Raw genomic sequence first — 51883 nt, 5'->3', positions numbered from 1 at the left:
GTGCAGCGACAGCAGCCGCAGGTCGACGCCGTCCTTGCCGACGGCGGTGTTGAGCAGTCCGAGCGCCTCGCGGGCAGGCTGGTTGCCGGAGCGCCGGTTCTCCCGCTCGATCGCCTGCTGGACGGCCTTCGCGGTCAGCCCGGTCGGGAACCTCGGGGTGCTGTCGAAAGCCGTGAGGAGTTTGAAGCTGTCGAGTTTTCCGTGCAGGAGCTCGGGAATCCCGGTGACCTCGGCGTCGCCGAGCAACGCCTTCAACCGGCGGAACAGGGTGTCGGGCAGGCCGCTGGTCTTGGGCAGGTCCAGCGGCGCTGCGGTCTGCACCCCGGCCGCGGCCAGCGCCCGGTCGACCTCGGCGGGGGCCAGCTGGCCGAACGTCTCGCGCATCGCCTCCAGCTGGCCGGGCGTGATCATGCCGAGCTCGCCGAAGTTCACCTTCAGCATCCCGACCAGCTCGTCGACCTGCTCCTTGCTCGCCCCGGCCCGGTCGCTGTCGCGGTCGCGCCACCAGGCCATCCGCGACATCGCGTCGCCGTGCACGCGGCGCAGTTCCTCGTCCTCGCGCAGGAACGCCTTGTAGACGCTGGTGGTGAAGCTGGACTTCGCGGTGGACTGGGCGCTCTTGTTCCAGTGCGAGCGGATCTGGGCCAGTCGCTGCGACAGCTGCGCGTCGGAGAAGCCCAGTTCGACGGCGTACCTGGTCAGCAGGTCGTCGGGTAATCGGCCGCCGCGCCCCCGCAACGGCCGCACCACATCGCGCTCGTAGGCCTTCGCATCGAAAGGGCCCATCAGCCCGAGACCGTTATCCCGGCGACTACCTTGGTGGCCGCCTCGACCTCTTCGTCGCTGCGCACGCTGACCCGCACCTTGATGTCCAGCGACTTGCCGGTGGAGGGTTCGGTGGCGGTCAGTTCCAGCAGGCCCTCGTCGTCGACGGTCATCCGGATGTTCACCGGCGAACCGGCGGGCAGCGACGGCAGCCCGTCGATCAGGCCCTTGCCCTCGTTGATCGGCTTGTTCTCCGACATCTCCGGCCCGGCGACCACCCCGGACTGCTCGAAGAGCTCGATGCTCACCCCGGTCTGGCCCTCTTCGACGGTGGCCGCCTCCAGCACCCGTTCGTCGGTGGGCAGCGAGTCGTTGGCGTGCACCAGGTGCTTGACGAAGTGCCGCTCTGGCTTGCTGTGCCAGTCCGGGTCGCTGGTGTCCACGAGCTTCACGCCGAAGGCCTTCGGCAGCACGTTGCGGGTCTGCTTGGCGGCCAGGTTCTCCAGCGCCTGGACCGAAATCCCGGTCTGCTGGGCCACGTTCTGGACGGCCTCGGTGACCCCGGCCGCGCCGTGCTGCTCGGCTTCGGCCATTTCGCGATGCACCACGCGGCCGAGCGCGTACAGCGCGGCGCCCTTGGCGACCGCCAGGTCCGGGTCGTGCAGCTTGGGGTCCCAACCGAATTCGGCGCGCAGCCGCTCGACGACCGCTGGCATCTTCGTCGATCCGCCCACCAGCAGCACGTCGTCGATCGTCGTGCCCGGCTGCTTGGTCTCCAAGGTGCTCAGGGTGCGCCGGACGATGTCGATGGTCTTGTCCAGCAGGTCCCCGGTCTCGGCCTCGAACTGCGCGCGGGTCACCTCGACGCGGGCGCTGACCCCGGCACCGCGCAGCGCCACCGCGCGGGATTCCGCTTTGGACAGTTGCTTCTTGGTGTCCTCGGCGGTGGTCGCCAGCGACTGCAGGAACTCCTCGTCGTCCTCGACCTCGGTGTCCTCCGGCGCCTGCTCCTGGAACTTCGCCAGCAGGTGGTTGCGCAGCCGCAGGTCCCAGTCCGCGCCGCCGAGGTGGTCGTCGCCGTCGGTGCACAGCACCACGATCTCGTCCTTGGACACCCGGATCACCGTGGTGTCGAAGGTGCCACCGCCGAGGTCGTAGACCAGGATCGTCTTGTCGTCGGCCTCGGTGGTCGCCTCGTAGTGCAGGGCCGCGGCCACCGGCTCGGGCACGATGCCGATGACGTCCAGCCCGGCGATCTTGCCCGCGTTCTTGGTCGCGCTGCGCTCCAGCATGCCGAAGTAGGCGGGCACGGTGACCACCGCGCGGGTCACCTCACCACCGGTGTGCGCGGCGGCGTCCTGGGCGAGCTGCTTGAGGATCAGCGCCGAGATCGACTCCGGGGTGTAGGTGGTGCCGTGGAACTCGAACTGCGCCTCGCTGCCCATCTGCCGCTTGATCAGCGACACCACTCGATCCGGGTCGATGATCGCCGAGTTCTTGGCCACCGAGCCGACGACCACATTGGACTCGTTCTCGAAGAACACCACCGACGGCGTGGTCTCGCTGCTGTCGGTGTTGCGGCACACGGTCGGGCGGCCGGTCTCGTCCACGTAAGAGATGGCCGAGTAGGTGGTGCCCAGGTCGATGCCGAACACCTTCAGGTCGCTGTCAGACATCTGCGCTCATCCCCTCTGCTCGCGGGCTCTGGTCGGTGGTCGGCGCGGTTTCGGCGCTCCAGCGGTACACGTGCACCCGCGCGGGGACGGTCACGCGATCGGTCGAGGTGTCCAGGTATCCGTCGGAGACGACGACGGCGATCCGCTCGTGCTGCGCGGGGTCGTCGGCCGGGAGGACCCGGATGGCGCGGTGTTCGCGCGCGGAGAACTCGGCGCCGACCGCCGGTTGGATCGGCACGCTGCCGCAGCGCTCCAAGGCCTGTTCCGCGCTCAGCGCGAAGGATTCCAGCAGATCCGCGACCTGCTGGCGATCGAGTTCGGCGGGCAGCGTGCGGGCTTGGTGCAGCAGGTCCTTGCGGAGGTTCTGCAGATCCGTGGTGATCGGGCGCAGCACGAGGTTCTGCTCCCCGGCGCGCAGCCGCTCCACCTCGGCGTGCAGCTTGTCGATCACCCGCTCCCGCGCGGCGGCGCGGTCGTGGTGCTGGCGAACCTGCTCGGTGAGCCCGGCGACCGCCGCGGCGAGCTCCACGACCGGATCCGGTTCGTCGGGCAGCGGTTCGTCGGGCGGGGCGGTTTCCGGTAATGGGTCGGCCGATTCCGGCAGGTCCGCCAGGTCGACGGATTCCGGCGCGACAACCGATTCCACCGGTTCACCGAGTGCCGTTGCCCGGTTGTCTTGCCCTGGCCCGTCGTGCCCTGGCTCGTCGTGCATGATCCCGCCCGCCTCGCTGCCCACCGCCGCCGTGTGATCGGTGTGATCAGTTGATGATCACCGACTTTAGTATCGTCGCATCCCGTTCGAACGGGATTCACCGACTTTCGACGGCACAGCGCTGCGAGCGGTTCCCCGGCCACGTTGGGCCGAAACGGTGATCGCGCGGGTGGTGGGCTGCGGCGGTCGGGGCGAGGACGCCGCAGCCCGCGTGCTCACCGCTTGGCGAGCACGTCCTCGCGGAACACCTGCGGTGCGATTCGCACGCCTTCGGCGAAGTTGCGCTCCACCTCGGCGATCTCGTCCGGGTTCGGCGTCGCGTTGTCGCAGTCCGTTCCCGCGCTGGCGCCCGACATCAGATCCGCGCACACCCCGGTGCGGTTGTCCGGCAGGCCGAGGATGTGGCCGAATTCGTGCGCCGCGATGCGGACGGTGTGGTGGCCCTCGTCCACCGCTTGGCGGCCCATCCAGATCCGGCCCTGGCCGAGGCCGGTCACCTCGGCGCGCGGCCAGCCGTCATCGGCGAGCACGACGACGTCGGCGGAGCCGCCGGTGGCCGGTTCCAACCGGACGCCCTGCACGTTGTCGTTCCAGACCTGCGCACCGGCGTCCACCGCATCGCGGAATTCCGCCGCCTGGCTGGCGTCGTAGGTGACGACCCGGACGTTTGCCGGGGCCGCCGCGACCGCCACCGGAACACCGAGCGCGATGAGAAATGCGATGAACAGACCGACGACGGGCCGTACCGTTCGAGGCAGGATCATCTGCACCAAACCTCCCTAGCAGACCGGATCACAGTGCCCCCGAACGTATTGCCAGCCGCTGCACCGCAGGGCGACCTGGCGTAGATGTGCCAGCCGTGCGAATTTCGCGGAATACGAACAGTGGTGAGATCTGGAGGCCCGATGGACGAGCTCGAACCGATGCCGCAGGACTGGCGCCGGGCGCTGGCGATCGTCGCCCACCCCGACGACCTGGAGTACGGCTGCTCCGGTGCGGTGGCCGCCTGGACCGCCAGCGGCCGGGAGGTCTCATACCTGCTGGTGACGCGCGGTGAGGCGGGCATCGACAGCCTCGCCCCGGAGGAGGCCGGGCCGCTGCGCGAGGTCGAGCAGCACGCCAGCGCCGCGAAGGTCGGCGTGCACTCGGTGGACTTCCTGGACCACCGCGACGGGGTGATCGAATACGGCCTGCCGCTGCGCCGGGACATCGCCCGCGCCATCCGGGAACACCGGCCGGGCCTGGTGATCACGGTCAACCACCACGACACCTGGGGGCCGGGCAGCTGGAACAGCGCCGACCACCGCGCCGTCGGGCGGGCGGTGCTGGACGCGGTCGCCGACGCCGGGAACCGCTGGATCTTCCCGGAGCTGCGCGAGCAGGGCTACGAGCCCTGGCAGGGCGTGCGTTGGGTCGGGCTCGCCGCGTCGCCGCACCCCACCCACGCGGTGGACATCACCGACGTGCTGGAGCAGGCGGTGGCGGCGCTGGCCGCGCATCGGACCTACCTGGAGGCGTTGAGCGATGAGCCCGCCGAGCAGCAGGCCCGCGAGATCGTGGCGGATGCCGCCAGCCAGCACGCCGACCGCTTCGGCGGCCGAGCCTGCGTCACCTTCGAACTCTTCGGAGCATGAACATCGGCACAGGTCGTTCCGGCGAGAACCGGAACGCTCACCAACCGAGTGCGGGCAGGCCGATGGCCGCGTCGACTGCGATGGCCACGAACAGCAGCGCCAGGTACGAGTTCGACAGGTGGAACAGCTTCATCGGGTTGTAGGCCGCGCCGCTGCGCACCGCCGCGTGCAGGCGTTGCGCGACGATCAGGAACGCCACCCCGCCCAGCACCGCGAACGCCACGTACACCCAGCTGGTCACCGGCACCAGCAGCAACGTGCACCCCACGGTGGCCCAGCTGTAGGCCAGGATCCGCGCCGAGACCTGCCGCGTGGTGGCGACCACCGGCAGCATCGGCACCCCGGCGCGCGCGTAGTCGTCCTTGTACTTCATGGCCAGCGACCAGAAGTGCGGCGGCGTCCACAGGAACACCACGCCGAACATCACCAGCGCGGGCCACTCCACCTTGCCGGTCACCGCGGCCCACCCGACCACCACGGGCATGCAACCGGCCGCACCGCCCCACACGATGTTCTGCGAGGTCCGGCGCTTGAGCACCAGCGTGTAGACGAAGACGTAGAACAAGATCGCGGCGGTCGCGAGCACCGCGGCCAGCAGGTTCGCCCCCGCCCACAGCACGGCGAACGACACCACGCCCAGCACGATGCCGAAGATCAGCGCGTTGCGCCGCGGCACCTCGTAGCGGACCAGCGGGCGCTTCTTGGTCCGGTCCATCACCGCGTCGATGTCCGAGTCCGCGACGCAGTTGAGCGCGTTGGCGCTACCGGCCGACATGGCACCACCGACCAGCGTCACGATCACCAGCCACAGCGACGGGATGCCGCGCTGCGCGAGGAACATCGCGGGGATCGTGGTGACCAGCAGCAGTTCGATGACGCGCGGTTTGGTCAACGCCAGGTAGGCGGCCAGCGCACCGCGCCGACGGCCGGAAGGCGGGCGGCCGGGGGTCGGCGTCGATTCGGGGATCATGGATTCGGGAGTTGCTGTCATCAGGCCCGCGATTCCTCCGACTTCGCGGCGCGCTGCGGCGTGACGATCGGCTTGCCCGCCATCCGAAGCTCGTGCCACTGCACCACCTTGCGCTCCGCGAAGAACGCGCCGAACGGGACGGTGCCAGCCAGCAACACCAGCAACATTCGACCGATCGGCACCCGCAGTTGCGTGGTGGCGACCACGGCGACGAGCAGGTAGACCATGTACAGCCAGCCGTGCGCCACACCGATCCGGAAGGCCCACGTCTGACCGAACTGCTGGGGCCCGGAGCCCTCCGCCCACCAGCCGACGAAGTGGCCGTACTTGAGCACCACCGCGGCGCACAACAGGATCAGCAGCACCGCGGTGACGTACGCCATGATCCGGTAGAAGGTCAGCACGCCAGGCTTCACGCCAATCCCTCAATCCCGCCTCGGGTCTAGAACACCGATGTCAATAGACCGTACGCCACAGGCCATCGGTGCCCGCGCCGGACCTCGGGCAAGAGTGGCGCCGCCCACCCGCCGAAGGGTTCGGCTCGGTCGCCTCGGGTGGCCGGATCAGCTGCGGGTGAGGACGTAGTCGCGGGCGGGCCGGGCGACCCGGCGGCGGGCCAGGACGGAGTCGCGGATCTCGCCCGCGCGCACCGCGCCGTTGGACAGCAGCGACGAGGTCAGGCCGTGCGTGTGCTCGGTGCCGCCCTGCAGGTAGATGCCGCCCTGGAAGCCGCCGGTGGTGCGGACCCGGTAGTCGCGTTCGACCTGCGGTTGGCCGTGGTCGTCCCGCGCGCAGTGCCGGGCGGTCTCGCCGAGCAGCCGGAACGGGTCGCGGGGCCGACAGCCGGTCGCGTAGACGAGCACGTCGGACTCCAGCACCGACCGGTCGCCGGAGGGCAGGAACTCGACGGTCACCGCGACGCCGTCGGTGCGCGCCGCGACGTCGGTGACGCGGGAGGCGTTGAAGATCCGCAGCCGCTGCTTGCCCTGCACCTTCTCCTGGTATGCGCGGGCGTACAGCTGTTCGATGAGGTCGAGGTCGACGACCGAGTAGTTGGTGTTGCGGTGGTAGTCCAGCAGGCTCCGGCGCACCTCCGGGGACGCCGTGTAGAAGTCGTCCACCGCCTGCGGGTCGAAGATCCGGTTGGCGAACGGGCTGTCGTCGGCGGGGCTGAACCCGTACCGGCTGAACACCGAGCACACCTCGGCTTCGGGGAAGGTCCGGTGCAGGTATTCGGTGACTTCGGCGGCGCTCTGCCCGGCGCCGACCACGGTGCAGCGGCGCGGCGCGGCGGTCAGCTCGCCGACCCGGTGCAGCAGATCGAGGTTGTGCCACACCCGGTCCCCGAGCTGCGCACCGTCGGGCAGGCTCGCTTCCAACCCAACCGCGAGCACGATGTTGCGCGCCCGGTGCACCGTCAGTCGACCGCCGTGGCGCACCGCGACCTCGAAGTGGTCGCGGGTCGGGTGGACTTCGACGACTTCCGAGTCGTAGCGCACCGCGTCGGCGACGCGGGCCGCGGCCCACTCCAGGTAGTCGTGGTATTCGACGCGGGTCGGGAACATCGTCTTGTGGTTGATGAAGTCGACCAGCCGCTGCTTGTCGTGCAGATAGGCCAGGAACGAGAAGTCGCTGGCCGGGTTGCGCATGGTGACCAGGTCTTTGAGGAACGACACCTGCATGGTGGTGCCTTCGATGAGCATGCCCTGGTGCCAGCCGAAGGCCTCCTGCCGTTCGAAGAACACACCGTCGAGCCGGTCCGCTTCGGGCGCGGTGCCGTTGTGCTCCTCGATCGCGATGGCCAGCGCCAGGTTGGACGGCCCGAAACCGATCCCCAGGATGTCGTGGACTTCTTCGTCAACCGGTGCCGCAGACACGTTGTCCCCTCGCCTCGCCGGTGCCCGTTGCGCGGGCACGCCGATTTACCGGCGAAATCGGGGGATCTCGCCGGAGTCCGGACCGGTCCTGTCAGTCCCGGTCGTGGTTGTGCTTGTCGTGGTATTCCGTTTCGGCCATGCCGTATTTCCAGTAACCGATGGCGAGCACCGATTGCGCGTCCATGCCGCGATCGGTGCGCAGGTGGCGGCGGATCCCCCGGACCACGGTGGACTCCCCCGCGACCCAAGCCGAAACATCCACGCCCGACGGCATTTCCAGCTGCTGCACGGCGTCGATGAGTCGCCGCGAGCGACCGGCCGTCGCGCCGTCGCGGTGCAGCCACGTCCACCGCAGGTCCGGTGGGCTTTCGACGTGCTGCTGGTCCGCCGCGGCGCCGATCTCGACGAACACCTGGCCGCGCGCGGTCGGCGGCAGGCCTTCGACGATCGTGGCGATGGCGGGCAGCGCCGTCGCGTCGCCGACCAGCAGGTACCAGTCGGCTGCCCGGCAGGTCTTGCCGCCAGGCCCCATCACGCCTAGGTGGTCGCCGGGGCGAGCGCCCCGCGCCCAGTTGGCGGCCACGCCGTGTTCGCCGTGCAGCACGAAGTCCACGTCGAGTTCGCCGCGGGCCTCGTCGTAGCGGCGGACGGTGTAGGTGCGCATGGTCGGCCGCTCGGGTGGTTCGGGCCACCGGTAGCGGCCGGTCTCCTCGTCCAGCACCGGCAGCGCCGGTCGTTGTTGTCCCTGCTGCGGCACGAAGACCTTGATGTTCGGGCCGGTGTGCTCGTCGCGGAATCCCGCGAGCTCCGCGCCGCCCAAGGTGATCCGCCGCATCGACGGGCTCAGCTCAGCGGTGCGCAGGACCTGCAGGTCGCGCGCCGGGGGACGGCTGCGCCGGAGTCGGTCCGCAGTACCCATCGACCATGCGTTCCTTCCTGCTCCACCAACGATCACGCCAGTTAAGGCTAGCCTAACCATAGAAAGGGTCGGTTGTCTTCCCCGCGGTGGCTCAGATCTCTCGCGATCCCCACTGCGCTCACGAGCGTTGCGCCGCAGCGGGTTCCGGGCGCAGCACCGCGGAATCCTTGATGCGCAACGCAAGGATCACGCCGACCAGCGCGAACGCCGCCGACACCAGCATCGCGAGGTGGTAGGCGGCCAGCCCGCCGGTCCCGATCGCCGCGAGCACGCTGGCGGTTATCGCCACGCCCAGCGCGGAGCCGACCTGGCGCTGCACGTTGAACAGCGTGGCAGCTCCGCCGGTCGCCGACCCGCTGATCGTGGCGAACGCGACGACCTGCAGTTCGGCGGAGGCGGCGCCGACGAAGAACCCGGACGCCAGCTGCACGAGCGCGGCGTGCCACGCGTCCCCGGCGCCGATCGTGTTCATCAGCGCGAACGACACCGCGGCACCGAACATCGCGATCGCGATGACCAGCCGCGGCCCCCACCGCCGGTGCGCCCAGCCGACCAGCTGCGAGGCGATCATCAGCCCGATCGCCTTCGGCAACGTCACCAACCCGGTCTCCCACGCCGACGCACCCAAACCCGACTGGTACATCAGGGTGAAGCCGTAGAGCGTGCCGAGGAATCCGGCAACGCACACGAACAGGATCGCGCTCGCCCGCCGGAACGAGGCGTCGGCGAACAACCGCAGGTCGAGCATCGGCTGCGCGGCGCGCAACTGGGTGCGGACCAGCGCTGCCAGGCAACCGATTCCGGCCAGCCCGCAGGCCCAGAAGTGCGGCGAGCCGGGGCCGGTGTGCGCCACCGCCTCCAGGGCGTACATGACCAGTCCGACGCCCGGCGCGGCCAGCGCGAACCCGAGCAGGTCGAAGCGCTTCCCACCGGATTCGACGTGCTCGGCCAGCAACAGCGCGCCGAAAACCAGCGCGAGCAGACCGACCGGCACGTTCACGTAGAAACCCCACCGCCAGGTCAGGTTGTCCACGAAGAAACCGCCCAGCACCGGGCCGAGCGCGGGGGCCACCGCGGTCGGCAGGATCAGCACGCGGGACAGCCGGATCCGCTGCTCCGGCGGATACGCCCGGAACAGCATGGTCAGCGCGACCGGGCTCATCACGCCGCCACCGGCGCCCTGCAACACCCGCGCGAGGGTCAGCTGGGTCAGGTCCCCGGCCAGTCCGCACAGCGCCGATGCGGCGACGAAAGCCCCGAAGGCGGCGAGGAAAACCCGCTTGGTGCCGAACCGGTCGCCCAGCCAGCCCGACACCGGGATGCAAACCGCCAGGCTGACCAGGTAGCCGACGTTGACCGCCGAGGTGGCGCTGGGCGGCACGGCGAACTCGGCGCCGATCGCGGGCAGCGCCACGTTGACGATCGTGGCGTCCATGCCGTTCATGAACATCGCCGCGACGTAGCAGACGCACACCGCGACCTGCGCGGGTACCGCGCGGCGAACCGCCGCCATCAGCGCGCTGGTCGCATGTCGGTCCAGTTCACCTCGATGTGGTCCACGCAGGATTCCCGGTCGGCGGGGCCGTGCGCGACGGTCCACCCGGCGGGCACCGCGATCGCGGCGGGCCACAGGGAGTACTGGTCCTGCTCGTTGATCAGCGCGTAGTACGCCGCGTCGGGGTCTTCGAACGGGTTGGTCATGCTGCTGCTCCTCCAACGTTCACGGTGCCTCGCGTAGCTGCCGGTCGACGATCGCGGCGATCTCGGCGAGCGGGCCGCGTTGCGTCATGTCCTTGTGCTCGCAGGCGATGTCGTGGTTGTGCACGGTGCCGTCGACGTAGGGCCGCCACAGCTGCGCGGTCAGCGACGCCTTGGCGGGGTTGACCGTGGCGGTGAAGAACAGCACGTCGCCCCGGTACTTGTCGTGGTCGGCCTGGTTCTCCAGCACCGCGCAGTTGGCGAAGTTGTCGATGACCGCGGTGATGGTGTGCGGTTCGAGGTTGGCCAGCGCGCTGCCCTCGGCCGACAGGATCGCCATCACCTCGGCGCGGCCCAGCGGCCCGTTGTCCAGCGGCCCGTTGTCCAGTTCCGAGAGGTCGTAACCGGCCATGTAGAGCAGCGCCTTGAGCGCTTCCGCTTCGGTCGGCAGTTCGTCCCAGACGTCCTTCGGGTAGGAGTCGAGCATGCACAGCAGCCGCACTTCTTCGCCCTGCGCTTGCAGGTGCGTGCTCATCTCGTGCGCGACGACGCCGCCGAAGGACCAGCCGAGGAAGTGGTACGGCCCGTGCGGCTGCACCTGCCGGATGTGCGCCAGGTATTCGGCGGCCATCTCCGACAGGCTGGCCGCCACCGGCTTCGGCTCGGCCAACCCCCGGGACTGGATGCCGTAGATCGGCCGCTCGGCGTCGATGTGCCCCAGCAGTCCGGAGAACGGCCAGGCCAGCCCGGCGGCCGGGTGCACGCAGAACAGCGGTGGTTCGCTGCCTTCGGTGCGCAGCGGCAGCAGGATCTCCAGCGCGTCCCGCGAACCCCCCTGCGAACTCCTCCGCGAATCCCCACTGCGCAGCCGCTCCGCTAGACCGGCCACGGTCGGCGCGGCGAACAGGCTGCCGACGTTGAGCCGCACCCCCAACGCGTCCCGGACCCGGCCGATCAGCTTGGCCGCCAGCAGCGAATGCCCGCCCAGGTCGAAGAAACCGTCGTGCACCCCGACCCGAGGCAGCCCGAGCACCTCCGCGAACAGTCCACAGAGGATTTCTTCGGTGGGGTTGCGCGGCACGGTGCCGCCGACGGCTTCGCCGAGGTCCGGTGCGGGCAGCGCCCGGCGGTCGAGTTTCCCGTTGGGCAGCAACGGCAAGGCGTCGACGAACACGATGGCCGCGGGCACCATGTGATCCGGCAGCGACTCGCCGACGTGCCGCCGCAGCGCCGCGCTGTCACCACCGCCGACCACGTAACCCACCAGGCGCTTGTCACCGGGGGTGTCCTCGCGCACCACGGCCGCGACCTGCGCGACATCGGGATGCCGCGCCAGCACCGCTTCGACCTCGCCGAGCTCGATGCGGAAGCCGCGGATCTTCACCTGGTCGTCGGCTCGCCCGGCGAAGTCCAGCACCCCGTCGGTTCGCCAGCGCACCAGATCTCCGGTGCGGTACATCCGGGAGCCGGGCGGCCCGAACGGGTCCGCGACGAACCGCTCGGCGGTCAGCCCCGGCCGGTTCAAGTAGCCGCGGGCCAACCCGAGCCCGGCGACGTGCAGTTCGCCGACCACGCCGGGCGGGGTGGGTTGCAGCGCCTGGTCCAGCACGTAGAGCCGAGTTCCCGGGTCGGGCACGCCGATCGGGACCGAGGTTCCGACGGCGTCCGGATCGCAGTCCCCCGGATCGCAGTCCCACAGCGTCGAGTTGACGGTCGCTTCGGTCGGCCCGTAGCAGTTGAGCATCCGGCGGTCCCGCGCCCACCGCAGCACCAGCTCGGAGGGCACCTTCTCGGCCCCGCACAGCAGGGTCGCGCCCGGCGGCAGCTCGGTGTCGGGCGGGAACATGCCCATCATCGACGGCCCGATGGCCAGGTGCGTGACGCGGTGCCGACGGGCGTACTCGGCCAGCGGCTCGCCGGGCACCCGCCGATCCGAGGGCACCACGACGAGCGTGCCGCCGCTGAGCAACCCCATGCAGATCTCCCAGAACGCCACGTCGAAGCTGGGCGAGGCGAACTGCAGCACCCGGCTGTCGGCCGTGATGCCGACCCGCTGGGTCTGGGTGGCCAGCAGTTTGGCGATGCCCCGGTGCGGCACGACGACGCCCTTGGGCGTGCCGGTCGATCCGGACGTGTAGATGACGTATGCCGCGTCGTCCAGCTGCGGCTGCGCCACCGAAACCGCAGCACTCGGGCTGTCGTAGCAGCTCACCAGGGTCACCGGCAGGTCGGCGCGCGGATCGTCGGTGAGCACCAGGCGGGGCTTGGCGTCGTCGACCATGTGCCGCAGCCGTTCCACCGGGTACTCCGGGTCCAGCGCCAGGTACGCCGCACCGGCGGTCATCACCGCGAGCAGGCCGACGATCAGCTCGGTTGATCGCGGCAGCAGCACGCCGACGATGTCACCCGGCCCGACGCCGTGTTCGGCCAGCAGCCGCGCCTGTGCGGTCACGCGCCGGTCGAGCTCGCGGTAGGTCAGCTCGGTGTCTTCGAAGATCAACGCGGGTTCGTCCGGCCGCTGCGCGGCGATCCGGGCGAACAGTTCGGGGAAGGTGCCGCCGGGTGCCGGTTCGCCGACGGCGTCACCCCAGGCCAGCACCTGCTGCCGCGCCTCGGCGCCCAACACGTCCAGGCGGCTGATCGGCGTGTGCGGCTCGACGGCCGCCGCGGTGAGCAGCCGGACGAACCGCGCGGCCAGGTCCTCGACGGTGTGCCGGGAGAACAGGTCGGTGCTGAACTGCACCAGTCCGTCGACTCCGCCGTCGGCGCGTTCGTCGAGGCTGAACGCCAGGTCGAACTTGGCCGCCCCGGCGGACACGGTGTCCACTGTGGTCCGAAGTCCGGGCAGCTCCGCCGGGACGGCCTCGGCGGCGCCCCAGTACGCGAGCATCACCTGGAACAGCGGGTGCCGGGACAGCGATCGGGCGGGGCCCAGCACCTCGGCCAACCGCTCGAAGGGCAGGTCGGCGTTCTCGAAGGCGGCCAGGTCGACGTGGCGCACCCGGTCGACGAGTTCGGCGAACCCGGGTTCCCCCGAGGTGTCGGTGCGCAGCACGAGGCTGTTGACGAAGAACCCGACCAGATCGTCGAGCGCGTCGTCACCGCGACCGGCCACCGGCGTGCCGATCGGGATGTCGGTACCGGCGCCCATTCGGGTCAGCAGCGCCGCCAGCCCGGCCTGCAGCACCATGAACACGGTGGCCTGGCGCTCCCCGGCCAGCCGCCGAAGCCGCTGGTGCAACGCCTGGTCGAGCTCGAACCGCACCGAGTCGCCCTGGTGGCTGGACACCGCTGGGCGCGGGAAGTCGGTGGGCAGCTCCAGCTGATCCGGCAGGTCGGCCAAGGCCTGCCGCCAGAACTCCAGCTGCCGCGCCCCCAGGCCGGTCGGATCGGACTCGGCGCCGAGCAGTTCCCGCTGCCAGAGCGCGTAATCCACGTACTGCACCGGAAGTTCGTCCCAATCCGGGGCCGTACCGGTCAGGCGCGCGGCGTAGGCGGCCGAGAGGTCCCGCACCAGTGGCCGCGTCGACCACTCGTCACCGGCCACGTGGTGCAGCAGCACCAGCAGCAGGTGTTCGTCGCCGGTCTGGAACAGCGTGGTCCGGATCGGCGGTTCCTGCGCCAGGTCGAACCCCCGCCGGACCGCCGCGGCCAGTTCGTCGTCCACATTGGACGACCGCACGACCGGCAACTCCGGCAGCACGTCGAGCACCTGCTGGCGGGGTTCGCCCAGCGCGTCCGGGAACACCGTGCGCAGGCTCTCGTGCCTGCGCAACACGTCGCCGATGGCGGCGCGCAACGCCGCCACGTCCAGTTCACCGGACATCCGCAGCACCAGCGGCAGGTTGTAGGTGGCGCTCGGGCCTTCCAGCCGGTTCAGGAACCACAGGCGCTGCTGCCCGAACGAGAGCGGGATCGGCTCGGGCCGCACCATCGGCCGCACACCGGCTCGCGAACTCCGCTGCGCGCGGGCGTCGAGCTGTTCGGCCAGGCCAGCGACGGTCGGATGGTCGAAGAGGCTGCGGATGCCCAGGTCGACGCCCAGGTCGGCTCGCACCCGGGCCAGCAGCCGAGCGGCCAGCAGGGAATGGCCGCCGAGTTCGAAGAACCCGTCGTCGATGCCGACCTCGGGCACCCCGAGCACCTCGGCGAACAACCGGCACAGCGCCGCCTCGACGGCGTTGCGGGGCTCGCGACCACCGGCGTCCGCGCTGAACTCCGGGGCGGGCAGCGCACGGCTGTCGAGCTTTCCGTTGGCGGTCAACGGGATCGCATCGACCGGCACGAACGCCGAGGGCACCATGTAAGTCGGCAGCCGGTCGGCCAGGTGCGCCCGCAACTCGCCTGGCTGCGCGGCACCGACGGTGTAGCCGACGAGGCGCCGGTCGCCGGGCTGGTCCTCGCGCACCACGACGGCGGCCTGCCGGACCTGCGGGTGCGCGGCCAGGTGCGCTTCGATCTCGCCGAGCTCGATGCGGAACCCGCGCACCTTGACCTGCTGGTCGGCGCGCCCGATGAACTCGATGCCGCCATCCGGCCGCCACCGGCCCAGATCGCCGGAGCGGTACATCCGGGTCCCGGGCGCGCCGTGCGGATCGGCCACGAAGCGCTGCGCGGTCAGCCCGCGCTGCCCTAGGTAGCCGCGGGCAAGGCCCTCCCCGGCCACGTACAGCTCCCCCACCACGCCCGGCGGCACCGGCTCCAGCTGCCCGTCCAGCAGGTAGACCCGCAGGTCGGGAATGCCGCGGCCGATCAGGCTGCCGTCGCGGCGGGCGACCAGCTCGCGGTCGAGCTCCACATAGGACACGTGCACGGTGGTCTCGGTGATCCCGTACATGTTGATCAGCTTCGGCGACCGCGGATGCCGGGCGTACCAGTCGTCCAGTCTGGACAACTCCAGCGCCTCACCGCCGAAGATCACGTAGCGCAGCGCCAGTTCGGTGCCGGGTTCCTCCCGGTCGGCCTGGCTGAGCTGGTAGAACGCCGAGGGCGTCTGGTTGAGCACGGTCACCCGCTCGCGGGCGAGCAACCGCAGGAACTGCCGTGGCGACCGGCTGACCTCGTGCGAGACCACCACCAACCGGCCGCCGTGCAGCAGCGCGCCCCACAGCTCCCACACCGAGAAGTCGAACGCGTAGGAGTGGAACAACGTCCACACGTCGTCACCGCCGAAGCCGAACCACTGGTCGGTGGCGCTGAACAACCGGACCACGTTGTGGTGCGGGATCGACACGCCCTTGGGCTGCCCGGTCGATCCGGAGGTGTAGATGACGTACGCGGCGTGCTCGGCGGTCAGCGGGCCCCGCTCACCGGGCTTGGGATCCTGCTGCGAATGCCGGGAGATCTCCCCGATCGCCCTCGGATCGTCCAGCAAGATCCGGGTGATCCCGTCCGGCAGCCGGGCCGCGTGCTCGTTGTCGCTGATCAGCACGCTCGGCTGGGCATCGGCGAGCACGTGGCGAATGCGCTGCGCCGGATGCCCCGGATCAAGCGGCAGGTATGCGGCACCGGCCTTGAGCACCGCAAGCAGCGCCACCACCAGCTCCGTCGAACGCGGCAGCGCCAGCGCGACCAGCTGTTCCGGGCCGACGCCGTGGTCGATCAGGTGGTGGGCGAGCTGGTTGGCCCGCGCGTTGAGCTCGCCGTAGGTGAGCTGCTGCGCGCCGAAGGTGACGGCGACGGAATCCGGTGTCCGGGCGGCCTGTTCTTCGAACAGCTGCGGCAGCGTCGCCGCCGAGGGCTCCGACACCGCGCCGATCGGCGCGTTCCACTCGTGCAGGATCCGGTCGCGTTCCTCCGGCGACAGCAGTTCGATGCGCCCAACCGGGGTGTTCCCGGGGCAGTCGCCGAAGGCCGCGAGGAACCGCAGGAACCGTTCGCGGTGCGCGGCCAGCTCGGCTTCGCCGTAGCGCTCGGGGTTGGCGTCGAACTCGAACCGCAGCTCGTCGCCGCTGGAGTACACCGCGACGGTCAGGTCGTCCACCGGCCCGGCGGCGAGGTTGTGCACGCTGGCCGCGGCGTCGCCGAAGTGCAGGTCGTAGTCGAAGGACTTGATGTTGATCATCGGTCCGAACAGCGGCCGGTCCGAGCCCAGCAGCTTGAGGTCCCGCCGAAGGTCCTCGCTGCGGTAGCGCTGGTGCTTGCGCAGCTGCCGCACGGCCTTGGCCACCTGCGAAATCAGTTCGGTGCGCGTGGTCGTGGCGGTGACCTGAAGCCGCAGCGGCAGCACGTTGACGACCATGCCGGGCACCCGCAGCGATGCCGACCCGAGCCGCCCCATCACCGGCAGCCCGAGCACCACGTCCGCCGCCCCGGTCATCCGGTGCAGGTAGGCGGCGAGGGCGGCGATGACCGCATCCGACCAGATCGTGCGGCCGAGCCGCGCGGCGGCGGCGAGCTCAGCGGTGGCACCGAAGGTGTCGGTCTGCCGCCGGAAGGTGTGCGCGCTGCGGCGCGAACTGCCGGTCAGCGACACGACATCCGGGTGATCGGCGAACCGCTCCCGCCAGAATTCCGCGTCCTGGTCGAACTTCGGCGACTCCCGGTAGTCCCGCTCCTCGGCCAGCAGCGAGCGCAGCGAGCCGAACGGCGACGGCCCGGCGTCCGCCGCGTTGTAGAGCTCGGCGACCCGTCGGATGATGATCGAGAAGCCGTACCCGTCGATGGCCACGTGGTGGATCCGCTGGTACCACCACCAGCGCTGATCGTCGAGCTTGCACAGCGCCGCGGTCCACAACCGGCCGCCCTCGGCAAGGCAACGCGTGAGGTCCACCGGTTCGCGCAGGTCGGCGCGCATCCAGGCGAGCGCCTGCGCTTCGGGATCGGCCGCCTGCGAGCAGTCGAGCACCGGCAGTTCGAACTCGGCGACCTCGTCGATGGCCTGGCGCGGTTCGGTGCCGTCGTCGACGACCCGCATCCGCAATACCTCGGCCTCGCCGACCACCTGGCGCAGCGCCGATTCGAACCGCGCGGGGTTGACCGGTCCGTGGATCTCGACGTACTCGGCGGTGTTGAAGATCGGATTCGCCTGGTCGAGCTGCTGCGCGAACCAGATTCCCGACTGCGCGGCAGCGAGGGCCGCCGTCTCGTCAGCACACCCCGGCATCGTTCTCCCCACGATCAACAACGCAAGTAAGGCTTACCTTAGTTTGCATTGGATCAGGAGTACAGCCGATCAGGGCGCTGGCGGACGTGGCACTACTCACCCGAGACGGCCCGCTGGAACACCATCAGAGCGGAGTTCTTGTTCGGCAACCCCACTTCGGCCACCTGCGCGAACCCGGCCTTGCCGAACGCGGCCACCGAAGCTCCATTGTGGACATCCGGCTCGGCGACCACCCGCCGACAGGCCGGATCGGCCGCCAGCAACCCCTGCGCCACGGCGTGCAGCAGCGCCGAACCGAGCCCGCACCCGATCGCGTCGAGTTCACCGATGGCGATGTGCACGCCCAGGTCGTGCGGGTGGTGGGAGTAGCAGTGCGCCAGTTTGTCGCGCCGCACCCGGTACAGCTCGACATAACCGACATCCCGCCCTTCGAACCCCGCGATGCACGGCACCGAACGCCGCCCGGCGAGCTGACCGGCCAACTCGTCCCGCCACCGCGCCAGCGGCCAGGCCTGGCCCCAGTTGACCGCGACGTGCTCGTGGTTCATCCAGCGGTGCACCAGCGCGACATCCGGGCCTCCGTCGGCCCCGGCGACCCGAACCGGCCGCACCGACCAGCCTGCCCCCAAAACCGGGATCGGCACACCCGGTACGTCCGGAACGTCCGACCGCAGCGGATTGCGCACCTCGAACGGCACGGCCCGCACCCCGATCTCGCCGGTCGCCGCGCGATACCGCAGCCCGGAGCCGTTGAGCGCGGCGAGATCGGTCAGCGTCGGACTGGTCAGCCAGTGCCGGACCAGCCGCTGCGCCTGCGGATGCGCCTCGGCGACGGCACCCAACCGATCCGCCAGTTCGACCAGCAGGTCCCCCTCGTGCACGACACCCCGCCGCCCCAGCAATCCGATCACCGCCAGCGGCCCGCGAGTCAGCAGCTTGGCGGTCGCGGCCGCGACATCATCGCCGCCGGATCCCAGCACCCCGGGCAGCAACCGGCTCTCGACGTGCGCGGACAACCAGCGCCGCGCCTCCGCCGCGTCGGAAACCGACCGGGCCACCGCGACGAGATCCTCAGGCAGGGCGAGCGGATCGATCTCGCGGCGCGGCAACGCGTGCGTCAGCCAGTCCAGCAACGAACCCGCGGCGGCCGAATTGATCGGCGCGTCGGGCAGCGCGCGGGCGCGCGCATCGGCCGAGCAGGCGGCGGCGAGCAACGCGGATTCGACCACCTCGACCCGCGCCCCCGTCGCGTCGAGCACGTGGATCGGACCGAATCCGTGCGCTCCGGTCGGCGAGTCGTAGACGACGTCAACACCCAACCGAAGCGACCCGATGGTCAATCGCAACGGCCCCTCGGTCACCGGAGTGTGCGTCTCGGCCAGCCAGCGCCGCAGCAGCACCGATGCCCGCTGCTGCGCCTGCCCGGCAAGGTCGGCACTGGACACGCCGCACTCCCTCGATCACACAAGTCCGTGAGCGGAGCCTAACCTAACCATTCGATCTGATGACTGTGGCTCACCCCACCACCGGACCGCCGTGCACGGACAGCTCGCACCCGGACCAATCGAGCACTGTGGACAGCCTCGGGACACCATCACGGAACGCTAATCAAGATGTGGATCGCCTGAAGATCATTACCTGATCCGGTGATGATCGTTGTTTTCCGCTGGGCGAGCTCCCACCATCCCCCCTACTCTCCGAGCTATCGAGTCGGCCCCACCCGCCCGGAGAGGAGTTCACCAATGGAAGACGCTGATGCCGTTGTGCCGCTCCGGCCGGGATTCGACATCCAGGTCCGCGGTTTCAACCGCAACCAGGTCATCGACCACATCGAACTGCTGGAGGACCAGCTGAGGCTGGTCAGCATCGACCGCAACGAGGCCGCCCAGCTCAACACCGATCTCCGCAAGCTCTGCGACGACACCCGCCGGGGTCTGGACGCCGCCGAGCAGCGGCTCAAGCGCATCGAGAGCTCCGACACCGGACTGCCAGCGGCCTCCCAGCGGGTGCAGAACATGCTCTCGATCGCCGAGGAAGAAGTGCAGAACCTGCGCGAACAGGCAAAACGACAGGCCGAGATCCTCCGGGGCAGCGCCGAGACCGAGGCGCGCGAGCTGCTCGGCCAAGCCCAGCGGGCCGCCGGCGAGCTGCGCGACGAGTGCGGCGAACTGATCGCCGACGTCGAGGAGCGGCGCGCCCGGCTGCACCGCGAGCACGACCAGAAGGCCAGCGAACTGCGCTCCCGGGAACGCCGACTGCGGCAGAACATCCGCAACGAGTACAAGCGGACCATGGAGATGGCGCAGGAGGAGGCCAACGAGCTGATCGCCGAGACGCAGCGGCAGTGCGGCCGGTGGGACACCGAGTCCGAGCAGCTGCGGTCCGAGGTGCTGGAGGAGATCCGCGTCAACCAGCTCCGGCTGGAGGAGATGCGCGAATCCGTGCTGTCCGCAATGGACAGAGCCCGGCAGATGCTCGAAGACTCCGCGACGGCCCTCCGCGACCAGCAGCAGCGAACGGGACAGGCCGAACTGCCGATCGAGGACGAGGTGGAGCCGCCGATGCGACTGCCCGAACAGCGCGACGACGTGCAGACCTTCACCATTCCCATCGAGCGGCAGCACACCAACGGCACCGCCCCGAAACCCGGCCCCGCGCGGCAGAACTGATCGGAGCACCTCGTGGATCTGCTCGTGCTGATGTTCGTGACCGGATTCGCCGTGGCCACGTTGATCTTCTGGCCCCTGCTGCACCGCGCCAACCGGCGCCTCGCCGAAACCGGGGTGTCCGAATCTTCGACCACGCCGAATGGCAAGCACGCCCTGCGGCCTGCGGCGCTGCGGAACCCGGCGACGCCGAAGGTCATCCCCCGCCGACCGACCAGCACCGAAGATCAGCCCACGCCGAGTGAATCCAAGGCCGAGTCCGAGGTGCAGGCCGAACCGGAGCAGGTCGAACCGGAGGAGCAGGTCGAGTCGGTGCGGGTCGCGCCGCAGCAGCGATCGGCGGAACCGATCGAGATGCCGGTGCTGCCCACCGACCTGTTCGAGAAGCACTTCGAGGCCAAGTTCAACCGGTCCCGCCAGCGGCTCGCCAAGCTGCGCAGCGAGATCAACAAGAACTGATTCGCCCCGTTGGCCGCAGGCTCGCCGCGATCACTCGTCGTCACCGGCGGATTGCTGCCGCTGCTTGCGGCGATCCGCCATGTAGAACGGCGCCGCCGCGAGTATCGGCACCAACATGCCCGTCAGCACGATCAGCAGAGAAGTGCCCACAGCCGCCTGAAACTCCGTCCACGGTGGGAAGATTCCTCGCCCGGACGGGCGTCTCGCTGAGAGAATCGCCGCACGGCGCTGATCGTTAGCGCAACCCAATGTGCGCCCAGTCACACCGCGTCGGCCCAGTCACACCGCGCCAGCCCCGTCACACCGCGTCGACCCCAGTCACATCGCGTCGGAGTTTCTTCCTGCCCCGACAACGGGTTTCGACGGCTAGTTCACCCAGCGCGCGGTGGGCCACGGCTCCTTGATCCAGGCGCTGTTCCAGAACAGCCACTCGTACTCGGTCGCGCGGGTGAACGCTTCGAGCATTCGCTCCCGCATCTCGTCATCGACGCTGCCCGCGACCCGGTCGGTGAGGTCGCGGGCGGCCAGCACCGCTTCGGCGAACTCGTCGTCGGCGTAGGTCTCGATCCACGCCCGGTAGGGGTGGCCTTCGGCGCCGCCGGTGGCCGCCAGGATCGTGGTGCCGACGTGCTGGTACACCCAGAAGCACGGCAGCAGCGCCGCCAACAGCACCGGGTAGGGCTCGGTCAACGCGGTCGCCCGCAGGTACGAGGTGTATGCCAGGCACGACGGCGAGGTGTCGATCCCGGCGATCTCGGCATCGGAGAGGCCGAACTCCGCGACGTACCCGGCGTGCAGCCGACGCTCCTCGATCAACGCGCCCTGCGACGCACCGGCCAGGAACGCGGCGTCCTCGGCGTCCTCGGCCCGCGTCGCGGCCGCCGCCAGGGCCTGCGCGAAACCGACCAGGTAGCGCGCGTCCTGCACGATGTAGAAGGCGAAGCGGTCCCGATCCAGCGTGCCGTCGGTGAGCGCGGCGTTGAACGGGTGCTCGACGATCGCCTGCTGCAGATCGACGGTGTGCGCCCAGGCCCGGGCGCAGAAACCATCAGCGGGCGGTGCGGCCAGCTTGCTCATCAGAACCTCTCGTTGGTCGTCGAAGCGATTTCCGCGCTGCGGGCCGGCAGATCCGGCGCGCCCGCCGCTCACCACCAGTGGTGGAAGTGGTGCACCGGGCCGTGGCCGTGGCCGACGTCCAGCCGATCGGACGCGCGCAGCGCCTCGGTCAGGTACTCCTTGGCTTCGCGCACCGCTTCGAGCCAGTCCGCGCGCTGCGGGCGCAGCGCGGCGATCGCGGCCGACAGCGTGCAACCGGTGCCGTGGTCATTGGTGGTCGCCACCCGCTCGCTGGCGAGGAACTCGGCGATCCCGTCGCCGTAGAGCAGGTCCACACTGGACTGCCCGTCGAGGTGGCCGCCCTTGAGCAGCACCTGCTTGGCACCCAGCCCGGCCAGCCGCTCGGCCTGCGCGGGCATGCCGTCGGGATCGGTGATCTCCGGCTCGCCCAGCAGGTCGGCGGCCTCCGGCAGGTTCGGCGTGATCAGATCGACCCGCGGCAGCAGCTCGTCGCGCAGCACGGCGACCGCCTCCGGCGCCAGCAGCCGATCGCCGCTCTTGGCCACCATGACCGGGTCCAGCACCACGTGCGGCGGCGCGTAGCGGTCGAGGACCCCGATGACCGCGCGGATCACCTCCGCGTTGGCCAGCATGCCGATCTTGACCGCGTCCACCCGCACGTCGTCGAGCAGCGTGACCAGCTGGGCGGTGACGAACTCCGGCGGGACCTCGTGCACCTCGGAAACCCCGGTGGTGGTCTGCGCCACCAGCGCGGTGATCACGGACATGCCGTAGGCGCCGTGCGCGGAGAAGGTCTTCAGGTCGGCTTGCACACCGGCACCACCGCTGGGATCGGTGCCCGCGATGGTCAGCACATTGGGAACCATGACGTCCCTCCGCTAGTACGAGCTAGGTCAGGTTCAACGGGTCTGTTCTCAGCCCGGCAGCCGGGCACCCCGCGTCACTCGCACCAACCTAACAACCGCAGGCGATCCAGGGCCATGCCCATCAATCGATCAATCCCACCACCGCGCCCGCGGTCAGCACCTCACCGGCCCGGACCTGGTGCCACAGGGTGCCGGTGGCCAAGGCCGAAACCCAACCGATCCGGCGGCCGAAACGGTCGTCGGCCACCCGGACCTCCGCCAACCGGTCGCCGACGTGCACCTGGCTGCCGTCCGCGGCCAGCCAGCAGACCAGCACCCCGCGCGCCGGAGGGCAGCCGGTCGGCTGCCGCCCCAGAGCCGGGAAATTCAACTCGGTCATCCCCGCCCCCTCGATGATCGCCCCAGCATTGCGCCAGGTGCCGCCGACGACAAGACCATTCGGCCGCAGCACCACCCCGATGGCGCAACGGGACAGCGATCGAATTCACACCGTGAAGACGCCCACTGGCAGCGAAGGTGAGCCTTCCTCGCGGACTAAGCTGGATTGCGATGGAAACCACTACCGATGCCCCCGGCTCCGCCCGTTCCCGTCGGCGACCGCGGCCCGAGGATCCCGCCCGCATCTGGGCCCCGCTGGCGAGCCTGACCGAAGCCGCCGTCGCGGCCGCCGGATCCGGGACCGTGGCGATCACCCGCGGGTTCGACCGCAACAGCAGGCAGCGCGCCAAGGCGCTGCGCGAGCTGCTGGGCCAGCGGGGCGTCGCGGCGATCGAGGTGACGCCAGCGCCGGGCAGCGACCGGCTGTTGGCCGACGCCCAGATCACCGCCGTGGTCAACCTGATCGGCGCCGGTTCGTGGCAGCCCTACCGGCTGGCCGCGAAGCTGCGCGCCCCGGTGCTGACGCCGAAACCCGGCGACCGCCCGGCCGAGGACGTCCAGCGCGATGTGATCGCCCTGGCCGGGGAAACGGGCCAGCGCGACGTCGCCATCTCGCACGTCGCCATCCGCTCCGAGGACCCCGCGGCCAGTCGGCTGACGCTGAGCTACCGGGGCGAGCAGCTCGCGGTTCCCGGCGGCTGGTTGACCGTCGAGTTGCGCGACGGTCAACTGCTGATCCAGGTCGGCGGCGTCAACTTCGCGGAGCAGACGATTACCACCGACCAGCTCCGGGTGGAGGCCTTCGACGCGCCGCACCGGCTGGTACGCGACGAGCTGCCGATCGCCGACTTCGAAGGCGCGGTCACCTTCACCGCAGAACCAGCAGGCCTGCGCATCTGTCCAGTCTGAGGCTCCGTTGCGGCGCGGCCGCGACATGATGCACCCTTGATGTGATCTAGACCATTTCTGGTGACCGATCCGGTGAAACGTCGTCACAGGTCTCCCGCCAGCCCGTCCCTCGATCAACACTGCGCGCGGGAGACAAGCGCGCGGACTGCACCAGGGAGGCTGGGAATCGTGGAGCCCACCAAGCAGTGGCACGTGAGCTGCCGCGATGTCGCAGGCAGACGTAGGGACATGTCGGTATTCGTCAACCAGGGCAGTGTGGTGGTCGTCGCGCCGCCCGGCGAAACAGCGGTGTTGTCCCCGTTGGAGGTCGGCAGACTGCGCGCGGCCCTGCGCGACGCGGTTGTGCAGGCCGCCGCGCAGGAATGAACTGGTCGGGAGCGGGCCGCTTCCGCGCCCCCGACCGGATCCGGAGGTGAGCACCTTGAGGCAACGGTTGGTGGCGCTGCTGGGGCGCGTGATACCGCCGCTGCACACCACGTTCGTACTGGTCAAGCAGGGGGTCATCGGCCCGGTCCGGCCGGACAAACTGCTGCGCATCGTGCTGGCCTGGCGCCGCTGGGGCCTCACCCCGCCGCTGGCCTTCGCCGTCGGCGCGGTGCGCCACCCCGACCGCCCCGCAGTGATCGACGAGCGCGCCGCGCTCAGCTATGCCGAGGTTTCGCAGCGCACCACCCGGCTGGCGGGCGGCCTGCGCAATCGCATCCCCCACGGCACCCGGATCGCGGCGCTGTGCCGCAACCACCACGGGCTGCTCGAAACGACCGTCGCCGCCGCCAAGATCGGCGTCGACGTGGTGCTGCTCAACACCGGTCTGAGCACCAAGCAGCTCACCGACGTGCTCGCCGCACAGCGGGTCGGGCTACTGGTGCTGGACGCCGAATTCCGCGACCGCCTGGCCGACCTGCCCGAAGACCTCGACGTCGTGCTGGCGTGGACCGACGGCGCCACCCGGCACACCACGCTGGAACACCTCATCGCCACCTCCCCGGCCCGGCAGCTGCCCCGGCCGACCCGGCATTCCCGGATGATCGTGTTGACCTCCGGCACCACCGGAACTCCCAAGGGCGCCCGCCGCCCCGACCCGCCGGGCCTGGCACCGGCCGCGGCGATCCTGTCCCGCGTGCCGCTGCGCAGCGGAGAACGGATGCTGATCAGCGCGCCGCTGTTCCACACCTGGGGACTCGCCGCCTTCCAGCTCGGCTCCGTGCTCGGCGCGACGCTGGTGCTGCGCCACAAATTCGACCCCGAACAGGCGCTGGCCGCGGTGCAACGCCACCGGTGCACGTCGATGTTCGCGGTGCCGGTGATGCTGCAACGCATCCTTGAACTCCCCGCGCGGACCCGAGCCGTGTACGACCACAGCTCGCTGCGCATCGTGGCGATCAGCGGTTCGGCGCTGCCAGCCGAGCTGGCCACCCGGTTCCGGCGCGCCTTCGGACCGGTGCTGTACAACCTCTACGGATCCACCGAGGTGTCGTGGGTGAGCATCGCCACGCCGCACGATCTGCGCGCCGCCCCCGGCACGGCGGGCCGACCGCCGCGCGGCACCACCGTGCGCATCCTCGACGACAACGGCGCCCCGGTGCGGCGCGGCACGACCGGACGGATCTTCGCGGGCAACGAAATGCTCTTCGAGGGCTACACCAACGGCAGCAACCGGGAGACCCGCGACGGCCTGATGTCCACCGGTGACCTGGGGCGCGTCGACGCCGCCGGTCGGTTGTTCGTCGTCGGCCGGGAGGACGACATGATCGTCTCCGGCGGCGAGAACGTCTACCCCAAGGAGACCGAGGACGCCATCTCCCGCGTGCCGGAGGTGTCCGAGGCGGCCGTCATCGGCGTCGACGACGCCGAGTTCGGGCAGCGCCTCGCGGCCTTCGTGGTGCTGCGCGAGGACGCCGAACTGGACGCCGAGCAGCTGCGCGAGCGGGTGCGCGGGCAGCTGTCGAAATTCGCCATGCCCCGCGATGTGGTGTTCCTCGACGAGCTGCCGCGCAACGCCACCGGCAAGGTCGTGCCGCGCGAGCTGCTGGACCGCCTGGACCGCTGACCGGCCTGGCTGCGCGAGCACGCTCCGCAGCGCGTTAGGCTGCCTCGGGTGAACGACCGTCTAGTGTGGATCGACTGCGAAATGACCGGTCTCGATCTCGGCAAGGACGCACTGATCGAGATCGCCGCCCTGGTCACCGATGCCGACCTGAACATCCTCGGCGAAGGCGTGGACATCGTCATCCACGCCGACGACGAGACGCTCGCCGCGATGCCCGACGTGGTGCGCGAGATGCACGACCGCTCCGGACTCACCGATGAGGTGCGCCGCTCCACGGTGGCCCTCGCGGACGCCGAGCAGCGGGTGCTGGAGTACGTCCGCCAGTACGTGCCCGAGGGCCGCTCCGCCCCGCTGGCCGGTAACTCCATCGCCACCGACCGCGGGTTCATCTCCCGCGACATGCCTCGGCTGGACGCCCACCTGCACTACCGGATGGTCGACGTGTCCTCCATCAAGGAGCTGTGCCGCCGCTGGTACCCGCGCATCTACTACGCCCAGCCGGAGAAGGGCCTCGCGCACCGCGCCCTGGCCGACATCCGGGAGTCCATCCGCGAGCTGGCCTACTACCGGCGCACCGCGTTCGTCCCGCGGCCCGGGCCCACCAGCGAGCAGGCGCAGGCGGTGGCCGCCGAGCTGCTCAACGGCGATGGCGGCGGTGCCGAGCAGGCCCGCGAACAGTCCGAGCAACATCCGGAATCCGGCCGCTGACCAGCGCGGCCCGGGATAGAAGGAGCCGGTGGGAAACCGGGTGGCAGCGCACGCTACGATGTGAACATCGCTTGCAGCGGCGGCCCTAATGGGTCAGTCCGAAGCGGCCATGGTGGGTGTAGCTCAGTCGGTAGAGCACTGGGTTGTGGTCCCAGGTGTCGCGGGTTCGAATCCCGTCACTCACCCCATGGGAAAGGCCCCGTTCCAACAGAACGGGGCCTTTCCTGTTTCTTTGTTCTTGTCTTTGAAGCGGCGCCAGCCGCTTAGCCCACCTGAGCAACCGGCACCGCCGCGGGTTCTCAGACTCTGCCCACTGGCGTTCTCTGCGAGGACAGCCACGACGTGGTGTATCGGCATACATGATGTCGGGGATCCCGGAGCCGAGACGGCGTCTGAGGTTCCGCCACCCGCACCGCAACGCAAAAGCAGTTCGAAGACAGGCCCTCGGTCATCAGACTATTTGTTGCCTTGCGCCCATTGGTCCCATGGGACCTGCCAGTCGCCGAATCCGTCCCAGGAACGCAGGTTCGGCCCGCCGGAATTGGTGATTTCCACGACATCGCCCTTCTTCACCAAGTCGAAGATCCACTTGGCGTCGGCGTCGCTCATGTTGATGCAGCCGTGGCTGACGTTGCGCCGTCCCTGATCACCCACCGACCAGGGGGCGGCGTGCAGGAACTCGCCACCGTTGGAGATCCGGACCGCCCACTCCACCTCGGTGACGTAGCCGCCCGCCTCGACCGGCAGGCCGTAGGTGGAGGAGTCCATCACCTTCTTGGGGTGGTGCTCGGTGACCACGTGCACGCCGTTGTTGGACGGGAAAGACGGTTTGCCCAGGGAAACCGGCATGGTCCGCAGCAGTTGGCCGTTCTTCTCGATGGTCATCTGGTGGCTGGCCCCGTCGGCCTTCAGCACCACCGCGTCGCCGATGGTGATGGTGGCCGTGCGGTCCTCCTGGCCCCAGCTCCCGTTGCCGAGGTCCCTGCCGTACACGTCGATGTTGATCGACACCTTGGTGCCCGGCTTCCAGTACTCCTTCGGCCGCCAGTGCACCTCGCGGCTGTTGAACCAGTAGAACGCGCCCTCCACGGCCGGTTCGGTCTGGATCTTGATCGCTTCCTCGGCTCGCGCTTTGTCCGGCGCCGGGGCGTCGCCGCTGAAGTAGAACGCCAGGGGCTGGCCGATGCCGACGGTCTGGCCGTCCAGCGGATTCATCGACACGTAGCTCTGGTTCTCGGGTGAGACCGTGCTGAAGGTGGACTGCTGGGTGATGGCTGGTCCGCTCGCCCCCTGCGCTGTCACGGCCAGCGTGTAGGTCTTGCCGTAACCGAGCTTCCCGTTGGCGGTCCAGCTGGCCCCGTCCGGTGCGATGGTGCCGCCCAGCTGTTCGCCTTCCGAATTGTTCAACACCGCGTTGACGATCTTGCCGTTCACCGCGGTCGCGGTGAACGGCCCGACCGGTGAAACATCCTTGGCGCCGTTGCCCGGCGCCAACTCCAGGGTCGGAGCGGGTGGCGCCTCGTCGACCGCCGAAGGAGCCGAGGCGCCACCGCTACAACCAGCGACGAGCAACGCCACCAAACCTAAGATCAACATCGTCAGCAGCCGTGAAACCCTCACGGGAATACCGACCGGATTACGCAACTCCCTCATTGGCAACAGTCCGTCCGCTCTGATGCGCCGCTACGCCTGTGAACAGTGTGCAGCAATGCCCCGACGGTGAGTGAAGGGACCGGCTGTTCACACACGGTGATCCACCCAGGCGGACCACCCTCTGCTGAGACGCAGCGCCCCACCCCGAGGTTGCTTCCGCCGGACGAGCAACCCCGAGGCCCGGCGTAGACCGACCCCCTGTTCAAGACCCGCTCCGGAGGCGTGCTAATGTTTTCGACGTCGCCAGGGAGACCGGAACGGTAAACGCGCCGATCAAAACTGGTTGACCGACCAGCGCCAATAGCTCAACTGGCAGAGCAGCTGACTCTTAATCAGCGGGTTCGGGGTTCGAGTCCCTGTTGGCGCACAAAGCCCCAGGCGAAAAGCCTGGGGCTTTCGCATTTCCAGGCTCGTGGAGATCAACGTCACGAGAACTGCACACTTTCATTCCTCGCACGCGTCAAGCGCCTGCCGAATCCGGCGGTTCGTATTGCGTGGATCGAGCCACTGCCCGTTCCAACTGGGAAACAACGGACCGCCTCCGGCTGCCTCCTTCAGTTCCGTCCACATTGGAAGCGACCGCTGAGGCACACCGAGCAGGAGATCCGCGGCGCCGTCCTGCGCGAGCAACTCCCCCAGCCGCACCCCAGTCGCGAGCATCGCCCGCACCAAGTCCGGGAGCTGCCGCCACAGCTTCACCCGTTCCCCGACCGCCGCCCCTGCTTATCTACTGTCTTCGCCGCGGCCAACTGCTCCAATCCCGCCACCTCCAGGATCTACTTCGGCCGGACTAACCGGTTGCGTGCGTTCGGAGCACGCAGGCGCAATACTAGGACCCGTGTTCTCCAGGGCTTCTCGACCAGCGTTCTCGACGTTAGCCGAAGGACCATCGTGGGGTAGTTCGCGTGTTGCTCGAAGGTGTTACCTGGGGTGTTCGCGTTATGCAGAAGCAACCTGACGCCGGGGCCGGAGGCCATCACCTGGGGATCGCGCGGTTGCAGTCGGAGACCGAGGCTCGGCTGGGTCTGCTGGCCGCGGGCATGCGGGAGTACGCGATCGTCGTTCTCGATGCGGGAGGTCGCGTGGCCAGCTGGGATGACGGGGCCGAACACGTCCTGGGCTATCGGGGCGAGGAGATCATCGGTTCACATGTCTCGGTGCTCGTCCCGGCGGAGCAGGCCGCTGCCGACCACGTGGAGTGGCAGCTGGCTCGGGCCGCCGAGGCCGGTCGCCTCGTCGACGAGGGCTGGTATCGGCGGCGGGACGGCACCCGCTTCTGGGCGCATACGGTGCTCATGACGCGTCGATCCGCGGATGGCAGCGTGTGCGGTTTTCTCCAGGTCCTGCGCGATGAGACCGAAGCCGGTGTCCGCCAGCAGCGGTCGAGTCGGCGGTTCAGCGACTTGTTCGACCTCACCCCTGCCGGGATCGCGCTGTTCGACGAGGCCGGGCATGTGCTGGATGCCAACGAGGCGCTGTGCGGTCTGCTGGGCTATCGGATGCATGAAGTGAGCGCCATGCCCGCTCTGGGGTTGCTGCACCCGAACGACCGGGAGACCAACCTCGTCGGCGACGCGGCAGCATCACGTGCGGGGCTGAACCAGCCGCAGGTGCAGCAGCGGGTACTGCTGCGCTCGGATGGCCGCTCCGTGACCTGCGAGGTGCGCACTACGTCCTCCGTGGCCGACGACGGAAGCCGGTTCTGGCTCGTGGTCTTCCAGGACATCACTGAGCGGCAACGGCACGCCGAGACGCTGCGTTATCAGGCCACCCACGACGAGCTGACCGGGCTGCTCAACCGCACCGGCCTCAACGAGGTGCTCGACACCGAGCTGCACGGCGGGGCCGAGCGGGTCGCCGTGCTCTTCTGCGACCTGGACAACTTCAAACGCGTGAACGACGCGCTTGGCCACGAGGCCGGCGACGAACTGCTCACCGCCGTGGCACGGCGCCTGACGAACGCGCTGCCGCCCGGGTGCACCCCGGCCCGGCTCTCCGGCGACGAATACCTGATCATTTGTTCGGACGTCGAGACTGTCGGTGGCCTGGAGTCCTTCACCACGTGGGTGGCTGAGCTGCTGCGCACGACCGTGCCGCTACGCGGCCAACTGGTCGCCGTGTCGGCTTCGATCGGAGCCTCGATGCTCGATCCGGATACCCCAGGAACGAACCTGCTGCGCTATGCCGATACGGCGATGTTCCAGGCCAAGAGCCGAGGACCCGGGCGCATCTCGCTGGCCGATCCCGCTTTGATCGGCACCCGGGAAGGGCAGCTTGGTCTGGAAGAGCAGCTGCGCGATGCCATTAAAAGCGACTCCTTGAGCCTGCATTATCAGCCGATTCTGGACCGCGCCGGTTCCGTGGCGATGGCCGAGGCACTGGTGCGCTGGTCGCACCCGGAGCGCGGGCTGCTCACCCCCGCGGTCATCCTGCCCGTGGCTGAGCAAGGAGACCTCCTACGTGCGCTGGATCGGTGGGTCCTGCGCACCGCCCTGAGCGAGGCCACCAGCTGGCCCGCCCCGAACGGGCGCCCGGTATCCGTCGCCGTCAACCTGTCCGATCTGCTGCCGCACGATCCGGAATTCATCGACGAGATCACCGCAGCCATCACCGAGGCCGGGATCCACAGTGATCGCGTGGTCCTGGAAATGGTCGAGACATCCCTGGTCGATCTGCCCGCACGCCCCCGCGAGGCCATGATCGAACTGACCGAACGGGGAGTGCGCTTCGCCCTCGACGACTTCGGCACCGGCTACTCCTCGCTGGCCCGCCTCAAAGACCTGCCCACCCAGATCATCAAACTGGACCGCCAGTTCGTCACCGGCGTGGAGACCGATCCCGCCGACGTCGCCATCGCCCAAGCCATGATCGTCATGGGCCACGCCATGGGCCGCAGCTGCGTGGCCGAAGGCGTCGAAACCACCGGCCAGTTCCACGCCCTCGACAACCTCGGCATCGACCTCTTCCAAGGCTGGCTGTTCTCACACCCCCTTTCCGCCCCAGAACTGCGCACCTTCCTCAGCTCGCAGCAGCCATAGCAAGCAACACGCGACACCGAGACCTACCTTGTGACGCCACCAACTCCGGTGTCACCGTCACGCGAGATGTTGAAGTTCTGGACTCTCAGCAGCTGATTCACGCAGTTCCTCCTGCACTCTTGACGATGGTGAGACTGCGCGGGCCGGACGAACTCATCGGCCGGACCGGCCAATCATTGGTGACACCGACCACACCGGGAGGTGCCGGAAGGCAGCGAACCAATCGGTCAAAACGCAAATGCCGGTGACCGGGCGCGGGCGGGAGGGGTCAAGGTCGCGCCCGGCCACCGGGGAGGACCGCTGCGGGGATGTGTCGGGGGCGTTTCCGCCGCAACGGCCCGGTCTTGGGGGATGTCTGGGTGAGGGGCACCCGTGACCCAGTTACTTGGTCACGGGTGCCCCTCACCTCGGTCCGAAGGTGCGGCGAGGAGGTGCCAGCAGCGCATGCAGGAGTCCTCGCGGATCCAGTCCAGCTCCGTGCGGTCGTGCAGCTCGCCCGCGTCCGCCTCCGCGCCGCAGAACGCCCGCACCAGCTCCCCCGACGGAACTTTCCTTGCCGCGACGGGGAAAGCGTGCCGACCACCGGTGACCGGACGCCAGATGTAGGTCAAGTACTCACCCACGGCTGCTCTCCCCTGATCTTCCGTCGATGATTAGAGCCTGCCGTGATCAATGCAAGTCTTGCAAGATCCACGATTGGATGTATCGAAGGCGCTGCTGAACAGCCGTAAGGTGTTCCCGTGTCCAACACACCGAGAGCTCGCGCCCTAGCCAAGGAACTCCGTGCCGCGCGGAACGAACTCGGCCTCTCGATGAAGCTCGTCGGGAAGCAGCTGGGCTGGTCCGAGGCGAAGGTCAGCCGAGTCGAGAACGCCAAGCAGGGCATCACCGAGTCCGACGTTTCGGCGATCCTCGCCGTCCTGCGCGTGACGGGAACAGATCGCGAGCGCCTGCTGAAGATGGCCCGCGAGATCGATCAGCCCGCGTGGTGGGAACTCGGCCGCGAACTTCCACAACAGCTGACCGCGCTCATCGACGCGGAACAGCGTGCTACGCGGATCACTCACGTGGCACTGAACATGATCCCTGGCCTGCTGCAAACAAGGGCTTACACGCGTCAGATCATGGAAGCCGGTGGGCTTCCACTGGACGAGCTGGAGGATCACGTTTCAATCCGCCAAGTCCGGCAAGGGATTTTGACCAGACGAGATCCCGTTGCACTGGACTCGTACATCGATGAGACTGCCCTGCTGCGTCCGGTGGGCGGGCCACGTGTGATGGCTGAACAGCTCCGTCAGGTCGTTTCGGCCAGCGAGGAACCGAACGTGACAATTCGGGTCCTTCCTCTTGAACTCGGTGCGCATGCATGTCTCAGCGGAACTTTCGTGATCTACGAGTTCGTGAAGTCACGGCCTGTGGTCTATCTGGAAGGGCGTAGTTCGGGAGCCTTCATCGACGCGCCGGAGGACGTGGGCCTGTTCTGGGATGCGCTGAAGCATCTGGAAACCCAAGCCTCGAATTCGCCCGCTTCACAGGAGATACTGGACAAGTACGTGAAGCGGTACGAGAGCGAGGCGCAATGACCGCCGAGTTATTCGGTTGGCGCAAGTCCAGTTACAGCGGCGTTCAGGGGGACTGCGTCGAAGTTGGCTGGTCCAAGTCCTCCTACAGCGGCAGCCAGTCCGAGTGCGTTGAAGTGGGGGCATTACCGGACGCTGTTGGGGTTCGGGACTCGAAGGATCGGGGCGGTGGGACGTTGGTGTTCCGGCGCGCGCAGTGGGTTGCGTTCGTCGCCGAGCTGCGGGATTCCCGCCGCTGACCCCAATCAGGTGAGGAGTGAAGGGCACCTTTGACCGAGTAAGCCGGTCGAAGGTGCCCTTCACCCAGTCCAGCTGTCAAGCGCCGCCACCAACAGTCCAAAGTGGAATTCCAATCCAGTCCTGACTACCTGCCGAGATGCGCTGGAAAGATGGTCCGCCACAGAACGCACGACGAAGCTCTGCGCCGCACGCTCATCGAGCGGGCCGCGACAGTGGTGTTCGAAGGCGGCGTGCGGGAGCTGAGCCTGCGGCGGCTGGCGAGGGACGCCGGAACCTCCACCAGGCTACGAAGCTGCGCTGCGCAGCGTCGTCATCGGCTGGAGCCGCTGAAGCCGCGGGCGGGCCACCAGTTCCAGCGGCCGAGCATGGTGGCCACCGCTGGCACGACCAGCGTCCGAACCACGAAGGTGTCCAGCAGCAGTCCGCCCCCGATGGTGAACCCGATCTGGGCGAGGGTGACCACGCTGCCGAACACCAGCGCGAACATGCTGGCGGCGAAGATGATCCCGGCGGTGGTGATCACGCTTCCGGTAGCGGTCATCGCGCGGGCGATCCCGAAGCGGGCGCCGTCGGTGGCCTCCTCGCGGATTCGCGACATCAGCAGCATGTTGTAGTCGGCCCCCACCGCGACCAGGATCACGAAGGTGATCGCCGGCACGCTCCAGTCCAGGTCGAAGCCCAGCAGGTGCTGCCAGAACAGCACCGACGCCCCCATCGCCGCGGAGTAGGACAGGATCACCGACGCCAGCAGGTACAGCGGCGCCACCACGCTGCGCAACAGCAGCACCAGGATGGCGAACACGGCCAGCAGCGCGATCAACGCGAACAGCACGAAGTCCGCATTGGACATGTTCGCCAGGTCCCGGTTCACCGAAGCCGCACCGGTGTTCGCCACGCTGGCGCCCTCCAGCGGGGTGCCGCGCAGCGCCTGCTGCACGACGTCGACCACCTCACCGGTTCGGTCCATGGCGGCCTGCCCCAGCGGATCGGAATCGTGCAGCACCATCAACCGCGCCGTTCGCCCGTCGGCGGACAGGAACAACCCGCTGGCCAACGCCATTCGCGGGTCGTGCCAGGCGTTGGGCGGCAGGTAGAACCCGCCGACGCCCGGATCCGCGGCCTGTGTTCCGGCGGTCCGCAGGAAATCGGCGGCCTGCCCCAGTCCGCGTTCCAGCTCCTGCACGGACTGCGTCATCGTCGTGGTGCCGTCGTGCAGCTGGTCGGCGCCGCCCTCGACCTGGTCCGCGCCGCTGGACAGCTCGCCGAGCCGGTCCCGCAGCACCCGCTCGCCCTCGGTGAGCTGGCCGATCCCGTCGCGCACCGCGCCGATCCCGGTCTGCAGCTCGGCGATCCCGGCGGACAGATCGCCACCGCCCGCCGCCAGCTGCCGCGCCGCCGCAGCGGCCTGCCGCAGTCCGGGAAGCAGCTGGTCCCGCTGCGCGACGTAGATCTCGCCGATGCCGCTGCGGGCCTGCGCGCACACCGGATCGACGCTGCACAGCGGATCTGCCTGCAACGCCTGGTAGGCGAGCTCCAGCCCGCTGACGGCCAATTCCGTTTGCTGCGCGGCCAGTTCCAGGCCGGTGGCGAGTTGCTCGGCGCCCGCGGCGAGCTGGGCGGATCCGTCGTGGGCGCGGTCCGCTCCGTCGGCCGCCGAGTCGAGTCCACTGCCTGTGGCGGTCAGCCCGTCCAGCAACCGCTGCGCCCCGTCGACCGCGCCGCGGGCGCCGTCGGCGAGCTGCTCGCTGCCGATGGCGAGTTGACCGGCGCCGTCGGCCAACCGCCCGGTTCCGGTGGCGTTCTGCTCGCTGCCGCCCGCCGCCTGTCCGGGCTGCGCGTTGCCAGCGGCGAGCTGATCGGCGGCTTCGCCGAGCCGATCGCCGATCTGACCGGCCTGCTGCCCCAGCGACGCTTCGGTGATCGGGGTGCCGGTCGGCCGGGTCACGCCGCGCACCATCTGGACCCCGTCGACCTTGGCCGCGTTGGCGGCGGCCATCTCCAGCACCGCCAGGTCCCGCGAGTTGCGCATGTCGCGATCGGCGTTGATCAGCAAGTATTCCGGCAGCACTTCGGTGGCCGGGAAATGCCTGCCGAGCGCCTGGTAACCGAGGTTGCTGTCGGTGCTCGCCGGTTGCACCCGCCGCTCGTCGTAGCTGAGCTGTGCGCCGGGGTAGAACGCGGCGAGCAGACCGAGCACCGCCAACCCGACCAGCAGCACCCGGCCCGGTCGGCGCACGGTTCGCACGCTCGCGGCGCGCCACCAGCGGTTGCCGCCGCCAGCGCGCGGCAGCGCGTAGCCGCGGTTGGCCGCGATCGCCAACATCGCCGGGATCAGCGTCAGCCCGGCCAGCAGCGTCACCGCGAGGCTCACCGCGATGGCCGGGCCGGTGGTGCTGAAGATGCTGACGTTGGCGAACGCCATGCCTGCGCAGGCGGCCATCACCGTGGCGGCCGAAGCCGTGATCACGCCCGCCACTCGCCGGGTGGCCGCCGCGACGGCCTGCACCGGGTCCGCACCGGCCCGCACCGCCTCGTGGAACCGGCTGATCAGGAACACGCCGTAGTCCGTGCCCGCACCGAGCACGACGGCTGTGAGCAGGGATGCGGTGAACGTGGAGATGTCGAAGAACACCAGCCCGCACAGCGCCGTGACCGCCCGTGCGGTGGCCAGCGACAGGCCGATGGCGCCGAGCGCGATCAGCGAGGTGATCAGCGACCGGTAGATGGCCAGCAGGATGATCAGGATCAGCACCACGGTGGCGGCGGTGATCGGGATCATGCTCCGCTCGATCTCGCTCTGCATGTCGGCGACCGTGGCGATCGGCCCGGTGACGTGCACGGCCAGATCCGCCGGTCGGCCGTGCTGGCTGATCTCGCGGATGTGCTCGATCTGCGCCGTGGTCTCCGGGGAGCCGTTCGTGCCGCGCAGCCCGACCGGGATGTAGATCGCCTTGCCGTCGCGGCTTTCCACCGCCTCGGTGAGTTCCGGTTGCGCGATGGTGTCCTGCACCGAGGCGATCCGCGCGTCGTCGGCGTGCAGTTGGCCGACCAGATCGTGGTAGTACCGCCGGTCGTCGTCGGTGAGCCCGTGCCCGTCGGCGAGCACGACGAAGACCATGGTGTTCGCGCCGTCGCCGCCGAACCTTCTGTCCATTGTGGACGACGCCTGTATCGAGGGCGCCGAGTCGGGCACGAACGAGACCTGGCTCTGCGCGATCACCCGCTCCAGCTGCGGGACGAAGGCATTGAGCGCCACGGCGAACGCGATCCACACCACCACCACGACGCCCCGGCGTCGCACCACGGCGGAACCGAGGCGGGCCAACAAGCCCGGACCGTTGTGGTTCGAACCCATCACGCTCCCCCTGCGATCCCCAGCAACAGGCTCGGCGGCCGACGGGACCCAACGCCGAGAAGCCGACGCCCACGCCGCCGTAACGGAGTTATAAAACCGTGTCCCGATCAACCTGTCAAGGCAGCACCCCGGAGCTACGCCAGCGATCCGACCCGCGGATGCGCCAGTTCCAGCACACCAGAACGAGATCGGCACCCGGCTCGCTTCTGGCGGAGTCCGATGTGGACTCAGCGTCGCAGGGCCTGCAGGAAGTCCAGGCCCAGGCGGCGCACCGCCTCGACATCCAGCTGGTAGCGGACCACGGCACCATCCCGGTGGCCGTGCACCAGGCCCGCTTCGCGCAGTCTGCGCAGGTGCCGGGAAACCTGCGGGGCGGTCATGTCCAGCCGAAGCGCCAGATCCGTCGTGCTGGCCGCGCGGCGGAGGATGTCCTGGCAGAGCTTGATCCGCACCGGATCGTTGAGCACCGTCAGCCGCTTGCGCATGACCTCCAAGGAGATCTCGGCACCGCGCACCTCGCTGATCGGGTACTGCACGACGATCGGGAAACCCGGGTAGTGCTTGATGACCGTGTGCGGGTTGCCGTGCACGGAAGGCACCAGCAGGCAAGGCGATTCGTCCACCGACGCACTCGCCGGGTAGAGCTTGTCGAAGACGACCCGCGGCGGATCCTCCCGCAGGGTGGCGATCGGGAAGTCGGCCAGCACCCGGTGACCGACCTGGTTGCGGGTGTGCACCTTGTGCCGCACCTCGACGTTGACCACCGGACGCAGCCTGCGCCACTCCTCGGTGAAGGCGGCGTCAGCGACCGCGCGCAGGAAACCCAGCAGGTCGGCGCGCAACTGCTCGGCGTCGGCGAACAACCGCCCCGCGAGCTGGTGGTGCCGCGTGGAGATGAGCCGGAACCGCGCCATGAACCGCTTCCGCAGCGCGGCGTCGTCCACCAGGCGGTGCAGCGGATCCTGGGTGGTCTTGCCGACCAGCGCCTGCGCGCTCATCGCCAGGAACTCCGGCAGCGGCAGCCGTTCGACGTCGCGCAGCTCCTCGTCCAGTTCACGGCGCGAGTGGGCGGTGAGCGGGAGCAGGTAACGCGCCCGGAACGGCCCCCAGAGCGGGGCGAACGCGCCGCTTTCAGCCGCCAGGCCGCCCTGCAACGCGGCCTCGAAGAACTCCGCCCAGGCGCGGCTGGCCGGGTGGTGTTCGAGCTCGTCCACCGAATGCAGGCACGCGCACAACTCGGCCAACGCGGACGAGCGGATGCCGATCCGGCTCGCACCGGACCCGCCGAGCACCAGCGTCACCGCCATGACCAGCAAGTATGCCTGGCGCGGTGGGCGGAGACATTACCGGGTTGGCGTCAATGTTGTTGTTCGACCGCCGGGCACGAACCACGATTCCCTGCCTAGCGACTCCTCGGGAGGAACATCGATGTCGGACAGCCAGCGTCCCAAGGACCCGCGGGGGTTCTACTCGGCCGGTGCGACGCCCCTCTTCGCCTCGCGCTACGACCAGCGCTTCTCGTACTGCCTGCACGTGCCCCAGCAGCACGATCCGGACGGCGAGGCGCTGCCGCTGGTGGTGCTGCAGCACGGCACCGGTCGGCGCGGACCGCAATACCGGGACAACTTCTCCGAATTCGCCGAGGAGCACGGCTGCATCGTGCTCGCCCCGCTGTTCCCGGCCGCCATCGGCGACCCCGACGACCTGCACAACTTCAAGTTCATCCGGTACGGCGACATCCGGTTCGACCTGGTGCTGCTGGCCATCGTCGACGAGGTGGGCGAGCGGTACAACGTGCGAACCCAGCGGTTCCTGCTGCACGGCTTCTCCGGCGGCGGCCAGTTCGCGCACCGCTTCTTCTACCTGCACCCCGACCGGCTTGCCGGGGTCTCCATCGGCGCGCCGGGCCGGATCACCCTGATCGACGAGGACCGTCCGTGGTGGCTCGGGCTGCGCGGCATCGAGGACGCCATCGGCGCGACCCCGAAGCTCGGCGAACTCGCGGCCGTGCCGGTGCAGATGGTGGTCGGCAGCCAGGACACCGAGACCTGGGAGATCAACAACCCCGGCGACTCCAACTGGATGGACGGTGCGCAGGACGCCGGGCGCACCCGCGTCGAACGGTTGACCACGCTCCGCGAGAACTTCGAAAAGCACGGCATAGCAGTGCGTTTCGACATCGTGGACGGTGTCGCGCACGAGCCGATGCGGGTGCTCGACCCGGTCCGGGACTTCTTCGCCGGACTGCTGCGAGGTGGTGGCCGGTGAAGGCACCACGACTGCTGCTCGCGGTCGCCCTGCTCACCACGTCCTGCGCCATCGGACCGGTGGACGGCGGCGGCCCCTATCCGAGCAAGAACATCTCGATCCTGGCGCCCGGCAGCACCGGCGGAGGTTGGGACACCCGGGCCCGCTCGATCGACACCGCGCTGCACGACTGCGGCGTGACCGATCGGGCCGCCACCGTGACGAACGTGCCCGGCGCGGGCGGCACGATCGGGCTGGCGCAGTTCGTCGTGCACACCGGCGATCCGCACCAGCTCATGGTGATGGACACCGTGACGATGCTCGGCGGCATCGTGCGCAACGACTCACCGGTGGACCTCACCACGCTGACCCCGATCGCCGGGTTGACGACCAGCCAGAGCGCCATCGTGGTGCCCGCCGACTCGCCGTACCGGACGATGGCCGATCTCATCGCCGGTTTCCGGACCGACCCGCGCGGCACCTCCTGGGTCGGCGGCTCGCTGGGCGGTCCCGACCACCTGCTGGCCGCCCTGCTGGCCAGGGACAACGGAATCGCGCCCGACCAGCTCAACTACGTCGCCACCGGAGGCGGCGGGGAAATGCTCACCCTGCTGCTAAGCGGCACCGCGAAGGTCGGCGTCGCGACGGTCACCGAGATGCGCGGCCAGATCGAGGCGGGCGAACTGCGCGCCCTGGCCGTCACCGGAGGCAACCGGGCACCCCGCATCGACGCCCCGTCGCTGCGCGAACTGGGCATGGAACACCTCGATCTCACCTCGGTCGGCGGGGTGCTTGCCCCGCCCGGTCTGGACGAGCAGCAGCAGCGCGAGGTGATCGACCTGATCCGGCGGATGCGCGACACCCCCTGCTGGCGCGCGGTGCTGGTGCGCAACGACTGGACCGACGAATGGCTGCCGGGCGATGAGTTCGCGGCCCGGATCAAGCAGCACGAGGAGATGGTGACCACGGTGCTGAAGGAATTGGGATTGACGTCATGAGCGTTGCGGAGGAATCCAAGGACGACACCGAGGTCCGCCCCTGGGCCGCGCGGTTGAGCGCGCTGCTGGTGCTGGCCGTCGGCCTCGTGGTGCTGGTCGGCTCCTTCACCATCAACTCCGGCGGCACCTACCAGGCGGTGGGACCGCAGGTGTTCCCGCTCATCGTGGGCGCGGGCACCACGCTGTTCGGTGCGATCGCGCTGGCCCGGTCCGTTCGCGGCGTCGACACCGGAGAGCCGGGCGGGACGGATTGGCGCGCGGTCGCCAAGCTCGCCGCGACGCTGTGCGGCTACGTGCTGCTGCTGGTCCCGGCCGGGTTCTGGCAGTCCAGCACGGTGTTCTTCGCGCTGGTGGCGCGGATCCTGGGCAGCCGAAAACCGGTGCGCGACCTGGTGATCGGACTGGTGCTGTCGCTGGCCGCCTACTTCCTGTTCGACCGGTTGCTGGGCGTCAGCCTGCCACCGGGCATCGTCAGATTGGCGTTCTGACTGCTTGTCTTCGCTCTTGTTGAGGTTCCGCCACCCGCACCGCCACGCAAAACGAGTCCAAGGACAAATTCTGACATGGACGTTCTGCAGAACCTGTTGAGCGGTTTCGGCACTGCCCTGGTGTGGCAGAACCTGCTGCTCGCGCTGGTCGGGGTGACGATCGGCACGATGGTCGGGGTGCTGCCCGGTCTCGGCCCGGCCACCACGGTGGCGCTGCTGCTGCCGGTCACCTACGTCTTCGACCCGATCGGCGCTTTCGTGCTGTTCGCCGGGATCTACTACGGCGGCATGTACGGCGGATCGACCACCGCGATCCTGCTGAACATCCCCGGCGAAACGGCCTCGGTGCCGACTACTCTCGAAGGCCATCCGATGGCGTTGAAGGGACGCGGCGGCGCGGCGTTGGCGACCGCCGCGATCGGTTCGTTCGTGGCGGGCACGATCTCGACGGTCGGCATCACCTTCCTCGCGCCGTGGATGGCCGAGGTGGGCAAGCTGATCCAGCCCGCCGAATACTTCGCGATCATGGTCCTGGCGTTCGTCACGGTCACCTCGCTGGTCGGCGACTCGGTGGTGAAGGGCCTGGCCACGCTGTTCCTCGGCCTGTCCATCGGGTTGATCGGCATCGACAACCTCACCGGGCAGCCGCGCTACACCTTCGGCGTTGCCGAGCTCTACGACGGCATGGAGCTGGTGGCGCTGGCGGTCGGGCTGTTCGCGGTGGCCGAAGCGCTGTACTCGGCCAGCCGGATGCGCCACCACCCGACGCAGGCCATCCCGCGGACGGGCAAGGTGTGGATGACCGGGGACGAATGGCGGCGCTCGTGGAAGCCGTGGCTGCGCGGCACCGCCATCGGCCTGCCGATCGGTTCGCTGCCCGCCGGGGGCGCGGAGATCCCGACCTTCCTCAGCTACAACCTGGAACGCCGGTTGTCCAAGCACCGCGAGGAATTCGGGCACGGCGCGATCGAAGGCGTGGCCGGGCCGGAGGCGGCGAACAACGCCGCGTTCTCCGGAACCCTGGCACCGCTGCTGACGCTGGGCATTCCGACCTCGGCGACCGCCGGTGTGCTGCTGATCGCCTTCCAGATCTACAACCTGCAGCCCGGACCGCTGCTGTTCGACGAGGAACCGGCGCTGGTCTGGACGTTGATCGCCAGCCTCTACATCGGCAACGTGATGCTGCTGGCGCTGAACCTGCCGCTGGTCAAGGTGTGGGTCAAGCTGCTGGCCGTGCCGCAGTCGCTGCTGACCGCCGGAATCCTGGTGTTCGCCACCCTCGGCGTGTACGCGATCTCGCAGAACGTCGTCGACATGGCCTTCGCGTTCGCCTTCGGCGGGCTCGGTTTCCTGTTGCGCCGCAGCGGTTATCCGGTCGCGCCGATGGTCCTGGGCGCGGTGCTCGGGCCGCTGCTGGAGACCCAGTTCCGCCGGGCGATGTCGTTCGCCGAGGGCGACTGGACGGTGTTCCTGACCCGGCCGATCTCCGCAACGATCCTGGTGCTGGCCGCGGCACTGCTGGTGGTCCCGATCGTCCTGCGCCGCCGCCGGAAGATCGTCCTCATTGGACAGTAGCCGAACCCCGCGCCCGTACCCGGCGCGGTGAGCTCCACGCCTGATGCCGCGCCGAGCAACGCGGACCGGTGATCGAGGACGCCGTTGGCGTCCCCTTCCGGGCCTAGACCGTCGGCGGTCGACTCGCGAACAATCAACAACCACGGGTCACCGATCGGATACCGACGGTCGCGGGGGTGGGCATGCTCGGCCTGGTACTGACCGCAGCGGTCATCGCGGTGACCGTGGTGTGCCTGGCCCGCCTCGTCCTCCAACGCGGGCAGCGCGGGGACACCGCGCGCACCGACAGCAGCGTGGACGTCGCGCACGCCCTGATGGCCGTCGGCATGGCGGCGATGTTCCTACCCGACCTCATGCGCCTCCCAGCGGCGGTGTGGGCGGCGCTGTTCATCGCGAACGCGGCGTGGATGGGCGCCCTGGCGCTGCGCCGCCGACCAGCCGGGACCTACCTGCACCACGTGGTCAGCGGCCTGGCGATGGCGTACATGTTCGCCGCCGCCCGCTCGCACGAACCGAACCCGCACGTTTTGTCGCTGTCGACCGCGCACTCCTCCGGCCACGCCCACGGCGCTGTGGCGGTCGTCGAAGCGCAACCCGCTGGCTTCGCCTTTCCGCTGGTGGCATGGGTTCTGATGATCTACTGCGCGCTCAGCGCTGGCTTCGCCGGGACCAACCTGCTGCGTGCTCCGCCGACCTGCCACGACCGGCCCGCACCCCGGCTCACGGCGGTCACCGAACTGGTCCTGTCGCTGAGCATGGCCTACATGTTCCTGACCACGCTGTGACGGACCCGGAAACCTGCCCGTGCAGCGCTCGCCTTCTGCGGTGGGGCGGGCGAAATCGCCCGACGCCGCCCCGGGCACAAGGCACTCAGTCCATTCCGGACACCCGGAGGGTGATGTTCAGGCGACCGCCGGTCATGCCGATGTCCGGGCCGGTGCCGGGCAGGGTTCGCGGCACGCCGTGGTAGGCCAGCCGGGACGGGCCGCCGAAGACGAACAGGTCCCCCGAGCACAGCTGGAGATCCGTCCACGGCCGGTTGCGGTTCTCGGTGTTGCCGAACCGGAACACGCAGGTATCGCCCAGGCTCAGCGAAACCACCGGCTCGCGGCTGTGCTCGTCGCGATCCTGGTGCATGCCCATCCGCGCGGTCGCGTCGTAGAAGTTGACCAGCGCGACATCGGGCCGGTAGTCGGCGGCGTCCCGGCGGTAGGCGTCCGCCAGCGCCTGCCGACCGAGATCGCCCAGCCAGTCCGGGAACGGTGTGACCGGGGAACCGTCGCCGTCGGCGACCGTGCGCGAATACCGGTACGGGTACCAATGCCAGCCCAGGCACACGGTGCGCACCGACATCACACCCCCGCTGGGCAGCCGCGCGGACCGCATGCCCGCCGGGGAACCCGCCCACTCCCGGCAGGCCGTCACCAGTTCGCGCTGCCGGTCGAGGTCCAGCCAGTCGGGCAGGTGAACCGCACCCGGTGCGATCTCGGACCGGCCGCGCGGGATCAACGACTCCATGTCCGCACCTACCACGTCGAGATCAGCCACGCCGTTGGCCGCGCGGTGACAACCGTCTCAAAGCTGGTCTCCCTACTCCAATCAGGTTAGGCTTACCGAACTTTTGGAACCTCTCGGACAGGCAGGGAGCACCATGTTCCGTCCCCGTCGACTGCTCGCGGCGGTCACCGCCATGCTCGCGCTCGGCACCGTCGCCGCATGCGGCACGGCGGCCCCCGAGCAGCCCGCCGCGCCGCAGGGTGGCGAGCGAATCATCACGCACGCCAAGGGCCAGACCAAGATCACCGGCACCCCGCAGCGGGTGATCGTGCTCGACACCGGGGAACTCGACTCGGTGCTGGCGCTGGGGATCAAACCGATCGGAACCGTGCTGCCCGATGCCAACAAGTCGCTGCAACCGTACCTCGCGGAGAAGGCGGGCAACGTCGAGATCGTCGGCACCATCGGCTCGCCCAACCTGGAGAAGATCACCGCGCTGCAGCCCGACCTGATCCTGTCCAACAAGATGCGCGACGACCAGAACTACGAGGCGCTGAGCAAAATCGCCCCGACGGTGTTCGCCGACACCGTCGGCAAGAACTGGAAGCAGAACTTCCTGCTCGACGCCGACGCGCTGGGCAAGAAGACCGAAGCCCAGCAGATCCTGGACACCTACCAGCAGCGCGCCGCCGACATCGGCAAGCAGGTCGGCGACCCGGCCGCCCGCAAGATCAGCGTGCTGCGCTTCACCCCCGGCGACATCCGGCTCTACGACAAGGGTTCGTTCATCGGCACCATCCTGGCCGACGCGGGCCTGGGCCGCCCCGAGAACCAACTGCCCGACCAGACCTTCACCAAGATCAGCCGCGAGCAGATCTCCCAGGCCGACGGCGACATGCTGTTCTACTCCGCCTACGGCGACACCGCCAAGCAGCAGCTGACCGGCGTGGTCAACTCGGTGCAGTGGACGACGCTCGGCGCGGTGCGCGGCGGCAAGGCCATCGAGGTGCCCGACGACACCTGGTTCCTCGGCATCGGCCCGATGGCGGCCAACATGGTCCTCGACGACCTGCAGAAGTACCTCACCCAGCAGTGATCGGCACGAGCCCGTGGGTCGACCGGCTCACGGGCTCGTCGCCGCGCTGATCCGCAGATCCCCGGCGCTGCGCCCGACCAAGAACCCACCGCCCGGCTCGACGTCGATCATCGCCGACACCTCGGCACCCGCCTCGGCCGCCACGACGGCGAAGCCCGCCAACCGAAACGGCTCGTCGGCATACACCTGAACGACCTCGCGGCCCGCCCGCTCACCGGTGTTGCGCAGCTTCACCCGCACCGCATCGCCGTCGACGACGGCCTCGACGTACTCCCAAGCGGTGTAGCCCAGCCCGTGTCCGAAGTGGAATGCCGGGCGCACGCCGCGGTCCGCGTAGGCGCGATACCCGACCAGATCTCCCTCGGCGTAGTGCAATTCGCCGTCCACCGGTTGGACACCGGGCAGCGGGACCGGCACATCGGCCAGTTCGGCCGGGAAGGTGGTCGGCAGTCGGCCACCGGGCTCGATGCGACCGAGCAGCACGTCCGCCAGCGCATCGCCGTACTCCTGGCTGCCGAACCAGGTCCACAGCACCGCGGGCACCTCGCCAGCCCAGGGCATGATCACCGGCGACCCGGCGTTGACCACCACCACGGTGCGCGGATTCACCGCCGCGACCCTGCGGACCAGTTCGTTCTGGGTGCCCGGCAGGTCCAGCGAGGCGCGATCGCGGCCCTCGGTCTCGACCTCGTCGTTGGTGCCGACCACGACCACCGCGACATCGGCTTCGCGGGCGACCGCCAGCGCGGCGGCGAGTTCGCTGGCGTCGTCCCACTCCCGCGCGCGGTGCCCGATCCCGACGGCGACCAGCAGGTCGAGGCTGCGCGGGGTGAACTCCACCGTCAACGCCGCTCGGCCCGCCGCGTCCAGGTCCGATTCGACGAGCACGACGTTGAACCGCTGCTCGGGTGGTTCGATCAGGTCGCCCAACGGATCGGCGACACCGTCAGCGCTGACCGCAGCCACGTCCAGCACCGCGCGCCCGGACACCTCGACGCGGAAATGCCCGGTGCCGTTGACCCCGAACAGGTGCTCGCCGAGTTCGGCGGCGAGATTTCCCCGCAACCGCAACGATTTCGTCCCGCTGGGTAGCCCACCGAGCCACACCAGCCGCTCGGTGCCGCGCAACTCGCTGCTGAGGACCTGGCCCGCGCCGTCCAGGTACTCGACCCGGATGCCGGTCCCCTCGCCCGTCGGGTCGAAGATCTCCGTTCGCGCCAGCACGTCCAGCAGCCGCCGATGCCGCACCCCGCGCTGGTACACCACGTCCGCGTCGGGCAGCGTGGCCCGCAGACCCGCCAGCGGCGTCACCACGTGCGGCGGGCTGACGTGCGGCGAACCACCGCCCTGCACCGCCGGAATCGTGGCGCTCTCCCCGATCACCGCCACCTGCGCGCCGTCCCAACCCCACTCGCCCTTGAGGATGTCGTTCACCAGCACGGAATTCTCGGTCATGGTCTGTCCGTTGACCGAGTTGTAGGCGGCCATCAGCGCCCACGGCGACGCCTTCGCGATGATCCGCTCGAACGGCTTCAGGTAGACCTCGCGCAACGTCGGCTCGTCGATCACCGCGTCGTAGCTGAGCCGCTCCGTCTCGCTGTCGTTGGCGACGTAGTGCCCGGACTGTCGAGCGGGACACCGACACGCCGATATCTGCCCATGCTCACCAACCCCAGACACAACATGTAGTGTGTCGCTCGCTGGTGGTTCGCCGGAGGCATCCGGCGAGGCAAGAGGGAACCCGGTGCGAATCCGGGACTGCCCCGCAGCGGTGAACGGGAACGACCGTCGTGACCCGGCTGCCAGACGGCAGCGGGTACAGCACTGGGCGAGAGCCTGGGAAGCCACGACCAGTAGGCCGCCCGTGAGTCCGAAGACCTGCCACCGGTGCACGCGCGAGCGTGCTGTCCGGGACTTCGAGGGCGAGTCCGCGCGGACCACCAGCGGCGCTACCGCGGTGTCCTCGCGCGCCATCGCGGTTCGCCGAGCTCACGAGGGAGAGAGCCCGTGACCAAGACACTTGACGACTGGACCCGGGTGTCCACTGTGGTCCACCAGGCCTGCGCCGGACTGCCCGGCGTCTCGGCCGACGCCGTGCTCGACGAAGTGCGGCGCACCGGTTATGCCGGAATCAGCGACGACGAACTCTCGCTGGCGCAGATCATGGCGGCGCGCACCCTGATCGAGACCGAACCCAACTACTCGCAGGTCACCGCCCGGCTCCTGCTGCACCAGCTGCGCCGCGAAGCGCTGAACTTCCTGGGCGAACCGCGGGAAGCCGACCAGGACGAGATGCGGGAGCGCTACCCGCAGTACTTCGTCGACTACGTGCGGCGCGGCATCGAACTGGCGCGACTGGACCCCGAACTGGGCACCTTCGACCTGGCCCGACTCGGGCGCGCACTGCTGCCGGAACGCGACCTGACCTTCGGGTTCCTCGGCCTGCAGACCCTCTACGACCGCTACTTCCTGCACCACGACGGCACCCGGTTCGAGCTGCCGCAGGCGTTCTTCATGCGGGTCGCGATGGGGCTCGCGCTGCGCGAGGACGACCGCGAGGCCCGCGCCATCGAGTTCTACCAACTGCTGTCCTCGTTCGACTTCATGTGCTCGACGCCGACCCTGTTCAACGCGGGCACCACCCGACCGCAGCTGTCGTCCTGCTTCCTGACCACTGTGGACGACGATCTGTCCGGTATCTTCCATTCGATCAGCAACAACGCGCTGCTGTCGAAGTACTCCGGCGGGTTGGGCAACGACTGGACGCCGGTGCGCGGCATCGGCGCCCACATCAACGGCACCAACGGCAAGTCCCAGGGCGTGGTGCCGTTCCTGAAGATCGCCAACGACACCGCCGTCGCGGTCAACCAGGGCGGTCGCCGCAAGGGCGCGGTGTGCGCCTACCTGGAGACCTGGCACATCGACGTCGAGGAGTTCCTCGACCTGCGCAAGAACACCGGCGACGACCGCCGCCGCACCCACGACATGAACACCGCCAACTGGGTGCCCGACGAATTCCTGCGCCGCGTCGAAGCCGACGAGCAGTGGACGCTGTTCTCCCCGGACGAGACCCCGGACCTGCACGACCGCTACGGCCAGGATTTCGCCGAGCGCTACCGCGCCTACGAGCAGGCCGCCGATCGCGGCGAGATCCGGGTGTTCCGCCGGGTCCGCGCGGTGGAGCTGTGGCGGCGGATGCTGACCATGCTCTTCGAAACCGGCCACCCCTGGATCACCTTCAAGGACGCGTGCAACCTGCGGTCCCCGCAGCAGCACGTCGGCGTCGTGCACTCCTCCAACCTGTGCACCGAGATCACCCTGAACACCAGCACCGACGAGGTCGCCGTGTGCAACCTCGGATCCATCAACCTGGCCAGGCACATCACCCCCGACGGCATCGACGCCGAGCGGCTGCAACGCACCATCCGCACCGCGGTGCGGATGCTGGACAACGTCATCGACATCAACTTCTACACGGTTCCCGAGGCGCGCCGGTCCAACCTGCGGCACCGGCCGATCGGGTTGGGGCTGATGGGCTTCGCCGACGCGCTGATCGTCGGGCGCATCCCGATGTCATCGGCGGCCGCCGTCGAGTTCGCCGACCGCAGCATGGAGCAGATCAGCTACCACGCCATCGCCGCGTCCAGCGAACTCGCCGTCGAGCGCGGCCGGTACGAGTCGTTCGACGGGTCGCTGTGGAGCCGGGGGATCCTGCCCGTCGACTCGCTGCGGCTGCTCGCCGACGCCCGCGACGGCGACCTCGACCTGGCCGCCGGGTCCACCATGGACTGGGACGCGCTGCGGGCACGGGTGCGGCGCGACGGCATGCGCAACTCCAACGTGATGGCCATCGCGCCGACCGCCACGATCTCCAACATCTGCGGGGTCAACCAGTCCATCGAGCCCGTCTACCGCAACCTGTACGTCAAGGCGAACATGTCCGGCGACTTCACCGTCGTCAACCCGCACCTGGTCGCCGACCTGAAGGCGGCCGGGCTGTGGGACGCCGCGATGGTCGCGGACCTGAAGTTCCACGACGGCAGCCTGTGGCCGATCGAGCGGATCCCGCAGCAGCTCAAGGAGCTGTACGCGACCGCGTTCGAGATCGAACCGCACTGGCTGGTCGAGGCAGCGGCCCGGCGGCAGAAGTGGATCGACCAGGCGCAGTCGCTCAACCTCTACGTCAGCCGACCCAGCGGCCGCAAGCTCGACGAGCTCTACCGGCTCGCCTGGCGGAAGGGCCTCAAGACCACCTACTACCTGCGCTCCACCAGCGCGACCCACGTGGAGAAGAGCACCCTGCGCGGCACCGACGGCAAGCTCAACGCCGTCCCGACGATCACGACAGCCGCCGCCTGCTCGGTCGAAGACCCCGACTGCGAAGCCTGCCAGTAACGATCCCGACACGCCAGGTGAGGCGTCCGCTTTCTCCCTGATACCGCGGGGCAGTCCTTGCCTGGAACTGCCCCGCCCCGTTCTGCCGATCATCGGGTGGAGACCAACAACACTCGGGATCGACTCCTCCCCGAGCTGAAGGCCGGGGTATCCGCCGATTGGAATTCCGATGACCTCAGTGCAGTCCCAGTCCGCGTCGGCCGCCGGGCTCGGTCAGATCGACCGTGCCGCCGGACGCGTCGACGTCGGTGACAAGGCGATGATCAACGCGCGCGCCGACGTCAACCAACTGCTCCCGCTCAAGTACGGCTGGGCTTGGGAGAAGTACCTCTCGGGCTGCAACAACCACTGGATGCCAACGGAAATCTCCATGCAGGCCGACATCGCGCTGTGGAAGTCCACCGACGGTCTCAGCGCCGACGAACGCCTGCTCCTCAAGCGCAACCTCGGTTTCTTCGCCACCGCGGAATCCCTGGTGGCCAACAACATCGTGCTCGCCGTCTACCGGCACATCACCAATCCCGAATGCCGCCAGTACCTGCTGCGGCAGGCCTTCGAAGAGGCCGTGCACACCCACACCTTCCAGTACATCTGCGAAAGCCTCGGCCTCGACGAGGGCGAGCTGTTCAACATGTACCGGGAGATCCCCTCGATCGCCGACAAGGACGCCTGGGCGCTGCAGTACACGCGCAGCCTGGAAGACCCCGACTTCGCCACCGGCAGCACCGCCGCCGACCAGGCGTTCCTCCGCGACCTCGTCGCGTTCTACGTGGTCTTCGAGGGCATGTGGTTCTACACCGGCTTCGCGCAGATCCTGGCGCTGGGCAGGCGGAACAAGATGGTCGGCATCGCCGAGCAGTACCAGTACATCCTGCGCGACGAGTCGATCCACCTCAACTTCGGCATCGACTGCATCAACCAGATCAAGCTGGAGAACCCGCACCTGTGGACCCCGGAGTTCCAGGCCGAGATCCGGCGGATGCTGGCCGAAGCCTGCGAACTGGAGATCGCCTACGGCCGCGACACCATGCCGCACGGACTGCTCGGCATCAACGCCGAACTCTGCGCCCAGTACATGCACTTCATCACCAACCGGCGCTGCGCCCAGCTCGGCCTGCAACCGGTGTTCCCGGAAACCGAGAACCCGTTCCCGTGGATGTCGGAGGCGATGGACCTGAAGAAGGAGAAGAACTTCTTCGAAACCCGCGTCATCGAGTACCAGTCCGGCGCATCGTTGCAGTGGGACTGAAGCTCGGGTGATCGGAGCTCTCGCCCGGCTGCTCCGGGCGAGAGTCCCGTTCCTCACGAGCAGACCGCACCCTGGGCTGCCGAGCCGACCAGCTTCGCGTACTTACCGAGCACGCCGTGCCGGAATCGCGGCGTCGGCGCGGACCAGTTCCGACGTCGCCGTTGGAGCTCGGCGCCGTCGACGAGCAGATCCAGGGTGCGGTTGGTGAGGTCGAGGCGAATCCGATCGCCGTCCTGGACCAGTGCGATCGGCCCACTTTCGGTCGCCTCCGGCGCCACGTGCCCGATGCACAAACCCGTGGTACCGCCGGAAAACCGACCGTCGGTCACCAGCAGCACGTCCTTGCCGAGACCGGCGCCCTTGATCGCACCGGTCACCGCGAGCATCTCCCGCATGCCCGGACCGCCGCGCGGTCCCTCGTAGCGGATGATGACCACGTCACCGGGCTTCAGCGTGCCGTCCTCCACGGCGTCCATGGCACCCTGCTCACCATCGAAAACCCTTGCCGTGCCGTCGAAACTCGTCGAGTCGAAACCAGCGCTCTTGACCACCGCGCCATCCGGTGCCAGCGAACCCCGCAGGATCGTCAGCCCACCGGTGGGATGGATCGGGTTCGACAGCTGGTGCAGCACGTCACCGTCCAGCTCGGGCGGATCCAGCTCGACCAGGTTCTCCGCCACCGTGCGACCGGTCACGGTCATGCAGTCACCGTGCAGCAGACCCGCATCCAGCAGGGCCTTCATCACCACCGGAACGCCGCCAATCCGGTCCACCGCGGGCATCACGTAGCGGCCGAACGGCTTGACATCCGCCAGGTGCGGCACCCGATCGCCGATCCGGTTGAAGTCGGCCAGGTCCAGGTCGACCTCGGCTTCCCGCGCGATGGCCAGCAGGTGCAGCACCGCGTTGGTCGATCCGCCGAAGGCCATCACCACGGCGATCGCGTTCTCGAACGCCTCCTTGGTCAGGATCTGCCGCGCGGTGAGGCTCCGCCCCAACATGCCGACCACTGCGCGGCCCGCATCGCGCGCGCCCGCATCGCGACGCCGGTCCACTGAGGGCGGGCTCGCCGAACCCGGGATCGACATCCCCAACGCTTCCGCGGCGCAGGCCATGGTGTTCGCCGTGTACATCCCACCGCAGGCGCCCTCACCAGGGCAGATCGCGCGTTCGATGCGGTCCACCTCGTCGCGGCTGATCAATCCCCGAGCGCACGCACCAACGGCTTCGAAAGCATCGATGATGGTGACCTCGCGGTCGCCGACGCGGCCCGGCAAGATCGAACCGGCGTAGACGAACACCGAGGCCAGGTCGAGCCGGGCCGCGGCCATCAGCATGCCCGGCAGGCTCTTGTCGCAGCCCGCCAGCAACACCGAGCCGTCCAACCGCTCGGCCTCCATCACGGTCTCGACGGAGTCCGCGATGATCTCCCTCGACACCAGCGAATAGTGCATGCCGACGTGCCCCATCGAAATGCCGTCGGAAACCGAGATCGTGCCGAACTCCATCGGATATCCGCCAGCCGCGTGCACACCTTCCTTGGCGGCCTGCGCAAGGCGCTGCAACGAGAGGTTGCACGGGGTGATCTCGTTCCAGGACGAAGCCACCCCGATCTGCGGCTTCGTGAAGTCGGCGTCCTGCATACCGACGGCGCGCAGCATCCCCCGCGCTGCGGCCCGCTCCATACCTTCGGTGACCTCGCTGCTGCGAGGCTTCAACGTGCGTTGGCCATTGGTGAGCTTCGAAGCATCCACACCGCGACTGTAGTCGGGGTCACACCGACAGCGCGCGCCGAAAACATCCCACGCCAGAAAACAAAAAAAGGGGGGTCCCTTTTCTTTCCGTTTCCGGGAAGAAAAGGGACCCCCCTCTCTCTTGTTGTGTGTCGGTGGTGTCTTACTCTCCCACACCCTGTCGAGTGCAGTACCATCAGCGCTGGGGAACTTAGCTACCGGGTTCGGAATGGGACCGGGCGTACCCTCCCCGCCATCGCCACCGACAAC

At 69.1% G+C, this 51883-nt stretch carries 39 protein-coding genes, 2 tRNA genes, 1 rRNA gene, 1 pseudogene and 2 riboswitches; of the genes and pseudogenes, 20 read left to right on the top strand and 23 right to left on the bottom strand.

Annotation, left to right across the window (positions count from 1 at the left end):
• The 4 genes and pseudogenes from ACTWQN_RS36405 to ACTWQN_RS36390 all read right to left on the bottom strand — a co-directional run.
• A pseudogene (locus ACTWQN_RS36405) lies at positions 1-786 on the bottom strand (hypothetical protein); the annotation flags it as partial.
• A complete protein-coding gene (locus ACTWQN_RS36400) occupies positions 786-2441 on the bottom strand; it encodes an Hsp70 family protein (protein ID WP_443208220.1) in 1656 nt (551 codons plus the stop codon). The gene ACTWQN_RS36400 and the pseudogene ACTWQN_RS36405, both read right to left, overlap by 1 nt.
• Positions 2434-3087 carry a nucleotide exchange factor GrpE gene (gene grpE, locus ACTWQN_RS36395; protein WP_443208219.1) on the bottom strand — a complete coding sequence of 218 codons (654 nt, stop codon included), beginning with the start codon at positions 3085-3087 and terminating at the stop codon, positions 2434-2436. The genes ACTWQN_RS36400 and grpE overlap by 8 nt, the downstream gene beginning before the upstream one ends.
• A gap of 281 nt (positions 3088-3368) precedes the next feature.
• The gene (locus ACTWQN_RS36390) at positions 3369-3917 is read right to left on the bottom strand and encodes a snapalysin family zinc-dependent metalloprotease (protein ID WP_443208218.1); all 549 of its coding nucleotides are present in this window, start codon (positions 3915-3917) and stop codon (positions 3369-3371) included.
• Between the two features lie 141 nt (positions 3918-4058).
• On the opposite strand from ACTWQN_RS36390, the gene ACTWQN_RS36385 reads away from it, so the two are divergent.
• Positions 4059-4787, top strand: a complete 729-nt coding sequence (locus ACTWQN_RS36385) for a PIG-L deacetylase family protein (protein ID WP_443208217.1) — start codon at positions 4059-4061, stop codon at positions 4785-4787.
• Between the two features lie 37 nt (positions 4788-4824).
• Here the strand turns inward: ACTWQN_RS36385 and ACTWQN_RS36380 are convergent, their stop codons facing one another.
• From ACTWQN_RS36380 to ACTWQN_RS36345, 8 genes are all read right to left on the bottom strand, one after another.
• A complete protein-coding gene (locus ACTWQN_RS36380; protein ID WP_443208222.1) occupies positions 4825-5757 on the bottom strand; it encodes a heme o synthase in 933 nt (310 codons plus the stop codon).
• Positions 5758-5777: 20 nt separating this feature from the next.
• Positions 5778-6173, bottom strand: coding sequence for a DUF3817 domain-containing protein (locus ACTWQN_RS36375; protein ID WP_443208216.1), 396 nt, complete (start codon positions 6171-6173; stop codon positions 5778-5780).
• A 147-nt stretch (positions 6174-6320) separates the two neighbouring features.
• The gene (locus ACTWQN_RS36370) at positions 6321-7634 is read right to left on the bottom strand and encodes a lysine N(6)-hydroxylase/L-ornithine N(5)-oxygenase family protein (protein ID WP_443208215.1); all 1314 of its coding nucleotides are present in this window, start codon (positions 7632-7634) and stop codon (positions 6321-6323) included.
• A 91-nt stretch (positions 7635-7725) separates the two neighbouring features.
• Positions 7726-8553 (bottom strand): siderophore-interacting protein, encoded by an 828-nt coding sequence (locus ACTWQN_RS36365; RefSeq protein WP_443208214.1) that lies wholly within the window; start codon positions 8551-8553, stop codon positions 7726-7728.
• Positions 8554-8671: 118 nt separating this feature from the next.
• Entirely contained in the window at positions 8672-10066 is a 1395-nt protein-coding gene (locus tag ACTWQN_RS36360) for an MDR family MFS transporter (RefSeq protein ID WP_443208213.1), read from the bottom strand.
• Positions 10066-10254 carry an MbtH family protein gene (locus ACTWQN_RS36355; protein WP_443208212.1) on the bottom strand — a complete coding sequence of 63 codons (189 nt, stop codon included), beginning with the start codon at positions 10252-10254 and terminating at the stop codon, positions 10066-10068. The genes ACTWQN_RS36360 and ACTWQN_RS36355 overlap by 1 nt, the downstream gene beginning before the upstream one ends.
• Positions 10255-10273: 19 nt before the next feature.
• Positions 10274-17356, bottom strand: coding sequence for a non-ribosomal peptide synthetase (locus ACTWQN_RS36350; protein ID WP_443208211.1), 7083 nt, complete (start codon positions 17354-17356; stop codon positions 10274-10276).
• 92 nt (positions 17357-17448) lie between these two features.
• On the bottom strand, positions 17449-18801 hold the full coding sequence (locus tag ACTWQN_RS36345; protein ID WP_443208210.1) for a GNAT family N-acetyltransferase: 1353 nt from the start codon (positions 18799-18801) through the stop codon (positions 17449-17451).
• Positions 18802-19098: 297 nt separating this feature from the next.
• Between ACTWQN_RS36345 and ACTWQN_RS36340 the strand changes: the two genes are divergently transcribed.
• Positions 19099-20025, top strand: coding sequence for a hypothetical protein (locus ACTWQN_RS36340; RefSeq protein ID WP_443208209.1), 927 nt, complete (start codon positions 19099-19101; stop codon positions 20023-20025).
• 12 nt (positions 20026-20037) lie between these two features.
• Complete coding sequence (locus ACTWQN_RS36335) at positions 20038-20481, top strand: hypothetical protein (protein WP_443208208.1); 444 nt, start codon at positions 20038-20040, stop codon at positions 20479-20481.
• Positions 20482-20847: 366 nt separating this feature from the next.
• Here the strand turns inward: ACTWQN_RS36335 and tenA are convergent, their stop codons facing one another.
• The 3 genes from tenA to ACTWQN_RS36320 form a co-directional block, all read right to left on the bottom strand.
• Positions 20848-21558 (bottom strand): thiaminase II, encoded by a 711-nt coding sequence (tenA, locus tag ACTWQN_RS36330; protein ID WP_443208207.1) that lies wholly within the window; start codon positions 21556-21558, stop codon positions 20848-20850.
• 68 nt (positions 21559-21626) lie between these two features.
• Complete coding sequence (gene thiD / locus ACTWQN_RS36325) at positions 21627-22424, bottom strand: bifunctional hydroxymethylpyrimidine kinase/phosphomethylpyrimidine kinase (RefSeq protein WP_443208206.1); 798 nt, start codon at positions 22422-22424, stop codon at positions 21627-21629.
• Positions 22412-22506, bottom strand: a riboswitch (TPP riboswitch). Its footprint overlaps the gene before it by 13 nt.
• A gap of 39 nt (positions 22507-22545) precedes the next feature.
• Complete coding sequence (locus ACTWQN_RS36320; protein WP_443208205.1) at positions 22546-22803, bottom strand: hypothetical protein; 258 nt, start codon at positions 22801-22803, stop codon at positions 22546-22548.
• 170 nt (positions 22804-22973) lie between these two features.
• Here ACTWQN_RS36320 and ACTWQN_RS36315 point away from each other — a divergent pair, with 170 nt between their 5' ends.
• The 5 genes from ACTWQN_RS36315 (at position 22974) to ACTWQN_RS36295 (ending at position 26657) form a co-directional block, all read left to right on the top strand.
• Positions 22974-23711: a hypothetical protein gene (locus ACTWQN_RS36315; protein ID WP_443208204.1), complete on the top strand. Its 738-nt coding sequence runs from the start codon at positions 22974-22976 to the stop codon at positions 23709-23711.
• 228 nt (positions 23712-23939) lie between these two features.
• Positions 23940-24077: a hypothetical protein gene (locus ACTWQN_RS36310; RefSeq protein WP_443208203.1), complete on the top strand. Its 138-nt coding sequence runs from the start codon at positions 23940-23942 to the stop codon at positions 24075-24077.
• A 46-nt stretch (positions 24078-24123) separates the two neighbouring features.
• Positions 24124-25761 (top strand): AMP-binding protein, encoded by a 1638-nt coding sequence (locus ACTWQN_RS36305; protein WP_443208202.1) that lies wholly within the window; start codon positions 24124-24126, stop codon positions 25759-25761.
• A gap of 48 nt (positions 25762-25809) precedes the next feature.
• Positions 25810-26469 carry an oligoribonuclease gene (gene orn / locus ACTWQN_RS36300; RefSeq protein ID WP_443208201.1) on the top strand — a complete coding sequence of 220 codons (660 nt, stop codon included), beginning with the start codon at positions 25810-25812 and terminating at the stop codon, positions 26467-26469.
• Positions 26470-26581: 112 nt separating this feature from the next.
• Positions 26582-26657: transfer RNA gene (locus ACTWQN_RS36295), tRNA-His, on the top strand.
• A 268-nt stretch (positions 26658-26925) separates the two neighbouring features.
• On the opposite strand, the gene ACTWQN_RS36290 is transcribed toward ACTWQN_RS36295, so the two are convergent.
• Entirely contained in the window at positions 26926-28047 is a 1122-nt protein-coding gene (locus tag ACTWQN_RS36290) for a L,D-transpeptidase (RefSeq protein WP_443208200.1), read from the bottom strand.
• A 369-nt stretch (positions 28048-28416) separates the two neighbouring features.
• Here ACTWQN_RS36290 and ACTWQN_RS36285 point away from each other — a divergent pair.
• Positions 28417-28489 (top strand) — tRNA-Lys (locus tag ACTWQN_RS36285).
• Between the two features lie 574 nt (positions 28490-29063).
• Positions 29064-31160 carry a putative bifunctional diguanylate cyclase/phosphodiesterase gene (locus ACTWQN_RS36280; protein ID WP_443208199.1) on the top strand — a complete coding sequence of 699 codons (2097 nt, stop codon included), beginning with the start codon at positions 29064-29066 and terminating at the stop codon, positions 31158-31160.
• A gap of 389 nt (positions 31161-31549) precedes the next feature.
• Here ACTWQN_RS36280 and ACTWQN_RS36275 read toward each other — a convergent pair whose 3' ends face one another.
• Entirely contained in the window at positions 31550-31783 is a 234-nt protein-coding gene (locus ACTWQN_RS36275; RefSeq protein ID WP_443208198.1) for an HC3 family zinc finger protein, read from the bottom strand.
• Positions 31784-31900: 117 nt separating this feature from the next.
• Between ACTWQN_RS36275 and ACTWQN_RS36270 the strand changes: the two genes are divergently transcribed.
• Complete coding sequence (locus ACTWQN_RS36270) at positions 31901-32743, top strand: helix-turn-helix domain-containing protein (protein ID WP_443208197.1); 843 nt, start codon at positions 31901-31903, stop codon at positions 32741-32743.
• Positions 32740-32979, top strand: coding sequence for a DUF397 domain-containing protein (locus ACTWQN_RS36265; RefSeq protein WP_443208196.1), 240 nt, complete (start codon positions 32740-32742; stop codon positions 32977-32979). Before ACTWQN_RS36270 ends, ACTWQN_RS36265 begins: the two co-directional genes overlap by 4 nt.
• 311 nt (positions 32980-33290) lie before the next feature.
• Here the strand turns inward: ACTWQN_RS36265 and ACTWQN_RS36260 are convergent, their stop codons facing one another.
• Together ACTWQN_RS36260 and ACTWQN_RS36255 are read right to left on the bottom strand one after the other, a co-directional pair.
• Entirely contained in the window at positions 33291-36335 is a 3045-nt protein-coding gene (locus ACTWQN_RS36260) for an MMPL/RND family transporter (protein ID WP_443208195.1), read from the bottom strand.
• Positions 36336-36562: 227 nt separating this feature from the next.
• The gene (locus ACTWQN_RS36255) at positions 36563-37642 is read right to left on the bottom strand and encodes an ArsR/SmtB family transcription factor (RefSeq protein WP_443208194.1); all 1080 of its coding nucleotides are present in this window, start codon (positions 37640-37642) and stop codon (positions 36563-36565) included.
• 121 nt (positions 37643-37763) lie between these two features.
• Between ACTWQN_RS36255 and ACTWQN_RS36250 the strand changes: the two genes are divergently transcribed.
• The 5 genes from ACTWQN_RS36250 (at position 37764) to ACTWQN_RS36230 (ending at position 42428) form a co-directional block, all read left to right on the top strand.
• Positions 37764-38603 (top strand): alpha/beta hydrolase family protein, encoded by an 840-nt coding sequence (locus ACTWQN_RS36250; RefSeq protein ID WP_443208193.1) that lies wholly within the window; start codon positions 37764-37766, stop codon positions 38601-38603.
• The gene (locus ACTWQN_RS36245; protein ID WP_443208192.1) at positions 38600-39580 is read left to right on the top strand and encodes a tripartite tricarboxylate transporter substrate binding protein; all 981 of its coding nucleotides are present in this window, start codon (positions 38600-38602) and stop codon (positions 39578-39580) included. The genes ACTWQN_RS36250 and ACTWQN_RS36245 overlap by 4 nt, the downstream gene beginning before the upstream one ends.
• Positions 39577-40068 (top strand): tripartite tricarboxylate transporter TctB family protein, encoded by a 492-nt coding sequence (locus ACTWQN_RS36240; RefSeq protein WP_443208191.1) that lies wholly within the window; start codon positions 39577-39579, stop codon positions 40066-40068. Before ACTWQN_RS36245 ends, ACTWQN_RS36240 begins: the two co-directional genes overlap by 4 nt.
• A gap of 75 nt (positions 40069-40143) precedes the next feature.
• On the top strand, positions 40144-41643 hold the full coding sequence (locus tag ACTWQN_RS36235) for a tripartite tricarboxylate transporter permease (protein ID WP_443208190.1): 1500 nt from the start codon (positions 40144-40146) through the stop codon (positions 41641-41643).
• A 182-nt stretch (positions 41644-41825) separates the two neighbouring features.
• Entirely contained in the window at positions 41826-42428 is a 603-nt protein-coding gene (locus ACTWQN_RS36230; protein WP_443208221.1) for a DUF5134 domain-containing protein, read from the top strand.
• A gap of 85 nt (positions 42429-42513) precedes the next feature.
• Here the strand turns inward: ACTWQN_RS36230 and ACTWQN_RS36225 are convergent, their stop codons facing one another.
• Positions 42514-43161 carry an alpha-ketoglutarate-dependent dioxygenase AlkB family protein gene (locus ACTWQN_RS36225; protein ID WP_443208189.1) on the bottom strand — a complete coding sequence of 216 codons (648 nt, stop codon included), beginning with the start codon at positions 43159-43161 and terminating at the stop codon, positions 42514-42516.
• A 133-nt stretch (positions 43162-43294) separates the two neighbouring features.
• Here ACTWQN_RS36225 and ACTWQN_RS36220 point away from each other — a divergent pair, with 133 nt between their 5' ends.
• Positions 43295-44236, top strand: a complete 942-nt coding sequence (locus tag ACTWQN_RS36220) for an ABC transporter substrate-binding protein (RefSeq protein WP_443208188.1) — start codon at positions 43295-43297, stop codon at positions 44234-44236.
• Positions 44237-44263: 27 nt separating this feature from the next.
• On the opposite strand, the gene ACTWQN_RS36215 is transcribed toward ACTWQN_RS36220, so the two are convergent.
• Positions 44264-45916 carry a glycoside hydrolase family 3 C-terminal domain-containing protein gene (locus ACTWQN_RS36215; protein ID WP_443208187.1) on the bottom strand — a complete coding sequence of 551 codons (1653 nt, stop codon included), beginning with the start codon at positions 45914-45916 and terminating at the stop codon, positions 44264-44266.
• 7 nt (positions 45917-45923) lie between these two features.
• Positions 45924-46136: riboswitch (cobalamin riboswitch) on the top strand.
• 107 nt (positions 46137-46243) lie between these two features.
• Here ACTWQN_RS36215 and ACTWQN_RS36210 point away from each other — a divergent pair.
• Complete coding sequence (locus ACTWQN_RS36210; protein ID WP_443208186.1) at positions 46244-48631, top strand: ribonucleoside-diphosphate reductase subunit alpha; 2388 nt, start codon at positions 46244-46246, stop codon at positions 48629-48631.
• Between the two features lie 169 nt (positions 48632-48800).
• A complete protein-coding gene (locus ACTWQN_RS36205) occupies positions 48801-49880 on the top strand; it encodes a ribonucleotide-diphosphate reductase subunit beta (RefSeq protein WP_443208185.1) in 1080 nt (359 codons plus the stop codon).
• Between the two features lie 53 nt (positions 49881-49933).
• Here ACTWQN_RS36205 and ilvD read toward each other — a convergent pair whose 3' ends face one another.
• Together ilvD and rrf are read right to left on the bottom strand one after the other, a co-directional pair.
• Positions 49934-51634, bottom strand: coding sequence for a dihydroxy-acid dehydratase (ilvD, locus tag ACTWQN_RS36200; protein WP_443208184.1), 1701 nt, complete (start codon positions 51632-51634; stop codon positions 49934-49936).
• 129 nt (positions 51635-51763) lie between these two features.
• Positions 51764-51880 (bottom strand): 5S ribosomal RNA (rrf, locus tag ACTWQN_RS36195).
• Between the last annotated feature and the right edge of the window lie 3 nt (positions 51881-51883).

The sequence above is a fragment of the Saccharopolyspora antiqui genome, from assembly GCF_052246905.1.
Taxonomy (GTDB): domain Bacteria; phylum Actinomycetota; class Actinomycetes; order Mycobacteriales; family Pseudonocardiaceae; genus Saccharopolyspora.
This window is presented reverse-complemented; position numbering and strand designations above follow the sequence as displayed.

Bases quoted from the DNA above. Each gene is read 5' to 3' on its own strand.
- ACTWQN_RS36400 (WP_443208220.1), bottom strand. From the start codon at position 2,441: ATGTCTGACAGCGACCTGAAGGTGTTCGGCATCGACCTGGGCACCACC.
- ACTWQN_RS36390 (WP_443208218.1), bottom strand. From the start codon at position 3,917: ATGATCCTGCCTCGAACGGTACGGCCCGTCGTCGGTCTGTTCATCGCA.
- ACTWQN_RS36385 (WP_443208217.1), top strand. From the start codon at position 4,059: ATGGACGAGCTCGAACCGATGCCGCAGGACTGGCGCCGGGCGCTGGCG.
- ACTWQN_RS36380 (WP_443208222.1), bottom strand. From the start codon at position 5,757: ATGATCCCCGAATCGACGCCGACCCCCGGCCGCCCGCCTTCCGGCCGT.
- ACTWQN_RS36365 (WP_443208214.1), bottom strand. From the start codon at position 8,553: ATGGGTACTGCGGACCGACTCCGGCGCAGCCGTCCCCCGGCGCGCGAC.
- ACTWQN_RS36360 (WP_443208213.1), bottom strand. From the start codon at position 10,066: ATGGCGGCGGTTCGCCGCGCGGTACCCGCGCAGGTCGCGGTGTGCGTC.
- ACTWQN_RS36355 (WP_443208212.1), bottom strand. From the start codon at position 10,254: ATGACCAACCCGTTCGAAGACCCCGACGCGGCGTACTACGCGCTGATC.
- ACTWQN_RS36350 (WP_443208211.1), bottom strand. From the start codon at position 17,356: ATGCCGGGGTGTGCTGACGAGACGGCGGCCCTCGCTGCCGCGCAGTCG.
- ACTWQN_RS36340 (WP_443208209.1), top strand. From the start codon at position 19,099: ATGGAAGACGCTGATGCCGTTGTGCCGCTCCGGCCGGGATTCGACATC.
- tenA (WP_443208207.1), bottom strand. From the start codon at position 21,558: ATGAGCAAGCTGGCCGCACCGCCCGCTGATGGTTTCTGCGCCCGGGCC.
- thiD (WP_443208206.1), bottom strand. From the start codon at position 22,424: ATGGTTCCCAATGTGCTGACCATCGCGGGCACCGATCCCAGCGGTGGT.
- ACTWQN_RS36320 (WP_443208205.1), bottom strand. From the start codon at position 22,803: ATGACCGAGTTGAATTTCCCGGCTCTGGGGCGGCAGCCGACCGGCTGC.
- ACTWQN_RS36315 (WP_443208204.1), top strand. From the start codon at position 22,974: ATGGAAACCACTACCGATGCCCCCGGCTCCGCCCGTTCCCGTCGGCGA.
- ACTWQN_RS36310 (WP_443208203.1), top strand. From the start codon at position 23,940: ATGTCGGTATTCGTCAACCAGGGCAGTGTGGTGGTCGTCGCGCCGCCC.
- ACTWQN_RS36280 (WP_443208199.1), top strand. From the start codon at position 29,064: ATGCAGAAGCAACCTGACGCCGGGGCCGGAGGCCATCACCTGGGGATC.
- ACTWQN_RS36265 (WP_443208196.1), top strand. From the start codon at position 32,740: ATGACCGCCGAGTTATTCGGTTGGCGCAAGTCCAGTTACAGCGGCGTT.
- ACTWQN_RS36260 (WP_443208195.1), bottom strand. From the start codon at position 36,335: ATGGGTTCGAACCACAACGGTCCGGGCTTGTTGGCCCGCCTCGGTTCC.
- ACTWQN_RS36255 (WP_443208194.1), bottom strand. From the start codon at position 37,642: ATGGCGGTGACGCTGGTGCTCGGCGGGTCCGGTGCGAGCCGGATCGGC.
- ACTWQN_RS36250 (WP_443208193.1), top strand. From the start codon at position 37,764: ATGTCGGACAGCCAGCGTCCCAAGGACCCGCGGGGGTTCTACTCGGCC.
- ACTWQN_RS36240 (WP_443208191.1), top strand. From the start codon at position 39,577: ATGAGCGTTGCGGAGGAATCCAAGGACGACACCGAGGTCCGCCCCTGG.
- ACTWQN_RS36235 (WP_443208190.1), top strand. From the start codon at position 40,144: ATGGACGTTCTGCAGAACCTGTTGAGCGGTTTCGGCACTGCCCTGGTG.
- ACTWQN_RS36230 (WP_443208221.1), top strand. From the start codon at position 41,826: ATGCTCGGCCTGGTACTGACCGCAGCGGTCATCGCGGTGACCGTGGTG.
- ACTWQN_RS36225 (WP_443208189.1), bottom strand. From the start codon at position 43,161: ATGGAGTCGTTGATCCCGCGCGGCCGGTCCGAGATCGCACCGGGTGCG.
- ACTWQN_RS36220 (WP_443208188.1), top strand. From the start codon at position 43,295: ATGTTCCGTCCCCGTCGACTGCTCGCGGCGGTCACCGCCATGCTCGCG.
- ACTWQN_RS36205 (WP_443208185.1), top strand. From the start codon at position 48,801: ATGACCTCAGTGCAGTCCCAGTCCGCGTCGGCCGCCGGGCTCGGTCAG.